This window comes from Kitasatospora sp. NPDC002543 (genome assembly GCF_053594915.1).
Genome location: NZ_JBSFWR010000075.1, coordinates 1 through 43,800 on the forward strand (window position 1 = coordinate 1; position 43,800 = coordinate 43,800).

Sequence of the window (43,800 nt, forward strand, 5' to 3'; positions counted from 1 at the left end):
GCGGCGTTGGGGTGCGTGCATCGCAAGGCGGAGGAGGGAGCCACTGCGGAGCATTGGCGACCGACGACAACGCGGCGAGGTGCGTGCCCCGGCGTTGCGCACCCGGCAAAGATCCGCAAGACACGCCCTAGCCTCGGCCGGATGACAGCCATCCTGAACGACGCCGTCCGCGCGCTGCTCGACGCGCCCGTCCCCGCCGTCCTCGCCACCCTCAACCCGGACGGGAGCCCGCAGACCTCGGTGGTCTGGGTCGGCCGCGACGGTGACGACCTGCTCGTCTCCACGGCGGCCGGACGCCGCAAGGAGCGCAACCTGCACCGCGACCCGCGGGCCAGCCTCACCGTCTACGACCCGGCCGACCCGCTGCGCTACGTCGAGGTCCGGGGCCTGGCCACCGTCACGGAGGACACCGGGCGCGCCCTCGCGGTCGCCCTCGCCGAGCAGTACGAGGGGCCCGGCGCCGGCCAGGAGTACCTCGACCTCCCGCCGGAGGTACGGCGCGTGGCCGTCCGGATCAGCCCGACCAGGGTCGTCGGCACCGCGACGACCGGCTGACCGGGGCGGCCGCGGGCCCGGAGTCCGCGACGGCGGCGGGGGTGCCCTCCCCCTGATCGGCAGTGGGGGAGGGCAGCTGACGCCGCGTCGGGTCCTTCGACGGATCGCCGTTCCGGGCCGGGCCGCGCTCCCGTGCGGCGCCCCGGCCGAGGACAGGGTGGGCCACCATGACGCGTGTGTGGAAGTTGCCGCTGTCGCTGCTGCTCGGCGGTGCCGCCGCCGCGGGCGGACTGGCGTTCACCGGGAGCCACGGGGCGGCCGTCCTGTACCTGCTGCTGTTCGCGGGGCTCGCGGTCATGAACTCGCCCCTGGTGTTCCCGAGTTCGCCCGGTGCGGCGGAGGCGCTGCGCCGCAGCGCGGTCGACGGCCGACCGGTGGTCTACTGGCGGCCGGGCTGCGCGTACTGCCTGCGGCTGCGCGTCCGGTTGGGGCGGAGGGCCCGGCAGTTGCACTGGGTCGACATCTGGAGCGACCCGGAGGCGGCGGCGGTGGTGCGGGCGGCCAACGACGGCAACGAGACCGTGCCGACGGTCGTCGCGAACGGCCGGCCGCACACCAACCCCGATCCCGGATGGGTGCGCGGACAGCTTCCGCCCGCCGCCTGAGCGGCGGGCGGTCCGGGCGCGGGGCGGGCGTGCGACGGTCCGGTGGGTGAACGGCCCGGCGGCGTACGGCGATCGGCACAGGTCGGCGCAGGTCGGCGCGGTGCGGACGGGGCGCGGAGGGCCCGGGCGTTGCGGTTCGGTGACATGGAAGGCTCAATTCCGTCGACTGTTCGTACTACCTTCGGTGTGGACGCGGCCCCGGCCTTCGGTCCCCGCGGGAGGGGCGTGAACTGCGCTCTCCTCACCCGTACTTCGCTCAGGAGAACCCGCATGTCCCTCTCGACGATCCGCCGTGCCGGCACCGTCCGTCGGTTGGCCGGAACCGTTCTGACCGCGGCCCTGCTGGTACCCGCGGCCACCGCCTGCTCCTCCTCGTCGGGCACCCGGGGTGCGGCCGCTCCGACCACCGCCGCGGCGGCCACCACGCCGGGCGCCGCCCCCACCGCCGCGCCGGCGGCCACCACGCCCGCCGCGCCGGGCACGCCCGCGGCGTCCGCGACGCACGGTGCCACCGCGCCGACCGCCACGCCCTCCGGGCGTGCGACGACCGCACCGGCCCCGGGGAACCAGCCCAAGCCGGGCGGCCAGGTCCGCACCGAGACCCTGGTGGACGGCAGCACGGCCGAGATCCGGACCCTCGGCGACCAGCACTATCTCGCCAAGGTCGTCAACGACGGCCAGGTCCTCGCCACCCTGGAGACGAAGGGGCACGACGACGGGCTCGACGGCAACGGCATGTTCGTGGTGCTCTCGCTGGACGGGAGGATCCACTCCTGGATGGGCGGCGCACACCAGGGGCCGGGCACCTTCAAGCTGGCGGGCGGCTGGACGGCCAGGGTCACCAGGACCGGCGACCTCCACTACCGCGCGGAGATCCTCGGCGCGGACAACGCGGTGTACGGGACGCTGGAGGCGAACCAGCACGACGCCGGCGTCGACGCCAACGCCGTCCACATCGTGCTCAGCGCCGGCGGTGAGATCAGCGCCCACGAGTGAGCGGCCTCGCGTGAGGGGCCGCGCGCGAGCGCGTACGGCTGAACGTCCGAGAGTGCGCGCGTCCCGGCGCCGGGGGCCGGGAAGCCCGGGACGCCGAACGGCGGTGCCACCGATTCGATCGGTGGTACCGCCGTTCGGCGTTTCGGCCCAAGTCGGCGCGCTGTCAAGGGTGTTGGGTCCAGGCCCGCGGCCGCACCCCGGCCGCCGGGGGCGGGGCCGGCGTTCCGCCGGATTCGGTCGTACGTCTTGTGCGATGTCATGGCCCGGTTCACACTTCCGATTTGCGACCGTGTGAACACCGTGCGTGATCACTTCTCGTTCCTCGTCTGCCGGAGGCGGTCCCCGGCTTCCGCGCGGCCTCCTCCGGCAGGGTCCGGAGAGCGCCGGCCCGTACCCCCGTGCGCCCCCGCGCGCCCACCCCTCGTCGTCCGTACTCCCACCCCACTCGAAGGAGCTCCGGATGAGGCACCCGTGCACCCCCACGCCCCGGCGGCGGTCGTTCGCCGTCCTGGTGGCCGCCGCCCTCGCGCTGGTCGGCCCGGCCTGGAGCGCCGGTCCGGCCGGCGCCACCCAGGCCGCCACCCCGGCCGCCGTCTCCGCCGCCCCCGACGCCGCGGCCCGCGCCACCGCCCTCACCCCGACCGGCGGCGGACCGCGCCTGGTCCGGGTGAGCGCCGATCCGCTCACCGACACCTCCGCCCAGCACGCCACCGAGGTGGAGCCCGACACCTTCGCCCACGGCGGCACGATCGTCTCCTCCGCCCAGGTCGGGCGGTTCGCCGACGGGGGCGCGGCCCGCCTCGGCTGGAGCACCTCGAAGGACGGCGGCGCCAGCTGGCGGTCCGGCATGCTGCCCGGCATCACCGCCTACCAGGGCGGCAGTTGGGCCCGCGCCTCCGATCCCTCGGTCGCCTATGACGCCAGGCACGGCACCTGGATGGTCGCCGGTCTGGTCATCGACGCGGGGCGCAACCCCGTGGGGGTGACGGTCAGTCGCTCCGCGGACGGTCTGGGCTGGCGGGACGCGGTGCGGGCGGTCGGCTTCGACGGCCGGTTCTACGACAAGGAGTGGATCGTCTGCGACAACTCGCCGGTCAGCCCGTACTTCGGCACCTGCTACATCGAGGTCGACGTCCCGTCCTCCGACAACCTGATGGTCATGTCCGTCTCCCGGGACGGCGGCAGCACCTGGTCCGCGCCGGCCGGCCCGTCCGGTGTCAACCTCGGCCTCGGCGGCCAGCCGCTGGTGCGGCCCGACGGCACGGTCGTGGTGCCCTTCTCGACCGACACCACGTCGATCCGCTCCTTCACCTCCACCGACGGGGGCCGCTCCTGGGGCTCCACGGTCCTGGTCGCCGAGGTCTCCTCGCACGAGGTCGCGGGCGGTCTGCGCGACGGCGAGGGCCTGCCCTCGGCCGAGATCGACGCCGCCGGCCGGGTGTACGTCGCCTGGCAGGACTGCCGCTTCCGTGCCGGCTGCCCGGCCAACGACATCGTCTACGCGACCTCGGCCGACGGCACCACCTGGTCCGCCGTGACCCGGGTGCCGATCGACCCCGTCACCAGTGGCGTCGACCACTTCCTCCCCGGCCTCGGCGTCGACCACGCGACGTCCGGCCGCTCCGCGAAGCTCGGGCTGTACTACTACTTCTATCCGGACGCCGACTGCACGGACGCCACCTGCGCGTTGGAGGTCGGCTTCGTCTCCTCCGACGACGGCGGCGCCGCCTGGAGCGCGCCCCGGACCGTCGCCGGCCCGATGCCGCTGTCCCGGATCGTCGCCACGGCGGGCGGCGCGATGGTCGGCGACTACCTCTCCACCTCCGTGCTGGACGGCAAGGCGGTGGCGGTCTTCGCGGTCGGCAGGGCTCCGACCGGCGGCCGGGCCTACGACGAGGCGATGTACGCCGTCGAGGGCGGCCTCGCCGTCCGGGGCGGCACCGTCCCCTCCAGCACCGGTCCGGTGCTCTTCGACGTGCCCGACCGGGGGCGGCACCCCTCGCCGGTGGTCCGCCACTGAGTGCCCGGGCCCGCCCTCCCGTCCCACCGGGAGGGCGGGCCCTTGCGTCCGCCGGCGACGCTCTCCTCGTCGCCGGCGGCTCCCCGCCACCGGTGGTCAGGTGGCCGGGGAGGGCTCGTCCAGGCCGAGCGCCCGGTCCCGGGCGACCTCGGCCTCGCGCTGCGCCAGGCGGAACCCCATGAAGACGACGAAGCCCGCGAAGACGAACCACTCCAGGGTGTAGCCGAGGTTCTGGAAGGCGCGCAGGGTCAGCCCGCTGCCGTCCTCCGGCCGCAGGCCCGCCACCGAGGTGAGGCCGTCCGGCGCGGCGTCGGCCGCCACCCAGCCGTCGTACACCGGGTAGGGGAGGAGGTTGACCAGGGCGGCCGGGCTGATGGTGCCCAGCTGCCCGGCCGGCAGGCCGCCGGCGATCGCGCCGCGCTTGCCGGCGTCCTCCGGTCCCTGGAGGCGCCCGGTGACGGTGACCGGGCCGGCCGGTGCGGGGGGTACCCGGTCGGCGGCCGGCGGGCCCGGGGCCCAGCCCCGGACCACGGCGACGGCGGGGCCCTCGGCGGTGCGCAGCGGGGTGAGCACGTAGGAGCCCTCCTCGCCCCCGAGGACCCGGGCCGGCACGAGCACCTGGTGGGCGGCGTCGTAGCTGCCCGTCGCGAGGACCGTGCGCCCGACCGTGAGCGTGGTGACCATCGGCTGGTCCCGGGTCAGCAGCCGTTCGATCGGGACGGCCTCGCCGGCCGGGCCGTCGGCGGCGTGATGGGTCGTCAACCGGTCTTGGAACCGGCCGAGTTGCCAGGTGCCGAGCCAGAGGCAGACCGTGACGGCCGCCAAGGCGACGAAGACTCCGGCCAGCCAGCGGGGAGTCGCGAGGAAGCGGTACGCGGGCTCACCGCTCCCGCGCGGGCTCACCGTTCCCACGCGGCCCGCCGGGGCTCAGCCGGCCGGGCGGCGCAGCACGGAGACGAGGGTCGCCTCGAGCGCGTCGAGGGCCTCCTCGGAGGTGAAGCGGCCGGACTCGACCTGGTCGCCGGCGGCCTGGACCAGGGTGTAGACGGAGGTGACGAGCCAATGCGCGGGGAGGTCATCCCGAAACGTTCCTTCCTGCCGCCCCCGGGTGATGAGGTGTTCCATCGCCGAGAGGATGCCGGTGTGGTGGCCGTGGACGGCTTCGGCCGGCAGTGCGTGGCGGGCGGCGTGCAGCATGCGCAGATTGCGGTCGAGCAGTTGCCAGGACGACCGGATGAAGGCCAGGAGGGCCTCGTCGGCCGGGCCGTGGGCGAGGTCGGTGGCGTCGACCATGGTGGCGACCTCGGTCAGGGCGCGCTCCATCAGCCGGCTGAGGAGTTCCTCGCGCGAGGAGAAGTGCCCGTACAGGGTGACCCTGCCGACTCCGGCGGCCGCGGCGATCTCGGTCATGCTCGCGTTGGGGTTCTTGCCGAGGCAGCTGGCAGCGGCGGCGAGGATCGCGGCGATGTTGCGCTCGGCGTCGGCCCGGCGGGGGGCGGCGCCGCCCCGCCGGGCCTTCGCGGCGCCGCTGTGGTGTTCGGATTCCATGAAACGGAGTCTAAAGACCGTGGGCGGGTCCTCTCGGTGGACGTGTCAGTGGACGTGGACGCCGGCGGGCATGTCGGCCTTGCCCTTGGGGATGACCAGCAGCCCGATGACCGCGGCGACCGCTCCGATCGCGGCCAGCGTGCTGTAGGCGGCGGAGAACCCGGTGTCGGTGTGGGCCGCGATGCCGGCCGCCGCGACGGTGGAGACGGTCGCGGCGCCGATGGCTCCGCCGACCTCGTGGAAGGTGTTGACCACCCCGGAGGCGATCCCGGCCTCGTGGTGGGAGATGAAGCCGAGCGCCGTGGTGGTCGCGGAGACGAAGACGGGGATGATCCCGACGGCCCCGATGACCAGGCCGACGATCACGCCCGCGGTGCCGCCGGTCAGGGAGAGCACGAGGGCGCCGGAGGCCGAGACGAGCAGCCCGCCCGCGGCGACCAGGCGCGCGCCGGCGTGGCCGATGAGGTGCGCCGCGAGGTGGGCGCCGACCGCCGTCGCCACGGCGACGGGCAGCAGCAGGGCGCCGGTGGACAGGGCGGACAGCCCGCGCACCTCCTGGAGGTAGAGGGAGCCGAGGAAGACGTAGCCGAGCAGCAGGCCGGTGGCGATCAGCATCAGGAAGGAGCCGGCGGCGACCGGACGCTTGGCGAGGATGCGCAGGTCCATCAGCGGGGAGGCGGTCTTGCGCTCGACCAGGGTGAACAGGGCGTAGAGCAGCACGGCGCCGACCAACGGCACCAGGGTGTCGGCCGAACCCCAGCCCGCGTCACCGGCCTTGATCAGGCCGTAGATGAGCGACCCGGTCGCCGCGGTGGCGAGGACCGCGCCCGGCAGGTCGATCCGGCGCTCGCCGTGGGTGGCGGAGGCGGTCACCAGCCGGGGGATGACGACGAGGATGCCCAGGCCGACCGGGACGTTGATGAAGAAGGCCCAGTTCCAGCCGGGGCCCGCGGTGAGCACGCCGCCGAGCATCGCGCCGACCGCGAAGCCGATGCCGCCGAGGGTGGCCCAGATGCCCAGGGCCTTGTGCCGCTCGGCGCCGTGGAAGGTGCGGGTGATGGTGGCCAGCGCGGCCGGTGACAGCAGTGCCGCGCCGACGCCCTGGGCGAGCCGTCCGCCGATCAGCACGGTCGCGTTCCCGGCGAGCCCGACCACCAGCGAGGCGGTGGTGAACAGGAGCAGGCCGGTGACCAGGAGGCGCCGGGCGCCGAAGGCGTCGGACAGCCGGCCGCCGAGGAGCATCAGGCCGCCGAAGCAGAGGGTGTAGGCGGTGACGGCCCAGGTCAGGGTCTCGCGGCTGAGCCGGAGGTCCTCGCCGATGCTGGGCAGCGCGACGTTGATCACGGTCACGTCCACGATCAGCATGAACTGCGAGAGGCAGAGCAGCGTGAGCAGCAGCCAGCGACGCGGGTCGGGCTCCGCTTGCGGATGGGCGTCCGACGGTGCGTGGGCAGCGTGAGTCATCAGGGGAACCCCTTATCTCAGACAGGTGTGTATGAGTTAAGGGATACCGCAGGACGGCCAAGTTGAACAACCCTGTATGAGTTAATGTCTCCCCCCGGAGAGTCCGCCCCCGGGCGTCTGGGGGCGCCGCATCGGCCGGCCCCTGCTTCCGCCTGGTGATTCCGCCCGCGGTCGACCCTTGACCCTATGCGTCATAGTAGTTAAGTTGGACATTGTGTTCGACTTGATGGTGCGCCAGAGGCGCCGTCGAGCTGACGTGACGACAGGTCGGTCGTTCCGCAGGGCCCTTGAGGACTCTCCGTCGCCTGGGCACATCCCAGCCCGGGTCCGAGCGAGCCGCCCCCGACGCGGGGCCGCGTCCTTGTGAAGGAGCTTCGTGAACGTCATCGCCAGACTGGCCGTGGCCAGAAGGGGATTGATCCTCGCGCTCACCGTGTTCGTCGCCGCCCTGGCGGGGTTCTACGGGGCGGGCGTCCAGCAGCACCTCGCCAACGGGGGCTTCCAGGACCCGTCGTCGGAGTCGATGCGGGTGGACTCCACCCTGGCCGGGGACTTCGGCACCGGGGCGCCCAACCTCGTCGTCATCGTCACCGGGCGCGACGGCCGCGGCCCGGAGGACCCCGCCGTGGTGGACGCCGCGTCCGGCCTGGTCCAGCGGATCCGCTCCTTCGACGGCGTCGTCTCGGCCGACTCCTACTGGACGTCCGGCCGGCCGGCGGCGCTGCGCTCGAAGGACGGCGAGAGCGGTCTCGTCCTGGTCCGGCTCAGCGGGAACGAGGGCACCTACCAGGCCACCGCGAAACGGATCGTCCCCCGACTGGGCGACGACCGGCTGGACCTGCGGTTCACCGGGATCGCCCAGACCTACGTCGACGTGGAGAAGGTCTCGGCCGACGACCTGCTGCGCGCCGAACTGATCGTCGCCCCGATCACGCTCGTCCTGCTGATCGCCATCTTCGGCAGCCTCGCCGCCGCCCTCCTCCCGCTGCTCGTGGCGGGGGTCGCCGTGGTCTTCACCACCGGGGTGCTCCAACTGCTCACGGAGCTCACCCCGGTGTCGGTCTTCGCGCTCAACGTGACCACCGCGCTCGGGCTCGGACTCGCCATCGACTACAGCCTGTTCGTCATCAGCAGGTTCCGCGACGAACTGGCCGCCGGGGCCGACGTCGGCCGGGCGGTGCGGACCACCGTGCGGACGGCCGGCCTGACCGTCCTGTTCTCCGGCCTCACCGTGGCCCTCTCGCTCTCGGCGCTGCTGGTCTTCCCGATGTACTTCTTCCGCTCGATCGCCTACGGCGGCATCGCGGTGGTCCTGGTGGCGGCGCTCACCTCGGTGGTCGCGCTGCCCGCCCTGCTCGCCCTGCTCGGCCACCGGGTGAACAGCCTCGACGTGTTCGGGCGGTTCCGGCGGCGCACCCCGAGCGGCTTCTGGCGCCGGCTGGCGCTGGGCGTGATGCGCCGTCCGGTCCCGGTCATGACCGTGATCGTCGCCCTGCTGGTCGTGCTGGGCAGCCCGTTCCTGTCCGCCTCGTTCAGCCTCGCCGACGACCGGGTGCTGCCCGCGTCCTCGCCGGCCCGCCAGGCGGCCCAGTACCTGCGCGACAACTTCGACGTGGGCGAGACCAACCCGATCCCCGTCGTGCTGTCCGGGCTGTCCGACGCCGACGCTCCGCGGGCGCTCCCGCCGTACGCCGAGCGGCTGTCCACCCTGCCGGGCGTGCGGCGGGTGGACACCCTGACCGGCTCCTACGCCGACGGGCGGCAGGTCGCGCCGCCGACGGAGGCGTCCGGCCGCTTCACCGGTCCGGAGGGGAGCTGGCTGTCGGTCGTGTCACCGGTCGAGCCGTACTCCAAGCCGGGCCGCGCGCTCGTGGCGGCCGTGCGCGAAGCGGACGGGGCGCCCGTCCCGGCCCGCGTGGGCGGGCAGGCCGCACAGCTGGTGGACACCACCCGTGCCACCGGCGACACCCTGCCGACGGCGCTGCTCATCATCGCGGTGACGACCTTCGTCCTGCTCTTCCTGTTCACCGGCAGCGTCCTCATTCCGGTGAAGGCCGTCCTCTTGAACCTGCTGAGCCTGACGGCTACTTTTGGATCGATGGTCTACGTCTTCCAGGACGGTCACCTGAAATGGCTTGTCGGTGAATTCACGAACACCGGCATGATCGATGCGACAATGCCCGTACTCATGTTCTGCATCGCTTTCGGGCTGTCGATGGACTATGAGGTCTTCCTGCTCTCCAGGATTCGCGAGGAATACCTGCGGAGCGGGGACAACACGCACTCCGTCGCGCTCGGCCTGGAGAAGACCGGCCGGGTGATGAGCGCGGGCGCGCTACTGATCGGCACCGTGTTCGTCACGTTCGCCTCCTCCGGGCTCACCCTGCTCAAACTGCTCGGGGTCGGCCTGGCGCTGGCGGTCGTCGTCGACGCGACCCTGGTCCGCGGCCTGCTCGTGCCCGCCTTCATGCGGCTGGCCGGCCGGGCGAACTGGTGGGCGCCCGGGCCGCTGCGCCGGCTGCACGACCGCTTCGGCCTGAGTGAGCATTCCGAGGAGATTCCGGAGGAATATCGCGACCGGCCGGATCCGATCGCGGGGCGGGCGCCGGCGGAACGCTCGGCCTGACCTGGGTGCGGGCGGCTCCCGCTGCCGGGATCCGCCCGTTCCGGCGAAATTCGTTGACGCTCGACCGGGGCCCGGCTAGGGTTCCGACGGTAGAAATTCCGAGCGAATGTAAATGGCTCGGAACGCGCTATGGAGATTTCGAAAAGTGTCATCACGGGGAGAATGGGAAATGGCGTCGAACCTGCTCAGAGAAATGCCCGGCGAGGAAATCGAACTGCGGATCCCGAGCCGGGCCGAGGGCCCCGAGCTGCCGGCCGCGCCGCACTCGGCGGCCGACGAGGAGCAGGCCGCGGTCACCGCCCACGCGGGGCGGATCGGCCGGGAGGCCTGGACGGCCGTGCGCCGCGAGGCGGAGCGCCGGGGGCTCGCCCCGGCCGACGTCCTGACGGCCGTCTGCGCCGAGGTGGTGCGCCTGTGGACCCCCGCGGACGAGTTCACGCTGGACCTGGTGCGGTCCGGCCGGGCGCTGCCACTGACCTTCGACACCCTCCCCGACGACACCTTCACCGCACGGGTGCGCCGGATCCGGCAGCAGCTCGACCGGGCCGGGAGCGGCGCCACGGTCCGGGCGGACGAGCCGGACCGATGTCGTCCGACCTGGCAGGCCACCGAGGAGGCCGGCGGGCTCTCCTTCGCATGGAACGTCCACGAAGCACTGCTGCCCGACGGCCTGCCGGCCGACCTGACGGCGGTCTGCGCCGCGGCCCTCCACCGGCTGGCGGCCGACCAGGACGCCTGGGACGGCCGGGCCCGCCTCACCGCGCTGCCGCACTGGCAGGCCGCCGAGCGCGCCGAGGCCAACAGCACCGCCGAGCCGATCCCCGTCACCACCCTCGGCCGCCTGGTCGAGGAACGGGCCGCCGAACGCCCCGACGCCCTCGCCGTGATCGCGGACGACGGACAGCTCACCTACGGCGAGACCGTGGCCGAGGCCCGGCGCCTGGCCCGCCGTCTGACCGCGCTCGACGCGAAGCCGGGCAGCCTGGTCGGCGTCGTCGTGGAGAAGGGCCGGGCCCAGGTGCCCGCCGTCCTCGGGGTCGCCCTCTCCGGCGCCGCCTACCTGCCCGTCGACCCGCAGTGGCCGGCCGCGCGCCGGGCCCAGGTCATGGAGCAGGGCGGCGTGCGGATCGTGGTCACCACTCCCCGGCTGCGCGACGAACTGGCCTGGCCCACCGGCGTCCGGCTGGTCACCCTCGACGACGCCGAGGTGCGCGAGGCCTCCGCCGGGCCGCTCCCGACCGGCCCCGCACCGGAGGACCTGGCCTACGTCATCTTCACCTCCGGCTCCACCGGCCGGCCCAAGGGCGTGATGATCGACCACCAGGGCGCCGCCAACACCGTCCAGGACGTCAACCGGCGCTTCCGGATCGGCCCCGAGGACCGGGTGCTCGCCCTGTCCTCGCTCAGCTTCGACCTCTCCGTCTACGACGTCTTCGGCACCCTGGCCGCCGGCGCCACCGTGGTCATGCCCGCACCCGGCCGGGCCCACGACCCCGAGCACTGGTCCGAGCTGGTCCGGCGGCACGGCGTCACCGTCTGGAACTCCGTCCCCGCCCTGATGCGCGTCTGGCTGGACGCCCCCGCCCCGGCCGCCGCGGACGCCCCCGCCCCGACCCTGCGGGTGGTGCTGCTCAGCGGCGACTGGATCCCCGTGTCGCTGCCGGACGCGATCCGCGCCGCCCACCCCGGGGCGCGGGTCAACAGCCTCGGCGGCGCGACCGAGGCGTCCATCTGGTCGGTCACCTACCCGATCGGCGAGGTCCCGCCGCAGTGGAGCCGCATCCCCTACGGCAAGCCGATGGCCAACCAGACGCTCCAGGTGCTCGACCGCCGGCTCGACCCGTGCCCGGTCTGGGCCACCGGGGAGATCCTCATCGGCGGCGTCGGCGTAGCCAAGGGCTACTGGGCCGACCCGGAGCGGACCGCCGAGCGGTTCGTCGTCCACCCGGCGACCGGCGAGTACCTCTACCGGACCGGCGACGTCGGCCGCTACCTGCCCGGCGGCGACATCGAGTTCCTCGGCCGGGAGGACACCCAGGTCAAGCTCAACGGGTACCGCATCGAGCTGGACGAGATCGCCGCGGTGCTGCGCCGTCAGCCCGGCGTGGGCGACGCGCTCCTCACCGTCGACACCAACCCCGCCACCGACCGCCGGCAACTCGTCGCCTACCTCCTGCCCGAGGAGCGGACGGAGACGGCCGCCGCCCCGGACGGCGACGCCGCCTGGTCCGCCGCACGGGCGGCCGGCGAGGCCGAGCTCGGCCTCGCCGTGGCCGAACTCGCCGACGACATCGCGACGTTCGAGAACCTCTGGCAGCGGCTTGAGGCGCTCGCCCCCGCGGTCATGGCCCGCGGCCTCGCCCGGCTCGGCGCCTTCACCGCTGCCGGCGACACCGCCACCGCCGACGAGGTCGTCACCCGCAACGGCCTGCGCCCGCTGTACCGCGGCCTGGTCGCCCAGTGGCTCGCGGTCCTCGCCGCCGAGGGCCTGCTCAGTGCCACCGGGGAGCCCGGCCGCTACCGCGCCGAGCGGCCGTTCGACCCGGACGCGCTGGACGCGCGGATCGCCGCCGAGCTGGCCGCGTTCACCGTCTCCGGCCCCGACCGCGTCCTGCTGGACTACTTCACCGAGTGCGTGGACCAGCAGCTCCCGATGCTCCGGGGCACGGTCCGGCCTCTTCAGCTCCTGCTCCCGGACGGCGACTGGCGGGTGACCGAGGCCCTGTACGCCGCGAACCCGGCCGCCCGGCTGCAGAACCGGATCGCCGCCGCCACCGTGCGCTCCTTCGTGGAGCGGTTCCCCGCCGACCGGCCGGTCCGGATCCTCGAACTGGGCGCCGGCACCGGCTCCACCTGCGACCGGATCCTCCCCGAACTGCCCGCCGACCGCGTCCGGTACCACTTCACCGACCTCTCCACGGCCTTCACCACCGAGGCCCGCCGCCGCTACGAGAGCGTCTACCCCTTCGTCAGCTACGGCCTGTTCGACATCGACCAGGAGCCGGCCGCCCAGGGCCTGGCACCCGGCAGCGCCGACGTCGTCGTGGCGGCGAACGTCCTGCACGACGCGAAGGACCTGGGACGCGCCCTGGCCACCGTCCGGAGCCTGCTCGCCCCCGGCGGGCTGCTGGTGCTCATCGAGGGCACCGTCAACTCCCCGCTGAACATGATCAGTTTCGCCTTCCTGGAAGGCTTCGGGAACTACCAGGACCAGCGCGAGGCCACCCTGCTCGCGGTCCGGGAGTGGCAGGAGCAGCTGACGGCCGCCGGCTTCACCCGCTTCGCCTCCGTCCCCGACACCGGACCGGCCGTCCGCGCCCTGGTCCAGCACGTGCTGGTCGCGGGCGCGCCCGCCGGGCGGGAGGCCCTGGACCCGGCCGCCCTGCACAAGGTGCTGGGCGACCTGCTGCCCGAGTACATGGTCCCGCACCACTACCTGGTGCTCGACCGGCTGCCGCTGAGCGCCAACGGCAAGGTCGACCGGTCGGCGCTGCCCTCGCCCTGGCGCGAACGCGCCCCGGAGGACCGCACGGCGCCGCGCACGGCGCTGCAGGAGCGGCTGCTGGAGATGTGGGTCGACGCGCTCGGCCGCGACGACTTCGGGGTCGACGACAACTTCTTCGACCTGGGCGGCGACTCGCTGCACGCGGTGCGCGTCATCGGCCGGCTCCGCGCCGAACTGGGCATTCGGCAGAGCGGTGACGAGGCCGTCGACCTGCTGTTCCAGGCCCCGACCGTCGCCGAACTCGCCGCCGTGCTCGCCGAGCAGCTGGAGGCGGCCCGGTGACCCGGACCGACCCGGTGTCCCGGACCGACCCGGTGTCCCGGCACGCCCCCTTCCCGCTGACCCCGCTCCAGGAGGCCTACCTGGTCGGCGCCTCCCGGCTGGTCGAACTCGGCGGCTTCCTGCCCGCCTACTACGTCGAACTCGACCTGGTCGACTTCGACCCGGCCCGCGCCGAGGACGCGCTGAACCGGCTGCTGCGCCGGCACGACCACCTGCGCACCGTGGTCGAGGACGCCGGCGCCCAACGGGTGCTGACGGGCGACCGGACCCCGCCCGTCCGGCTCACCGTGACCGACCTGACCGGCCTCGACGAGCCGGCCCGGCAGGCCGAACTCGCCCGGACCAGGGAGCGGATGTGCCGCGAGGGGGTGGACCCCACCCACTGGCCGCTGTTCGCCCTCGTCGTCAACCGCCTGCGGCCGCACCGCGTCCGGGTCCACCTCGCGATGAGCCTGCTGCTGCTGGACGGCCGGGGGATCCGCCAGGTCGTCGACGAGTGGCGGACGTACTACCACGACCCCGCCGCCGAGCTCCCCGCCCCGGCGCTCGGCTACCGGGACTGCCGGCTGGAGCTGCTCGCGCACGAGGACAGCCCCGAGTACCGGGAGCAGTGGCGGTACTGGGAGGAGCGCCTCGACCGGCTGCCCGACGCGCCCCGGCTGCCGCTCGCCGGCCGGCCCGCGGCCATCGGCACGGTGCGCTTCACCCGCCGCACCCACCGGCTGACCCGGCAGCAGTGGCAGCGCCTGTCCGCCGCCTTCCGGCAGCACCGGGTGCTGCCGACCACCGCGCTCTGCCACGTCTTCGCCGAGGTCCTCGGCGCCTGGGCCGCCTCCCCGCACTTCAGCCTGAACCTGCTGCACCAGAACTGGGCGACCACCCGGCCCCACATGGCGGGCGTGGTGGGCCAGTTCGGCGCCACCCTCCCGCTGGAGGTGGACCTGGCGGGGTCCGGCGACTTCTGGGAGCGGGCCCGGCGGCTGCAGCGCCGGGTCTGGCAGGACCTGCAGAACGCCGACGTGGCCGGCGTGCGGATCACCCGCGAACTGGCCGCCCGCCGCGGCTGGACCTCCCGCGCCGCCCTGCCGTACGTCTTCACCAGCATGCTGAAGGCCGGGACCGCCACCGAGCCGGCGCCGACCGGCTCCGGCCGGGGCCGGCTCGCCTGCCGCGAGGTGTTCAGCGACCTGCGCACCCCCCAGGTGCTGGTGGACAACCAGCTCCACGACGGGACCGACGGCGGCGTCGACTGCGTCTGGGACGTCGTCGACGAGGCCTTCCCGCCCGGCCTGCCGGAGCTGATGTTCGAGGCGTACGGGCGGATGCTCGACGAGCTGGCCGGGCCCGCCGGGGCGACGGCCGCGCCGGACCCGGTCTCCGCCGGGCACCACGCCCGGATCGCCGAACTGAACGGGCCCGTCGCGGCCCCGCCGGCCGAGCGCCTGGAGGACGGCTTCCTGCGCCAGGCGGCGCTGCGCCCGGCCGCCCCCGCCGTGCTGACCGCCCACCGGTCGGTGACGTACGGCGAACTGGAGGCCCGCTCCCGGGCGGTGGCCTGCCGGCTGGGCGCCCTGGGGGTCGGCCGGGGGGACGTGGTCCCCGTCGTCATGACCAAGGGCTGGGAGCAGGTCGCCGCCGCCCTGGGCGTGCTGCGGGCCGGCGCGGCGTACTGCCCCGTCGACGCCGGCCTGCCGGACGAGCGGATCGCCCACCTGCTGGAGGCCTGCTCCGCGCGGGTCGCGCTGGTCCAGTCCCCGGCCGAGGAGCGGATCGGCGCGCTCGGCGAGCGCCCGGTGCTCTCCGTGGACGCCCTCGAACCGGCCGCCGGCCAGACCTGCGCCCGGGTCGGCGATCCGGCCGACCTCGCGTACGTCATCCACACTTCGGGCTCGACCGGCCTGCCCAAGGGCGTCATGATCGAGCACCGGGCCGCGGTCAACACCGTCCAGGACGTCAACCGGCGGCTGGCGCTCGCCCCCGAGGACCGGGTCTTCGGGATCTCCTCGCTGAGCTTCGACCTCTCCGTCTGGGACGTCTTCGGCGCGCTCGCCGCCGGCGCCGCCCTGGTGCTCCCGGAGGCGAGCCGCCGCCCCGACCCGCTCGGCTGGGTGCGGGCCGCGGTGCGGCACGGCGCGACGGTGTGGAACTCGGTGCCCGCGCTCGCCCAGATGCTCGCCGAGGTCGTCGAACAGCGGCCCGAGGCGGGCCTGCCGCCGGTGCGCGCCTTCCTGATGAGCGGTGACTGGATCCCCACCGAGCTGCCGGACCGCCTGCGGTCCGTCTGGCCCGGCACCCGGGTCGTCGCGATGGGCGGCGCCACGGAGGCCTCGATCTGGTCGAACGTCTTCGAGATCGAGCGGGTCGACCCGGCCTGGCGGAGCATCCCGTACGGGGTCCCGCTGCGCAACCAGACCATGCGGGTGCTGGACCACCGCCTGGACCTCCGCCCGCCGTGGGCGGTCGGCCGGATCCTCATCGGCGGCGTCGGGCTCAGCCGGGGCTACTGGCGGGACGCCGGGCGCACCGACGAGCGGTTCATCCGGCACCCTGGGACCGGCGAGCGCCTGTACGTCACGGGCGACCTCGGCCGCTACCGGCCGGACGGCACCATCGAGTTCCTGGGCCGCGAGGACCGCCAGCTCAAGATCCAGGGCTTCCGGGTCGAACCGGGAGAGGTGGAGACGGCGATCCGCGAACACCCCGCGGTGCGGGAGTGCGTGGTCAGCGGCGCGCCCACCCCGGGCGGGCAGCGGCGCCTGGTGGCGCTCGTCGTCCCCCGCGAGGGCGAGGCCCTCGACGGCCGGACGGTCCTCGCCCACCTGCGGACGCGGCTGCCGCACCACCTCGTCCCCGCGCGGCTGCACGTCCTGGAGAAGCTGCCGCTGACGGCCAACGGCAAGGTGGACGTCGCCGGGGCGCTGGCCGAGCTCGCCGCCCAGGCCCCGCCCGCCGGGCAGGCCTCCGCCGCGGCCGGGGGCACCGGCGGCGAGCTGGTCGACCGGCTGTGCGCGCTCTGGGCCGACCTGCTGGAACTGCCCGCGGTCGAACCGGACGACGACTTCTTCGCGCTGGGCGGCAACTCGCTGCTCGCGCTGCGGCTGATCAACCGGGTCCGCGCCGAGCTGGCGGTCGAGCTGCCGTTCGGCCAGGTCTTCGAGGCGGCGACGGTACGGGCGCTGGCCGGGCGCATCGCGGAGCAGGACCGGCCGGCCGGCTGCCGGGTCGCCCTGGCCGGCGGCCCGGGCGGGACGGCGGGGCGGGAGCTCTTCCTGTTCCACCCGGTGGGCGGCTCGGTGAGCAGCTACACCGCGCTGGCCCGGTCCTGGCCCGGCCCCGTCCACGCCTTCCAGAGCCGGGCGCTCGCCCAGGGCACCACCGCCGTCCTCGACCCCGACGTGGAGACGATGGCGACGGCCTACCGCGAGGAGCTCCAGCAGGTGTCGGCCGAAGGCCCGTACCTGCTGGGCGGCTGGTCGATGGGCGGCGTGCTCGCCCACGAGGTCGGCCGGCAGCTCGCCGAACGGGGCCACGAGGTCCGGGTGTTCATGGTCGACAGCGACCTCACCGAGTCCCGGGAGACCGCCACCGAGACGGCCGGGCACCTGGAGTTCCTCGCCGACCTCGCCGGCGGGCGCCTGCCCGAAGCGGTGCGCGCCGCCGTCCTGGACGCGCCGCCCGCCACGCTGACGGGGACGGCGGCGCGGGCGTCGGTCGCCCACGGGCTGCTGCCCGCCGGGACCGACGTGCGGCAGTACGAGCTGCTGATGCGCGTCCACGCGCACAACCTGGCGGCCCTGGGCCGCCACCGGGCGGACAAGTCCGACGTGCCCACGCTGCTCCTGGTGGCCGGCGCGGTCGACCGCCCGGACCCGGTCCCCGCCTGGCAGGACGTCTGCCCCGGCCTCGACGCCGAGGTCTGGGACGAGGACCACTACTCGATCGTCACCGACGACCGGCCCGCGGCGATCGCCGACCGGGTCGCGGCCTGGCTGGGGGAACCGCTCGACCAGCGGTAGCCGGCCCACGCCCCACCACCGGGTCCCGACCGGGCGGATCTGCCGGCCGGGCCCCGATCGACCCACCTCTCACCAGCGGTCCCGACCGGGCGGACGCCCGGCCGGGGCTCTCTCCACCCTCTCCACCCGACCCTCGGTCAGATCCTCGACCGAGGCGTCCCTCGACCGGAATCCGGTCGAGCCGAACCACCTACACACGGGGGAACTTCACCATGCGGTTCTTGGAAACCGAACGGGCGACCCTTCAGCGGTTCATGCCCGGCCTCGACGCCGACCTCGCCCGGATCCCGCTCGCGGACCTGGAGCGGCCCGGCAATCCCGCGCTGGCCCTGTTCAAGGCCGCGGGCGGCACGGGCCTGCTGATCCCGGCCGAGCAGGGCGGCGCCGGCGCCACCGCGCTGGAGGCGGTCCGCGTCCAGCGGGCGATCGGCGCCAGGACCCCCTCGCTCGGGGTCGCCACCACCATGCACCACTTCTCCGTCGCCAGCCTCGCCGAGGCCGGCCTCGGCGACGGCTGGGAGTGGATGCTGCTGGAGGGCATCGCGACCGGCCGGCTGCTGGTCGCCTCCGGCTTCGCCGAGGGCCGCACCGGGGCGGCCATCCTCTCCCCGGCGCTGCGCGCCGTGCGGCACGGCGACGGCCTGCGGGTGACCGGCTCCAAGAAGCCGTGCTCGCTGTCGGGCTCGATGGACCTGCTGACCGCCTCGGTGGCGGTCGCCGACGAGGACGGCCGCGACCGGATGGCCGTCGTGGTCGTCCCGTCGGACAGTCCCGGGCTGGAGGTCCGGCCCTTCTGGAACAACTTCGTACTGGCCGGCGCCGAGAGCGACGAGGTGGTCCTCAAGGACGTCGAGGTGCCCGGCCGGCTCGTCGTGATGACCGACAACACCGAGGACCAGCAGCCCGACGCGCTCCAGACCAGCGGCTTCATCTGGTTCGAACTCCTCGTCACCGCCACCTACCTGGGGGCGGCCGGCGCCCTGGTGGAGGGCGTGCTGGAGGCCGCGCGGGCGGACGCGGTCGAGCGCGCGGGGCTGGTCGTCGAGGCCGAGGCCGCGGCGGCCATGCTGGAGGGCGTCGCCCGGGCCGTGGACGCCGGGGAGCGGGGCGCGGAGATGCTCGCCCGGGTGCTGTGCGTGCGCTACGCCGTCCAGGACGCCATCGGCCGGATCAACCGCAAGGCGGTGGAACTGCTCGGCGGCATGGCCTACATCGGGTCGGGCGACGGGGCGTACCTGACGGCGGCCTGCGCCGCCCTGATGTTCCACCCGCCGTCCCGCACCCACATGTCCGGGCAGCTGTGCGACCACTTCGCCGGCCGTCCCCTGCGCGTCGGCTGAGGGAACCGCGATGACTCCCACTTCGAAGCCCGGCCCCGTCGTCCTGCTCACCGGAGCGAGCGGCGTCGTCGGCCAGGCGGTACTGGAACGGCTGACCGACCGCACCGTCGTCTGCCTCACCCACAGCAAGCCGGTGACCGGACCGCGGGTGGTCAACGTCCGCGGCGACCTCACCCGGCCGTACTTCGGCCTCGACCGGGCGGCGTACGAGGACCTGGCCGACCGTGTCGACGCGGTGGTGCACTGCGCCGCGATCACCGGGTTCAGCGTCGACCCCGACCTGACCAACGAGCTGAACGTGCGCGGCAGTTCGGCCGTCCTGGCGTTCGCCCGCCGGGCGTCCGCGCCGCTGCAGCACGTCAGCACCGCCTTCGTGTCCCGGCAGGACCTCGCCCGGGAGGGGTGCGGCGGCGCCCGGCCGGAGGTCTACCTGGACAGCAAGCGCACCGCCGAACGGGCCGTCCTGGACTCCGGGGCGGCCGCGAACATCATCCGGCCCTCGGTCGTCATCGGCGACACCGTCACCGGGCGGATCTCGCAGTTCCAGGGCCTGCACGCGATCGCCGGCGCGATCCTGCGGGGCGCGCTGCCGATGCTGCCGCTCCCGCCGGAGACCCGGATCGACTTCGTCCCGCAGGATTTGGTCGCCGAGGTGATCGTCGGCCTGGTCCGGGCGGGCACGACCGGCGGGGAGTACTGGGTGACCGGGGGAGAGGCCGCCCCGACCGCCGGGCGGATCGTCGAACTGGCCCTGGAACTCGGCCGGCGGTTCGGCCCGGAGCCGCACGCCCCGCGGTTCGTCTCCGCGGACATGGTGGAACGGCTGATCCGGCCGGTCTTCATCGAGTCGCTGCCGAAGGCGCAGCAGCGCCGGTTCGACGACATGCTGGCCATGACCGCCCTGTTCCGGACCGCCGAGCCCTTCCGCAGCGACTACCCGCTCGTCCCCGGCGTGCGCCGGCCCGGCACCGGGGACCTGGAGGACGCCTTCACCGCGTCCATGCTCCACTACGCCCGGGTCAAGGGCCTGGTCCGCCCCCGGGAGGTGGCCGCATGACCACCGGAACCGAACCGGCCGTCGCGGAGCTCTACCGCCGCCACCTGAGCAAGGGCCGGGCCAGTCTCGCCGAGCTCACCGGCGGCGACCAGGAGGTCTCCTCGCACGCCGCGCACGTCCTCGGCGCCGACGGGCGGCGCTTCCTGGACTGCGGCGGCTACGGCGTCTTCCTCCTGGGGCACACCCACCCCGCCGTCGTCGAGGCCGTGGTCGCCCAGGCCCGGTCGCACCCGATGTCGACGCGGCTGCTGCTGGAGCCCACCGCGGCCCGGGCCGCCGCCGCCCTGGCCGGCGTCACCCCCGAGGGCCTCGACCGGGTCCACTTCGTGAACTCCGGCGCCGAGGCGGTCGAAGCGGCCGTCAAACTCGCCCGGACGCACGGCAAACGGCGGCTCGTCTCGGCCACCGGGGGCTTCCACGGCAAGACCATGGGTGCGCTCTCGCTCACCGCCAAGGAGCTCTACCAGGAGCCGTTCCGCCCCCTGCTGGCGGACGTCTCGCACGTGCCGTACGGCGACGCCGCCGCGCTGGCCGGCGCGATCGGCGCCGACACCTGCGTGGTCCTCGAACCCGTCCAGGGCGAAGGCGGCGTGATCATCCCGCCGGAGGGCTACCTCACCGAGGTCCAGCGGCTCTGCCGGGCGGCCGGCGCCTTCCTGGTGCTGGACGAGATCCAGACCGGCCTCGGCCGGCTGGGCTCCTGGTGGGGCGCCGACCGCGAGCGGATCAGCCCCGACGTCCTACTGGTCGGCAAGGGCCTGAGCGGCGGGGTGGTGCCCGTCGCGGCCATGGTGGCCACCGACGCCGCCTACGAGCCGTTCAGCCGGGACCCGTTCCTGCACACCTCGACCTTCGCGGCCTCGCCGATCGCGATGGCCGCCGCCCGCGCCGCCGTACGGACCATCGAGGCCGAGGGGCTGGTCGAGCGCGCCGCCGCGCTGGGCCGCACCCTGCTGGACGGGCTGACCCGGATCGTCGCCGAACACTGCCCCGGCCTGGTCGCCGGGATCCGCGGGGCCGGACTGCTCATCGGCGTCGAGTTCAGGGACGAGCACACCGCGGGCGCCTTCGTCCTGGAACTGCACGACCGCGGCGTCCTGGTCAACCACAGCCTCAACGCCCACCGGGTGATCCGGTTCACCCCGCCCGCCGTCCTCACCCCGAGCGACGTCGACTGGCTGCTCACCGCCTTCGACGACGCGGCCACCACCCTGGAAGGAACGCTGTGACGCGACAGGTCACCCTCGAGGCGTACGTCCCGGAGACCGACATCGACACGGTCTTCGCGCGGCTGTCCGACTTCGGGCGCTACCCCGAGTTCACCGACGCCGTCCGGGAGGTGAATGTCACCGAGCGCGCGGACGGCGTCGTCGACACCGAGTGGGCGGTCAACTTCCGCAATGGCGTGATGCGGTGGTCCGAGAACGAGGTCATCGACCCGGCCGACCGTTCCATCACCTTCGCCCAGACCACCGGGGACTTCGCGTCCTTCGACGGGACCTGGCGGGTCGAGCGGGCCGGCGACCGGGTGGTCATCCGATTCGACGCCGAGTTCGACCTGGGCATGGCCAGCCTGGCGGCGATCCTCGACCCGATCGCCGAACGCACCCTGGTCGAGAACCTCCAGCGCATCCTGACCGGCCTGAACGGACCGGCCACCACCTTCGGCGAGCGGACGTGACCGGCCCGCGGGAGATCCCGCGCCCGACCCGGACGGCCGACGGGCCGTCCACGACCGGCCCTTCCGTCGAGGCCGCACACCCGAGGGACCGCCGATGACCGGAAAGCAGCCCGGAAAGCAGCTCGGAAACCAGCCCGGATCGAAGCCCGGATCGAAGCCCGGAACGCCCGCCGCGGAGCTGTCGCGGGACGACGTCCGGCGCACCGTGGCCGGCCTGCTCGGCGTGGCCGCCGACACCGTCCCCGACGCGGACAACCTGATCCGCCACGGGATGGACTCCATCCGCATGATGAAGCTCGCGGGCGGCTGGCGCCGCGCGGGCGCCGACGTCACCTTCCAGAAGCTGGCCGAACACCCCACCGTCGAGCGCTGGCACGCGCTGCTGACGGCCCGTCCGGCCGCCGGGGCCGTCGGGGCCGCCGACGCCGTGCCGGCCCGGCGGGCGGTCGACCCGGGGGCCGCCTTCGACCTCACCCCGGTCCAGCGGGCCTACTGGATCGGCCGCGGCGACGAGATGACCCTCGGCGGGGTCGGCTGCCACGCCTACCTGGAGTTCGACGGCGGCGCCGTGCGGCCCGACCGGCTGGAGACGGCCGTACGCCGGCTCCTCGCCCGGCACGAGATGCTGCGCGCGCGGTTCCTCGACGACGGACGGCAGCAGATCCTCGACCGGAGCCCCTGGCCCGGCCTCACCGTCCACGACTTCCGCGCGGCCGAGGAGGCGCGGGTCGAGCAGGGCCTGGCGGAGGTCCGGTCCGGGCTGTCCCACCGCCGCCTCGACGTCGCCGCCGGCGAGGTCTTCGACCTGCGGCTCTCGCTGCTGCCCGGCGAGCGCAGCCGGCTCCACGCCAACATCGACCTGCTGGTCGCGGACGTCGCCAGCATCGAGGTGCTGCTCACCGACCTCGCCAAGGCCTACCGCGACCCCGACCGGCCGGCCCCGGCACCCGGGTACGGCTTCGCCCAGTACCTGGAGGACTACCGGGCCTGGAGCGGAACCCCCGCCACGGCCGGCAGCCCGGCCGCCGAGTCCCGCGCCCACTGGGCCGGCCTGATCCCCGAACTGCCCACCAGCGGGCCCAGGCTGCCGCTGGCGAAGCAGCCCGAGGAACTCGCCGCGACCCGCTTCTCCCGGCGCGCCTTCGACCTCGGAGCCCAGGAGTGGGAGCGCATCACCGGGCGGGCCCGCGCGCACGGCCTCACCCCCGCCATGGTGCTCGCCACCGCCTACACCGAGGTCCTCGGTGCCTGGAGCGCGGAGCGGAACTTCCTGCTCAACGTGCCGCTCTTCGACCGCCAGCCGCTGCACCCGGCAGTCGGCGAACTGGTCGCCGACTTCACCAACCTGGTCCTGCTGAACGTCGACCTGCGCCGGCCGGCCCCGTTCGCCGAGCGGGTCCGCGGGCTCCAGCGGCAGGTCCAGCAGAACGCCTCGCACGCCCAGTACTCCACCCTGAACGTGCTGCGGGACCTGCGCCGGGCCCACGGCGGCCGGCGGGTCGGCGCCCCCGTGGTCTTCGCCTGCAACCTGGGATCCGACTTCGTCGGCCCGGAGTTCCGCACCGAACTGGGCGAGCTGACCTGGATGCTCTCCCAGACGCCGCAGGTCTGGCTCGACCACCAGGTGTACCGGACGGAGGACTCCGTCCGGCTGGCCTGGGACGCCGTCGACGAGCTGTTCCCCGCCGGCCTGGTGGACGACATGCTGGAGGCCTACCGGGACCTGCTGAACCGGCTCGGCTCCGCCGTCGACCTCTGGGGCCGGCCCGTCGAGGTCACCGCCGCCGACCTGTGGGACGGCTCGGCGGGCCCCGTCGGTCCCGTCGGCGCTGCCACCGACGCGACGGCGGGGGCCGCCCGATGAGCCCCGCCCTCGCGACGGACACCCGCTGGATCAGGCGCTTCCACCGGGCCGCGGACGCCCCCGTCCGCCTGCTCTGCCTGCCGCACGCCGGCGGCGCGGCCGGCTTCTGGTTCCCGCTGTCCGCCGCGCTCGCCCCGGCGGTGGAGACGCTCGCCGTGCAGTACCCGGGACGCCAGGACCGCCGGGCCGAACCGGGACTCGACTCCGTCGGGGCGCTCACCGACGGGATCGTCCGGGCCCTGGTGCCGCTGCTCGACGACCGGCCCCTGGCCCTGTTCGGCCACAGCATGGGCGCCGTCCTGGCCTACGAGACGGCCCGGCGGCTGGAGCACGAGGCCGGCGCACCCCCCGCCGCGCTGATCGTCTCCGGCCGCCGGGCTCCCTGCCGGGTCCGCGAGGAGAACGCCCACCTGAAGTCCGACCGGGAACTGGCGGCCGAACTCAGGGAACTGGGCGGCACCGACCCCGGCCTGCTGGACGACCCGGACGTGCTGCGGCTGCTGCTGCCCGGAGTCCGCCGCGACTACCGGGCCATCGAGACCTACCGGCACCGGCCCGGCCGGGAGCCCGGCTGCCCGGTCACCGTCCTGACCGGCGCCGACGACCCCAGGGTGACCGTCGCCGAAGCCGACGACTGGAAGCGCCACACCACCGGCCGCTGCACCCTGGAGGTCTTTCCCGGAGGGCACTTCTTCCTCGGCGAGCACACCGCCGGGATCGCCCGGCTGGTCACCGGCCGACTGCTCCCGTCCGCGCGGTAGGGCGTGCCCCGCGGGTCCCCGCCGGGTGCGCCCGACAAGACCCGCAAGAGACGCCCGGCCCACGACTTCCCGCCACAGCGTGCCCGTGCGGGCACCGGAAACGAGGCACAGATGAACCCGTACCAGCACACCACGCTCACCGGCGAGTTCGACCCGCTGGTCGCCGCCACCGCGCTCGCCCGCGCCGGTCTCCACGACCGGCACGTCGTCTACGAGCGCGGACCGCAGTGGTGCTACGCCGGCGGCGCGCTCGGCGAGCTCGTCCTCGACGCCGAGGGACTCAGAGTCCGCTGGGGCGGCGAGGAGAGCGTCGAACCGCTCGGCGAACGCCCGCTCGCCCAGGTGGCGGCGGCCCTCGGGCGCCTGCCGATCAGCGACTGGAACGTCTACGGCTGGGCCGCCTTCGAGCTCAGCTACCTGGTCCGCCGCCGGATCGAGGTGCCCTCCGGCACCCCGCTGCTCCACCTGATCGTGCCGCGCACCGAGGTCCGGCTGCGGGCCGACCGGATCCTGGTCCGGGCGGCCGAACAGGCCTCCGCCGAGCGGGTCCGCGAGGTCGTGGAGACCGCCCGGCCCGAGCCGGACGCCACGCCGACCCCCGTCCCGGTCGACGCGTACGGGGCCGAGATGTACCAGAAGGCCGTCGCCGTCGCGGTGGACGACATCCGGCGCGGCGAACTGCAGAAGGTGATCATCTCGCGGCCGGTGCCGATCGCCGGGGCCGTCGACATTCCGGCGACCTACCTGCACGGCCGCCGCCGCAACACCCCCGCCCGCTCCTTCCTGCTCGACCTGGGCGGCTGGAAGGCGATGGGCTTCAGCCCCGAGACGGTGGTCGAGGTCGACGCCACCGGGGCGGTCTCCACCCAGCCCCTGGCCGGCACCCGGGCCCACGGTCTCGGCGCCGAGCGGGACGCCCGGCTGCGGGAGCAACTCCTCACCGACGCCAAGGAGATCTACGAGCACGCCATCTCGGTGAAGCTCGGCCACGAGGAACTGCTCACGGTCTGCGACGAGGACTCGGTCGCCGTCAGCGACTTCATGAGCGTCAAGCCGCGCGGCAGCGTCCAGCACCTCGGCTCGCGGGTGGTCGGACGGCTGGCCCCGGAGCGGACCGCCTGGGACGCCCTGGAGGCGCTCTTCCCCGCGATCACCGCGTCCGGCATCCCCAAGGAGCCCGCCTACGAGCGGATCGCCCGGTTGGAGCCCAGCCCGCGGGGGCTGTACTCCGGAGCCGTCCTCACCGCCTCCAGCGACGGCTCGATGGACGCGGCGCTGGTCCTGCGCGCGCTCTACGAGAAGGACGGCCACGCCTGGCTGCGCGCCGGCGCCGGCATCGTCGCCGACTCCGTCCCCGCCCGGGAGCTGGAGGAGACCCGCGAGAAGCTCTCCAGCGTGGCCCCCCACGTGATCGCCGCCGCCCCGGCCGACCGGCCCTGACGAACGACCCGCGACGACCCGACAGACCAGCGACGAGAGGGAGGACGAACACATGCTTGCGGGTTTCGTGCCGTGGCCCGAGGAACTGAGCCGGAAGTACCGGGAGGAGGGCTACTGGCAGGACGTCACCATCGGCGGTCTGCTCACCGGCTGGGCGGAGGCCTACGGGGACGGCGTCGCCGTCACCGCCGGCGAACGGCGGGTGACCTTCCGGGAACTGGACGCCTGGGCCGACCGGCTCGCCGGCGGACTGCTCCGGCTCGGCATCTCCCCGGGCGACCGGGTCGTCCTCCAACTGCCCAACGTGGTCGAGTTCCTGCCGGTGTTCTTCGCCCTCTGCCGGATCGGCGCGCTGCCGGTGCTGGCGCTGCCCGCCCACCGGGAGCACGAGATCGGCGCGCTCAGCGCCCTGACCGAGGCGACCGCCTACGTCATCGCCGACCGGGACCTCGGCTTCGACTACCGGGAACTGGCGCGCCGGGTCCGGCGGACGGTCCCGGGCCTCGAGCACGTCATCGTGGCCGGCGACGCGGCCGAGTTCGTGCCGCTGGCCGACCTGGCCGACCCGGCTGACCTGGCTGACCTGGCTGATCGGAAGGACCCGGACGGTCGGGACGGGGCGCCGCTCGCGCGGCCGGCGCCGCCGAACCCCGAGGACGTGGCGTTCTTCCTGCTCTCCGGCGGCACCACCGGGCAGCCGAAGCTCATCCCCAGGACGCACACCGACTACGCTTACAACCTCCGCGCCAGCGCCGAGGTCTGCGAACTGGACGGCGACACCGTGTACCTGGCCGCCCTGCCGGTCGCGCACAACTTCGCGCTCGGCTGCCCGGGCGTGCTCGGCACCCTGCACGCCGGCGGCCGGGTGGTGCTCACCACCGACCCGAGCCCGGACCAGGCCTTCGCCCTCATCGAGCGGGAGGGCGTCACCATGACGGCCCTGGTCCCGCCGCTGGCCCTGCTCTGGATGCAGGCCGTCGAGTGGCTGGACGACGACCTGTCCACGCTCCGCCTGCTCCAGGCCGGCGGCGCCAAGTTCCCGGCCGAGGCCGCCCGCCGGGTACGGGGGAGCCTGGGCTGCGCGCTCCAGCAGGTCTTCGGGATGGGCGAGGGGCTGCTCAACTACACCCGGCTCGACGACCCGGACGAGCTCGTCGCCACCACTCAGGGCCGGCCGCTGTCGCCCGCCGACGAGCTCAGGGTGGTGGACGAGGACGGCCGCGAGGTGCCGCCCGGAACGGCGGGACAGCTGCTGACCCGCGGCCCGTACACGCTGCGCGGCTACTACCGGGCCGGGGAGCACAACGCCACCGCCTTCACCCCGGACGGCTTCTACCGCACCGGCGACCTCGTCCGGCTGCTCCCCGGCGGCCACGTGGTCGCCCTGGGCCGCACCAAGGAGGTCATCAACAAGGGCGGCGAGAAGGTCGCGGCCGAGGAGCTGGAGAACGAACTGCTGGCCCATCCGGCCGTCCTGGAGGCCGCCGTCGTCCCCATGCCGGACCCGGACTTCGGGGAGCGGATCTGCGTGTTCGCCGTCACCCGCGACGGCGGGCTGAGCCACGCGGAGGCGGTCGACTTCCTCGTCTCCCGGGGCCTGGCCACCTACAAGCTGCCCGACCGGGTGGAGTGCGTCGGCGCGCTGCCGCTCACCACGGTGGGGAAGGTCGACAAGCGGGCGCTGACCGAGCGGCTCGCCGCCCCGGTGGGCGGCCCGGCGGGTGCCCTGGTGGGCGGTCCGGTGGGCGGTCCGGTGGACGGTCCGGTGGACGGTCCGGCGAACGTCCCGGTGCGGCCCTCGGAAGGAGACACCCCGTGTCCTCCCTCCCGATAGAGGAACCGGACCTGTTCGTCGCCGACGAACCCCTGGTCTGGGACCTCCTCCCGGCCGGGCAGCAGCCCGACTGGCAGGACCACCCCTCCTACCCCGCCGTCCGGCGCGCCCTGCTCGCGGCCGCACCCCTGGTGCGGCCCGAGGAAGTGGCCGAACTGCACCGGAGCCTGGCGGTGGTCGCGGCCGGCGGGGCCCGGCTGCTCCAGGCCGGCGACTGCGCGGAGAGCCTGGCCGAACAGGACGCCGAGCACCTCGCCGCCAAGGTGTCCGTGCTGGACGCGCTGGGCGACCACCTCGCCGCCCGGACCGGCCAGGAGGTCGTCCGGATCGGCCGGCTCGGCGGACAGTTCGCCAAACCGCGCTCCGCGCCCACCGAACGCCACGGCGACCTCGAACTGCCCGTCTTCCGGGGCCACCTGGTCAACTCCGAGGAGCCCACGCCGGAGGCCCGACGGCACGACCCCCGGCGGATGCTGCTGGCCCACCGGGCCGGCCTGCGGGCGTTCGACCACCTCCGCCGCCTGCGCGGCGAGCGCGCGGCCGGCGCGCTCCGCGGGCTGACCCCCGGGCTGCTCCCCGGGCTGATCACCGGGCCGTGGGGCAGCCACGAGGCCCTGGTCATCGACTACGAGGGCCCGCTGGTGCGGCCCGCAACCGAGGGCGGGGCCGAGTACCTGGCCTCCACCCACCTGCCCTGGATCGGCGAGCGGACCAGGCAACCCGACTCCGCGCACGTCGAGATGATGGCCACCGTCCGCAACCCCCTCGCCTGCAAGATCGGACCGACCGCCCGCCCCGACGAGGTCGTCCGGCTGTGCGACCTGCTCGACCCGGAACGCACGCCCGGCCGGCTGACACTCGTCCTGCGGTTCGGCCGGGCGCGCGTCGAGGAGGTCATGCCGGGGCTCGTCGACGCCGTCCGCCGGGCCGGCCACCCGGTCGTCTGGCTGACCGACCCCATGCACGGCAACACGGTGCGGACCGCCGACGGCACCAAGACCCGGCAGCTGCGCGCCGTCACCGAGGAGGCCGCGGCCTTCCTGCGGATCCTCGAACGGCGCGGGCTGCACGCCGGCGGCCTGCACCTGGAGACCGCGGCCGCCGACGTCACCGAGTGCCTCGGCGGGACCACCGGGGACGAACGCGCCCTGCACCGCCGCTACGAGACGCTCTGCGACCCGCGGCTCAATCCCGAACAGGCCCACGAGCTCATCGAGACGCTCTTCCGTTCCTGACGGAACCGGGCCGCGGACGACGGAGGGGAGAGGACCGCGATGGCCGGCACGGCACAGCGGGTGGGAACGGTCGGGGCGCTGTGGCGCTACCCGGTCAAGTCGATGCTCGGGGAGGGACTGCCCGCCGCCGACGTCACCGGACGCGGCATCGACGGCGACCGGCGGTTCGCCCTGCTCGACCGGGCGACCGGCAAGGTCGCCAGCGCGAAGGACCCGCGCCTGTGGCGGCGGCTGCTCACGCTCACGGCGACGACGACCGGCGACGGCGTGCGCGTCACCGGGCCGGACGGCGCGGAGCTCGACGCCGACGCGCTGACGGAGCTGCTCGCACGCCCCGTCGCCCTCACCGCCGAGCCGCCGCCCGCCGCCTCGATCGACCGCGCCGACCCGGAGGAGGTGCTGCGCCGGGGCGAGGCGGCCGACAGCGCGGTGCACGCCGTCGAACTGCCCGCCGGGACGTTCTTCGACCACTCCCCGCTCCATCTGCTCACCACCGCCACGCTCGACCGGATCGCGGAGCTGAGCCCGCGTCGGACCGTCGAGGCCCGGCGCTACCGGCCGAACCTCGTGATCCGCCACGAGGGCGCCGGAGGCTTCGTCGAGAACCACTGGATCGGCCGGGAGCTGACGATCGGCCCGCGGCTGCGGCTGCGGATCACCGTCCCCACCCCCCGCTGCGCCGTGCCGACCCTCGCCCACGGCAGCCTGCCCTGGGACCCGGAGGCGCTGCGCGTCCCCGCGCGGCACAACCCGCTGGAGCCGCTGGTTGGCATGGGGCCGCGGCCTTGCGTGGGCGTGCACGCCCGGGTGCTCGCCGCCGGTCGGGTCGCCCGGGGGGACGCCGTGCTGCTGCACTGAGCGGGGCGCGGCGGGGCCTCTCTGTGGTCGGGCGATGTCGGGCGTGGTCGGGCGGGGCTCTTCGGGGCCGGGCCGCCGTCACACCGGTCCGCAGGTCACGAAGTACGGGAGCACGGTGGCGCCGACGCCGAGCAACAGGATGGCGAACCGCGCCGCCGGGTGGAGCGGTGCGCGGGGCCGCAGCAGCCGCCGCATCCGGACCAGAACGGCGTCGCCGCCGGCCGCGAAGGCCGATCGCGGCGTGCCGCCCGTGGCGACCTCGCACATCGCGACCGCGAGGGCCCGGGGGGAGGTGACCCGCGCGGCGCGGTCGTCGCAGACCATTTCGAGCAGGACCGCGGTGCTCTCCCGCGCGGCGCGGGCCAGCGGCACGATCCGGCACGCGCGGTCGAACGCCTCGGTGGCCGCCGTGAGCAGGTGGTGGTGGCCGGTCAGGTGGGCGCGCTCGTGGGCCAGCAGCGCCTGCAGCTGGTCGGTGGTCAGGGACTGCACGGCCGCGCTGGTCAGGACGACGCGGGCCGACCGGCCGGGAAGGCAGTAGGCGGCCGGGACGGCGTGGTCGAGGATCACGGCGCGCAGCTCGGGCGCGGGCCGGCCCACCAGGTCCAGCAGGGCGGCGTGGCGCCGTCGGCGCCGGCGGGCCGAGACGGCGACCGTGACGAACCAGGCGGCCGGCCAGAGCAGGGTGACGCCGATCGGGAGCAGCAGCCCCAGGCCCTCCGCGCCGTCGGAGGGTTCGGCGGCGTCGGTGTCGGCGACCGGGTCCGGCCCGAGGAGCCACTGCTCGGTCGCGCCGAGGAACCCGTGCAGGTGCCGGCCGGTGGGCGTCAGGTGGTACCAGGCCAGCGCGACGGAGACGACGAACGTCAGCAGCAGCGCCTGCCAGAGCAGCAGCGCCGTCCTGGGGGAACGCAGCGGCCACTTCGCCCGGGCGAGCAGGGACGGGACGACGAAGCCGATGACCGCAGCGTAGCCGCCCAGGACGAGGGGCCCGATCACTCCTGGTCGTCGCTGGTGAGCGAGCGCAGCGCGCGCCGGATGGCGTCCTGTTCGTCCGGGGTGATCTGTCCGACGAAGTGGGCCAGGGCGCTGGACCGGTCGGTGGTGACGGCGAGGGCGTCCTGCATGAGCGCCGCGGTGTACGACTCACGGGTGCGGGTCGGCTCGTAGAGCCAGGCCCGTCCCTCCTTCTCCCGGCGCACCATGCCCTTGCCGTGCAGGACGTCGGCGACGGTCATCACCGTGGTGTACGCGAGCGGGCGGGACCGGTTCAGGTCGTCGACGAGTTCGCGGACGGTCGCCGGGTGGCCCCAGCTCCACAGGCGGTCCATGATCTCCGCCTCCAGTTCCCCCAGTCGGCGCACGCTCACTGCTTCCCCTCCCGGGCACTCGCGTTCGACGCTCATCGTAGACGGTGCGGTTCGCCCCCCGGAAGACGAGCGGGTGGACGCCGAGCGGGTGGACCGTCGAGCGGGTCGACCGTCGAGCCGTGCGCCGTCGAGCCGTGAACCAGGCGCCGGACCCCTGGCGCTGTGACGCGGCGTCAGTAACATGAGTCCTCCTCACATTCATGTCAGGAGGCTGCCATGCCGGACCGCTTCGACCTGCCGGCGGACTTCCGCTGGGGTGCCGCCACCGCCGCCTACCAGATCGAGGGGGCCGTCGACGAGGACGGCCGCGGCCCGTCCGTCTGGGACACCTTCTCCGCCCGCCCCGGCGCCGTCCGCGACGGCCACACCGGGGCGGTGGCCTGCGACCACTACCACCGCTACCCCGAGGACATCGCACTGATGAAGGGCCTCGGACTCGACGGCTACCGCTTCTCCGTCGCCTGGCCCCGGGTGGTGCCCACCGGCGCGGGCGCCGTCAACCCCGCCGGACTCGCCTTCTACGACCGCCTGGTGGACGCCCTGCTGGAGGCGGGCATCACCCCGCTCCCCACCCTCTTCCACTGGGACCTCCCGCAGGGCCTCGAAGACCGCGGCGGCTGGCTCGACCGCGACACCGCGTACCGCTTCGCCGAGTACGCGACCGCCGTGACCGACCGGTTGGGCGACCGCGTCCCCGCCTGGATCACCCTCAACGAGCCCTTCGTCCACACCGTGTTCGGCTACGCCCTCGGCACCCACGCCCCCGGCCGCGCCCTGATGTTCGAGGCCCTCCCCGCCGCCCACCACCAGCTCCTCGGGCACGGCCTGGCCGCCTCGATCCTGCACGAGCGGGGGCTGGAGGTGATGCTCTCCAACAACCTCACCCCCGTCGAGCCCGCCTCCGACTCCGCCGCCGACGCGGCCGCCGCCCAGGCCTACGACACCCTCCACAACCGGCTGTTCACCGACCCCGTCCTGCTCGGCCGCTACCCCGACCTCTCCGCCCTGGGCGTCCCCGACGACATCTTCGGCGCCGTGCGCGACGGCGACCTCGACCTCGTCCACAGCCCCGGCCTCGACGGCCTCGGCCTCAACTTCTACAACCCCACCCGGGTCGCCGCCCCCACCGAACCCGGCCTGCCCTTCGACCTCGTCGACATCCCCGACGTCCCCCACACCGCCTTCGGCTGGCCCGTCGTCCCCGACGCCCTCACCCGCCTCCTGCTCGACCTCCGCGACACCTACGGCAAGGCCCTGCCGCCCGTCACCATCACCGAGAACGGCTGCTCCGTCGAGGATTCCACCGTCCCCGACCAGCCCCGCATCGACTTCATGTCCGCCCACCTCGACGCCCTCGCCCGCGCCGCCGCCGAGGGCATCGACGTCCGCGGCTACTACACCTGGTCCCTCCTCGACAACTTCGAATGGGCCGAGGGGCTGTTCAGCCAGCGCTTCGGCCTCGTCCACGTCGACTTCGCGACCCAGCAGCGCACCCCCAGGGCCTCCTACACCTGGTACCGCGACCTGATCGCCACCCACCGGGCCGGGCGGGCGCGGTAGTCGGCCTGCCGACTGGTGAAGCCGGGTACGCCCGCTCCGGCGGGGACCCGGATGCTCCGAGTGGCCGGGACCGATTCGGCTCCGCGCCGCCCGCAGGCAATCCGGCGAGGAGGCGGCGAGCCACCGCCCGGCTTCGTGCCCCAGCTGCTCCACCGTACGCACGGACCGGCGCCGTCTATCACACCAGAGCTGCGCGGACGCGATGTCGAGGGTTCTGGCTGGGGCCCCGGTGCGTCCGCGTACTGTTGTGCCGGGCAGAGGGGAGAGCAGCCGTTGCGCAGGGTGCCGCCGGAGATGTTCCGGTTCACGACGGGGGAGAGGGCCGAACTCTACGGTGCGATCCTCCAGGCCTTCGGAGCGGCCAACGAGCGGTTGGAGACCGCGCTCGGGCTGGACGACGTACGAGCCCGGTTGCGAACGGTCGGCTGGCTCGACGCGATCCACGACGAGGACCTCCAGGAGGCGCTGCGCAAGCTCAGGGAGTGGCAGCTGCTGGACGTCGTCCAGAACCACGCGGAGAACTACCGCACCGCCGAGGAGTACGAGCGCCGCAACCTCCAGTACTCGCTGACCCGGCGCGGCGAGGCCGCGTTCGCCGGGGTCGAGCACGCCCTGTCCGTGCTCGCCTCGACGGGGGCGCTCCAGACGGCGGTCCTGGAGGCGATCACGGACCGGCTCGACGAGCTGTACGTCCTGCTGGGCGACTCCACGTCCTCGGACCGTCGGGTCTTCACCACGTTGCAGGAGCTGGAGGGGCACCTGGAGGCGCTGCTGGCCAATACCAAGGCGTTCAACGGCGAGTTGCAGCGCCTGTTGCGCGCCGAGGGCACGGACCTGGCGACCTTCCGCGAGGTGAAGGCCGCGACGGTGGCCTATCTCCAGGAGTTCCTCGTCAACCTCGACCAGCGGGGACAGACGGTCTCCTCCGCCGTGGAACGGCTGGAGCAGCGCGGAGTGAGCCTGCTGCACGCGCGGGCGCTGCGGGGCGCCGAGCTGCCGCCGGCCGCCGACGGCGACCCCGCGCCGGCCTGGCTGGAGCGGCGCCGGGCGCGCTGGGAGGGGCTTCAGGCGTGGTTCCGGCCGGCCGACGGGGCGCGGCCCCGGGTGGAGCAGCTGCACGACGTGGCACGGAGGGCGATCGTGACGCTCCTCCAGGTCCTCGACCGGATCACCGAGTCGCGGCGCCGCTCCTCCAGCGCGGTCCAGGACTTCCGGGAGCTGGCCCGCTGGTTCGCCGCAGCACCCGGTGAGGACGACCTGCACCGCCTGTGGTCGGCCGCCTTCGGCCTGGGCCCGGCCCGGCACGCCCATCTCGCGCACCCCGACCCGGAGTTGGTGCCGTCGTCGGCCAGTTGGGCGGATACCCCGCCGGTGGAGGTCTCGGCGCTGCTGCGCACCAGCGGCCGTACCGAGCGGTTCACCCGCACCGGAAGGGTGCGCGACATCGGTGGCCTCAAGGCCGCCCGGGCCGAGCGGGCCCGGAAGGAGCGGGCCGAACTCGAAGCGGCCTGGGACGTCCTGGGCGCGGACGGCCCGGTGCCGCTGTCCGGCTTCCGCACGCTCGACCACACCGTCTTCGAGCGACTGCTCGACCTCCTCGGCCGGGCGCTGGCCGTACGACCGGACGCCGGTGGGGCGCGTCGGGCGGTCACGTCCGACGGCCGTGTCGAGATCGTGCTCCGGCCGTCTCCCGACGGCGGACGGGCCGTCCTGCGGACCTCCCGCGGCCGGCTGGAAGGGCCCGACTACCTGGTGGAGATCCGAAGCCCGGGCGCCCCGGGGGCGGTCACCCGTGAGGGCACCGCATGAGCACCCTGGCCAACCAGCTGGTCCTGGCCGAACGGCAGGACGTCGCCCGGGGCATCAGGCTCCTCCTCGGCCGACCGCTGATCACCGAACGCGGCGACCCGCCCGCCTTCGAGCTGATCCGCCGCCGCCAGGGTCCCTTGACGAAGTGGTTCGACTACCACTGCGGCTGGCAGCTGGTGGTGGAGCCGCGCCTGGGGTACGCGCGCCTGCTCAAGATCCGCACCGTGTCCGACGCCTCGCGCCCCGCCCGCCGACTGCGGTCCGGCAGGGCCCCGTTCGACCGCCGCCGCTACACGCTGCTGTGTGTCGTCGCGGCCGAGCTGCTCCCGGTCCCGGTGACGACGGTCGGCCTGCTCGCCGACCGGGTGGTTCAGGCCTGTGCCACCGACGAGGCGCTGCCGCCCTTCGACACGGCGGGCAAGCCCGAGCGGATGGCCTTCGTGGACGTCCTCAAACTGCTGGAGTCCTACGGTGCGCTCCTCACGGTGGACGGCGTCACGGACAGCTTCGTCGACTCGGCGCAGGCCAAGGTCCTCTACCGGGTGGACGCCACCGTACTGATGCGCCTGCTCGCCGCGCCCGTCGGGCCGTCCCGGCTGGCCGTGCCGGCGGAGGAGATACCGCTGCGCTTCGAGGGACTCCTTCGGGGCACGGTGCGCGAGAGCAGGTACGGCGGTGCCGAGGCCTCCGACGCGCAGCGCAACCTCCGGCTGCGGCACTCGGTGCTGCGCCGGCTCCTCGACGATCCCGTCCTGCACCACGACGAGCTCAGCGCCGACGAACTGGCCTACCTGACCTCGCCGACCGGGCGCCAGATCGTCCGGCGGGCCGCCGAGCAGGGCGGCTTCGTCCTGGAGGACCGGGCCGACGGCCTGCTGCTCGTGGACCCGGAGGGGCTTGCCACCGACAGCCGCTTCCCGGACGACTCCGCGACGGCCCGCGTCGCCGCCCTGCTCCTGCTGGAACCGCTGACGGCCGCTCCGGACGGCCTGACACCGGAACAGCTCACCGTCGAAGCCGCCGGGCTCCTCCGGCGCTTCCCCCAGTGGGCGAAGAGCTACCAGTCGGAGGACGGAGCCGAGCGCCTCGGGGCCGACGCGGTTCGTGTCCTCGGCGACTTCGGCTTGGCCCGCAGGATCGGTGAACGCGTCGTTCCGCGACCGGCCGCGTTCCGGTACCGGACCACCGTGACCGAAGGCCTCGCAACCTGACCAGGGAAGACTTCCGATGACCGTGACACAGCTCCCGCAGCGCTCGGCGCTCCCGACAGCGGCCGCGGCAGCACGATGGCAGCCCTCGAGGGCCGGCATCCTCAACGTCTGGCGCTACTACGACGAGACCTTCACCTTCCACGAGGGCCGCCTGCTCCTGCGGGGACAGAACGGCACCGGGAAGTCGAAGGCGCTGGAAGTGCTGCTGCCGTTCCTGCTCGACGCCAGCCTGCGGCCCAACCGGCTGTCCACCTTCGGCGGTTCCGAACGCACCATGCACTGGAACCTGATGGGCGAGGGGACGTCGGGCAAGACCCGGGTCGGGTACGTGTGGCTGGAGTTCGGCCGCGGTGACGGCGAACCCGTCCACTTCACCTGCGGCGCCAGACTCCAGGCCAGCGTGCACACCACCGGTGTCACCGTCGACTACTTCACCACCGGAGCGCGCATCGACCGGCCCGGCGGCCTCTCCCTGGTCAACGACGCGGGCCAGCCGCTCACCCGCGCCGCTCTGGCCGAAACCCTGCAAGACCGGGGCGAGCTGCACGGTTCACCCACGGACTACCGCAACGCCGTCCGGGGCACGCTCTTTCCGGGGCTGAGCGAGCAACGCTACGACGCCCTGATCACCGCACTGCTCCAGCTCCGCACCCCCAAACTCTCCGAGCGCCTGGACCCTTCGCTGTTGTCCTCCCTGCTCTCGCGGGCCCTGCCCCCGCTCGGCGAGGGCGAGATCGCCGAACTGGCCGAGGGCTTCGAACGCCTCGACCGCCAGCGGGAACACCTGAAGACCCTGGACGAGGAGGTGGCCGCGGCCACTGCCGTCGCGCATCAGCAGCGCGGCTACGCCCAGCGCGTCCTGCGCGCCGGGGCGGCGGCGCTCATCTCCGCGACGACCGAGATGGACAACCTCACCCGCGTCGCCAGGGAGAGCGAGGGCGAGCTCGCCGAAGCCGTGCGCCGACGTGATGAGGACAGAGCGGTACGGGCGGAGCTCGAACACCGGCGGCAGGAGATCGAGGGCGCCATCGAGGGCCTGCTCGACTCCGAGGCCTACCGGCAGGGACAGGAACTCGACCAGCTCCGTCGCCGGACCGACCAGGCGGCCCGGACCGCCGCCCGCGCCCGCGCCGCCGCCGACCGGAAGGCTCAGGTGGCCGACGAGGACGCCGGGCGTGCCGACGACGCGGGGCTGCGCTCCGAGCAGCGGGCCGAACACACCCGTGCCGCCCGGGAGCTGGCACGCGGTGCGGCGCGGCGTGCGGCCATGGAGTCCGTCTGTGCCGAGGTGCAGGCGCTGCTCGACGTCGGGTCCGGCCCGTCCGGCGACACCCCGGAGCACGGGCGCACGGCACGCCGTCTGCTGCGCGGCGCCGTCGTCTCACGACACGGTCAGATCGCCGAGGTCCGCACGGCGGTCGAACGCCACGAGCGTTCCCTTTCGGGCCGGACGGCGGCGGAGCAACACCTCGACACGGCGCGCGAGCGCCTGGCCGACTCGATCACGCGGCGTGAGGGGAACGCCCACGCCTACCAGACCGCTTTGGACGCCCACGCCGACCTGCTGCGCCGGTGGGCGACAGCCGACTGCACCGAGCTGTCGATCGACGACGCCGAGGAACTCGCCTCCCGCGCCGCCGTCGAGACCGAGGTCCTCGCGTTGGTCGAAACCGCCGCCAGGGCAGCGGAGAGTTCCATCACCGCCGACGAGACGACCGCCCGCGCCGGCCGGGACGACGCCCGCGCCCGGCGTGACGCGGTCGTCGGGGAACTGGAACGCACCGCGGCCACGGCCGATCTCCCGCCGGTTCCACCGCGGACCCGCACAACCGACCGGTCGGTCCTGCCGGGGGCGCCGCTGTGGCGGCTGCTGGCCTTCCGTCCGGACGTACCGCCCGGCGACCAGGCAGGCGTCGAAGCGGCCCTGGAAGCGGCCGGTTTGCTCGACGCCTGGATGACCCCGGACGGCGGCCTCGTCGTCGCCGGACACGACACGCTGGCCGACCCGGCATCGGCCGTCCCCACGCCGGGGCCCTCGCTACTCGATGTCCTCGTTCCGGAACCCGACGGCCCCGTGCCGCCCGACCGGGTCCAGCGGCTGCTGGCCGGCATCGCCTACGGTCCCACGCTCCCGGCGGGCCACCCGGCCGCCGTCGCGGCGGACGGAAGCTGGCGGCTGGCGACGGCGGTCGGTTCCTGGACCAAGGAGGAGTCGAGCCACATCGGCGCCGCGGCCCGGGAACGCGCCAGGCAGCGGAGGATCGCGGAACTCACCGCCGAACTGGCCGAGGCCGAGATCGGCGTGACCGGATTCGAGACGGAACTGCGCGCCCTCGCCGACCGCCGGACGCGTCTCGGCGCCGACCTCCGATCCCGGCCGCACCACCGGGAGGTGGAGCAGGCCAGGCGCGTATGGGAACGCTCCGAGTCCGAGGTGGGCGCCCGCGAGGACGCCGCACGCGAAGCCGTCGAACGGCTGGCGCGACAGGAGGACGCGGTCGCGGACGCGCTGCGCGCACTCGCCGTCGCCTCGGCCGAGCACGCCCTGCCGACCGAACGCGCCGCCCTGGAAGCGACCGCCACCGCGGTCGACGCGCTGCGCGAGCAGGCGGACGTGTGGCTCGACGCCCACCTCGCCTGGACGGCCGCCCAGCAGGCTTGGGACACCGCCCGCAGCCACGCCGAGGTGTCCCGGGGCGCGGCAGCCGAGAGCCTGGACGAGGCCGAGGACGCCGAAGTCGCCGCCCGCGGGCTCCGGTCCGCGCTCCAGGCCGTCGAGAGCGCAGTCGGCGAGGACTACCGCCACGTGGCGGACCGGATCAGCGACTCCCGGCAAGCGCTTGACCGGACCCGCCGTGAGATCGACACCGCGACCCAGGCACTCCTCGCCCTCGAAGGCCGGATCGGTGCCCTGGGCGCCGCCGTGGAGCAGGACACGGCCCGGCGTGACGACGCCGTGGCGGCACGGAACGCGGCCGCCCACGGCTTCCGGCGCCTGTGCGTCCTCGGATTCCCCGAGGACGCGGGCCTCGGCCTCGTCCTCACCGCCGTGGACGGCACCCGTGCCACCCTCGAAGCGGCGCGGGAGACCGCCGCTGCGTGGCCCAACCTGCCACACGGCACCAGGAACCTCGGCGACTCCCTGAACCGTCTCTCCGAGGCCGTCCACCGCGCCCGCCAGAGCCTCAGCCTCCGTGCCGACCTCGAACTCGAAGCCGAGGAGGACATCCACGTCCTCACCGCCACCGTCGACGGCATCAGGGTCGGTGCGACCGGCCTTCTTGCCATCCTCACCGGCGACCGTGACCGCAGCCAGGATGACATCACCGCCGCCGAACGCAGCCTCTTCGACCGGACCCTCACCGGCGACACCCGCCGCCACCTCGCCTCCCGGATCCGCCAGGCCGGTGAACTCGTCGAGCGGATGAACGGCCACCTCGAACGGGTCCGCACTGCCTCACGGGTGGCCGTCCGCCTGGTGTGGCAGATCCATCCCGACCTGCCCGCGGGCACCCGGACGGCCCGTGAGCTGCTGCTCAAGGATCCGACGCGGATCACCGAAGCCGACCGGGAGGCCCTGCACGCCTTCTTCCGGGGCCGCATCGAGGAGGCCAAGACCCGCAACACGGCGTCGACCTGGGAGGAGCAGCTCGCCGAGGTCCTCGACTACACGGCCTGGCACCAGTTCGTCGTCAAGCTGGACCGTGCCAACGGCTCCGGGTGGCAACTGCTCACCAAGAAGCTGCACGGCGCGCTCTCGGGAGGTGAGAAGGCCATCGCCCTCCACCTGCCGCTGTTCGCCGCCGTGGCCGCCCACTACGAGGCGGTGCCGGAGTCCCCGCGGCTGATCCTGCTCGACGAGGTGTTCGTCGGCGTTGACACCGTCAACCGTGGGCAGGTCTTCGGCCTCCTCGCGGCACTCGACCTCGACCTGCTGCTCACCTCCGACCACGAGTGGTGCACCTACAGAGAGCTCTCCGGCATCGCTGTTCACCAGCTGATCACCGGAGGCGACGGTGACGACGCCGTCACCAGTGCGCGCTTCACCTGGACGGGCACCGAGCTGCTGCCCGACGAACCGGAGACGGAAGAGCCGGCATGACGGCCCGCCACCCCCTCGATCTCCCCGAGCTCCGACCCCTCTGGTCGGCCGTCCACGACCGCCTCTCGTCCGGCCGTCCTGTCAGCCGGGTGCGGTGCGGCCCGCTCGACGACATCGGTCGGGAAGCGTTGGCCGATCTCCTCGGGCTCGACCGGCTCCCCGGAGTCGAGCCGACGATCCCGCTCGCCGGACTCGACCGTGCGGTGCTGGACGCCTGCGGACGACCCGTCCGGGAGGTGGCGGCCCTGATCCTCGGTCCGATCCACGACCGGGCCGCCGAGCGCGAACGTAGGACCGGCCAACGCGACGCCCTGTGGGAGTGGTTGGCCGGCCACGAGGTTGTCACGGCCCAGCCTGCGCTGCTGGAATGGGTCGGCCACCTGCGGGCCACCGGCCTCATCGACGGCTCACCCGACCGGACCCGGGGCCTGACGGCCGCTGCGCTGGCCGTCCTCGCAGCCCTCCCGGCCGATGGCGAGCCACTGCCGGTCCTCGCCGCCCGTCTCCTCGACGGCGACTCCCATGCCCTCGACGACGGGACCCGGCTGTCCTCCCTGGTCCTGCGCGCACTGTCGGTCCTGTACGGCACCGACATGCCCGACGCCGCCGAGGCGAGGCGCGCACTCTGGAGCCGTGCCGGCGTGGCCGACGACGAGCTGTCCGCCACCGTGCTCGCCGTCGGGCTGCGCCCCGGAGGAGAAGGGCCGGTCGCCAAGGTCTCCCGGACCTGTGCCGGAGCCGGGCACCCGGTCAGCCTGACCCTCGCCCAACTGCGCTCACCGGGCGAATTCACCGGTCCCGCCGGACCGGTGCACATCACTGAGAACCCCAGTGTGCTCGCCCTGGCCCTACGGCGGTTCGGTCACCGATGCCCGCCGCTGGTCTGTACGTCCGGCTGGCCCAACACCGCCGTGATCCACCTGCTGCGCCGACTTGCTGAGGGCGGCGCGGTCCTGTACTACCACGGCGACCTCGACGGGGAGGGGATCCGGATAGCTGCCCATGTTCTCGTCAAGACCGGGGCCGTGCCCTGGCGGATGTCGGCCGACGACTACCGGTCCGCCGCGCCCCGGGTCCCCTCGGGCCCTGACCCGGGCCGCCTCACGCCCGCCCCGTGGGACCAGGAGCTCGTCGACTCCATGGCCGAACTGCGCATCGCGGTGGTCGAGGAGGTGGTCGCCGACCTCCTCCTCGATGATCTGGCAGAACACCGCCACGGATGACATGACAGGGTGCTCGACGGGCCGAGGGGCTGTTCAGCCGGCGCCTCGGCCTCGTCCACGCCGCTTCGTGACGCAGCTGCGCACCCCCAGGGCCTCGTACGGAAGGCCGAGGCCGCGGCCGAGGCCGGGCGCCGCCGGGTGGGGTTCGGTGGTGCCCGGCCTCGGTGCGGGCGGGGTGGGGTCAGTGGGGGGAGAGGACCAGGCGGCGGGAGTCGTTGCGGTAGCCGAGGCGGGTGAAGGCGGCGGCCATGGGGGTGTTGGTGAGGTCGGTGTCGGCGCGAACGCGTTCGGGGGCGGTCTCCTCGGCGAGGATCCGGGTGATCCCGGCGAGGATGTCGTCGGCGTAGCCGTGGCCGCGGTGCTCCGGGAGGACCCCGAGGTAGCCGACGACGGGGAAGGTGTGGTTGCGCGAGGGGATGCCGAAGCCGACCGGGGTGCCGTCGGGGGTGCGGGCGACGCGCCACCAGGAGCGGTCGCCGAGCATGGTGTCGCGGTAGAAGGCGACGTCGGAACGGGCCTGGGCGTCGGCGCCGAGGCGCTCGGCCTCCTTGCGGGAGTCGGTGTCCAGGGTGCCGGTCAGGACCCGGCGGAACAGGTCGACGAAGACCTCGTCGTCGGGCTCGGGCTGGAGGAGGAGGCGGTCGGACGCCTCCGGGAGGCCGTCCGCGGGCGTCCACTCGTAGCGCAGGCGCTCCAGGTCGGCCGGGAGGCCGGCCCGCCGTGCCGCCTCCTGGCGCCAGGCGACGGCCGCGACGGTCTCGGGGTGGTCGCGCCAGTCGCCGGGGAGGAAGAGGTGGTACTCGGGGGCGGCGTCCGCGCCGGCCTCGGCGTAGGCCGCGTGGGCGGCGGTGAGCAGCTCGGCGGCCAGGTCGGTGCGGTCGGCGTCCGACCCCACCGAGGGGTGGACGAACACGCCGTCGAGGGCGCCGGGCAGCTCGTCGTCGGGGTCGCCCCACCAGACGGCGAGCGCGAGCGGCGCTCCGTCGGGGGCGTCCTCGGCGACCCAGGTCCAGGCGGGGCGGTACTCGCCGTCGGCGAGCCGGGTGCGGTAGTCGTCGGCCGTCAGCCGGGTGGCCTGGTCGGGGACGATCAGCGGGAGGACCCGGTCGAGCTCGGACGGGAGAGTGGGACGAACGATCACATCGGCTCCGAATCAGTGGAGTTGGAGGGAATCCCGGTCAGAACGGTTCTATCGCACTCGACCGGTTCCGGGGGCGGGGGTACCTCGACGGTGTGACGGCGCCCGGCCAGTCCGGTGACGGCGAGGAGCAGGCCGGTGCAGCAGAGCAGCAGGGCGCTGCCGCGGTCCCGGGCGGTGCCGAGGAGGCGGCCGAGGGTGGAGCCGAGCGGCCCGTCGGGGGCCACCAGCGGCTCGCAGACCTGCGAGGCGAGCGGTCCGGCCAGCAGGTAGCCGAGCAGGGTGCCGCCCTGGGTGAACATCCGGCGCAGTGCGAAGACCCGCCCCTGGGCCTCGGCGGCGACCGCCGCCTGCCAGAGCACCTGGGCGCAGCTGGTCACCACCGGCAGGCCGAGGAAGAAGGTGAAGGCCGCCGCCGCCAGGACGCCGGGCCGCGGGTGGAGGCCAGCGACCAGGACGGCGGCGCCGCTGAGGACGGTGGCCGAGGTGACCCAGGCGAGCGGCCGGCGCGGGCCGGACCAGATCGACATGGCGACGCTGCCGACGGCCAGGCCGAGGCCCCCGGAGGTGCTGACCATGGCGACGGCGGCGTTCTGGTCGGCGGCCGGGACGCCGGCCAGGACGAGGGGCAGCAGCAGCGCGGTGGCGGCGGCCTCGGCCCCGTTGAGCACGGTGACCACGCGGAGCAGGTGCCGCAGTCCGGGCTGGCCGGTGAGGAGCTTCCGCCCTTCGCTCAACTCGGCCCACCAGCCTCGGCGTTGTCCTCCTCCGCCGGGGCTTCGGGTCGGGTCGGGGTGGTCCGGGCCGTCGTCCGGGCGCAGTGGGCGGCCCCGGCGGCCGGTCGGTTCGGGGAAGCGGGCGACCAGCAGGGTGAGCAGCCCCAGCGCGAACGAGACGACGTCGACGATCAGGACGGCGCGCAGCCCGCCCGCGCCCAGCAGGACGGCGGCGAGCATCGGGCCGAGCAACTGGGCGCCGGCCAGGGCGGTCTGGGTCATGGCGCCGGCCCGGCCGCGCTGCTCGGGCCGGACCATGCCGGTCACGGCGGCGGCGAGCGCGGGCCACTGGAAGGCGGCGCAGCAGGACTCCACGACGGTGGCCGCGTAGACCTGCCAGACGGCCAGGTGGCCGGTCAGCTCGGCGGCGGTCAGGGCCACGGCGGTGAGCATGGCCGCCGCGTCCGCGCAGAGCAGGACGGTCCGGCGGCGGTGGCGGTCGACCAGGACGCCGGCGGCCGGGGCGGCCAGCATGCCGGGGGCGAAGCCGAGCAGCAGGCCGGTGGCGAACTGGGTGACGGAGCCGGTCTGTTGGTAGATCCACAGGCCGAGGGCGAAGCCGGAGATGCCGGAGCCGAGCGCGGTGGCCAGCCGTCCGGCCCAGACGATCAGGAAGGTGGTCACGGCACCTCCGGAGGGGGCGGCGGGGGTGTGGCGGCGGGCAGGGGCATGGCGGGGCTCCGGTGCGAGGCGGTGACGGGCGAGGCGGTGACGGGCGAGGCGGCGACGATGGGTGAGGCGGTGCGGGCGGGGTGGCGATGGGCGAGGCGGTGCGGGCGGGGTGGCGCGGAGAAACGGCGGCGGGGGAGCGGTGGTGGTGCGGCCGGGGTCGGCCCGCCCCCGTCGTCGGCGGTCCGCAGCCAGGACTCCAGGCAGTCGGTGGCGGCCTCGGAGGAGCGCGGCGTGTGCAGCGCCGTCCACAGC

29 protein-coding genes and 1 pseudogene are annotated in these 43,800 nt (G+C 74.4%); 22 read left to right on the forward strand and 8 right to left on the reverse strand.

Annotated features, from left to right (window positions below; all coding sequences use genetic code 11):
* Positions 1 to 141: 141 nt before the first annotated feature.
* The 4 genes from ACWD4P_RS26825 to ACWD4P_RS26840 all read left to right on the forward strand — a co-directional run bounded on the left by ACWD4P_RS26825 (position 142) and on the right by ACWD4P_RS26840 (position 4,176).
* Positions 142 to 555, forward strand: a complete 414-nt coding sequence (locus ACWD4P_RS26825) for a PPOX class F420-dependent oxidoreductase (RefSeq protein ID WP_359827440.1) — start codon at positions 142 to 144, stop codon at positions 553 to 555.
* A gap of 167 nt (positions 556 to 722) precedes the next feature.
* Positions 723 to 1,160, forward strand: coding sequence for a glutaredoxin domain-containing protein (locus ACWD4P_RS26830; protein WP_449781343.1), 438 nt, complete (start codon positions 723 to 725; stop codon positions 1,158 to 1,160).
* A 270-nt stretch (positions 1,161 to 1,430) separates the two neighbouring features.
* Complete coding sequence (locus ACWD4P_RS26835; protein WP_449781344.1) at positions 1,431 to 2,156, forward strand: hypothetical protein; 726 nt, start codon at positions 1,431 to 1,433, stop codon at positions 2,154 to 2,156.
* Between the two features lie 460 nt (positions 2,157 to 2,616).
* Positions 2,617 to 4,176 carry a sialidase family protein gene (locus ACWD4P_RS26840; protein WP_449781345.1) on the forward strand — a complete coding sequence of 520 codons (1,560 nt, stop codon included), beginning with the start codon at positions 2,617 to 2,619 and terminating at the stop codon, positions 4,174 to 4,176.
* A gap of 96 nt (positions 4,177 to 4,272) precedes the next feature.
* On the opposite strand, the gene ACWD4P_RS26845 is transcribed toward ACWD4P_RS26840, so the two are convergent.
* From ACWD4P_RS26845 to ACWD4P_RS26855, 3 genes are read right to left on the reverse strand one after another with little or no spacing between them, the layout of a single operon-like run.
* Positions 4,273 to 5,079: an SURF1 family protein gene (locus ACWD4P_RS26845; RefSeq protein WP_449781346.1), complete on the reverse strand. Its 807-nt coding sequence runs from the start codon at positions 5,077 to 5,079 to the stop codon at positions 4,273 to 4,275.
* Between the two features lie 24 nt (positions 5,080 to 5,103).
* Entirely contained in the window at positions 5,104 to 5,724 is a 621-nt protein-coding gene (locus tag ACWD4P_RS26850) for a TetR/AcrR family transcriptional regulator (protein WP_359817571.1), read from the reverse strand.
* Between the two features lie 45 nt (positions 5,725 to 5,769).
* A complete protein-coding gene (locus ACWD4P_RS26855; protein WP_449781347.1) occupies positions 5,770 to 7,188 on the reverse strand; it encodes an MFS transporter in 1,419 nt (472 codons plus the stop codon).
* 376 nt (positions 7,189 to 7,564) lie between these two features.
* Here ACWD4P_RS26855 and ACWD4P_RS26860 point away from each other — a divergent pair, with 376 nt between their 5' ends.
* From ACWD4P_RS26860 to ACWD4P_RS26920, 13 genes are all read left to right on the forward strand, one after another.
* Complete coding sequence (locus tag ACWD4P_RS26860) at positions 7,565 to 9,814, forward strand: MMPL family transporter (protein ID WP_449781348.1); 2,250 nt, start codon at positions 7,565 to 7,567, stop codon at positions 9,812 to 9,814.
* A 169-nt stretch (positions 9,815 to 9,983) separates the two neighbouring features.
* Positions 9,984 to 13,601: an amino acid adenylation domain-containing protein gene (locus ACWD4P_RS26865; RefSeq protein ID WP_449781349.1), complete on the forward strand. Its 3,618-nt coding sequence runs from the start codon at positions 9,984 to 9,986 to the stop codon at positions 13,599 to 13,601.
* Positions 13,598 to 17,617 carry a non-ribosomal peptide synthetase gene (locus tag ACWD4P_RS26870; RefSeq protein ID WP_449781350.1) on the forward strand — a complete coding sequence of 1,340 codons (4,020 nt, stop codon included), beginning with the start codon at positions 13,598 to 13,600 and terminating at the stop codon, positions 17,615 to 17,617. The genes ACWD4P_RS26865 and ACWD4P_RS26870 overlap by 4 nt, the downstream gene beginning before the upstream one ends.
* 212 nt (positions 17,618 to 17,829) lie before the next feature.
* Positions 17,830 to 18,957, forward strand: a complete 1,128-nt coding sequence (locus ACWD4P_RS26875; RefSeq protein WP_449781351.1) for an acyl-CoA dehydrogenase — start codon at positions 17,830 to 17,832, stop codon at positions 18,955 to 18,957.
* Between the two features lie 10 nt (positions 18,958 to 18,967).
* A complete protein-coding gene (locus ACWD4P_RS26880) occupies positions 18,968 to 20,014 on the forward strand; it encodes an SDR family oxidoreductase (protein WP_449781352.1) in 1,047 nt (348 codons plus the stop codon).
* Positions 20,011 to 21,243, forward strand: a complete 1,233-nt coding sequence (locus tag ACWD4P_RS26885; RefSeq protein ID WP_449781353.1) for an aspartate aminotransferase family protein — start codon at positions 20,011 to 20,013, stop codon at positions 21,241 to 21,243. Before ACWD4P_RS26880 ends, ACWD4P_RS26885 begins: the two co-directional genes overlap by 4 nt.
* The gene (locus ACWD4P_RS26890) at positions 21,240 to 21,695 is read left to right on the forward strand and encodes a type II toxin-antitoxin system RatA family toxin (RefSeq protein ID WP_449781354.1); all 456 of its coding nucleotides are present in this window, start codon (positions 21,240 to 21,242) and stop codon (positions 21,693 to 21,695) included. Before ACWD4P_RS26885 ends, ACWD4P_RS26890 begins: the two co-directional genes overlap by 4 nt.
* 94 nt (positions 21,696 to 21,789) lie before the next feature.
* Positions 21,790 to 23,559 (forward strand): condensation domain-containing protein, encoded by a 1,770-nt coding sequence (locus ACWD4P_RS26895; protein WP_449781355.1) that lies wholly within the window; start codon positions 21,790 to 21,792, stop codon positions 23,557 to 23,559.
* Entirely contained in the window at positions 23,556 to 24,320 is a 765-nt protein-coding gene (locus ACWD4P_RS26900; protein WP_449781356.1) for a thioesterase II family protein, read from the forward strand. Before ACWD4P_RS26895 ends, ACWD4P_RS26900 begins: the two co-directional genes overlap by 4 nt.
* Positions 24,321 to 24,431: 111 nt before the next feature.
* Positions 24,432 to 25,760, forward strand: coding sequence for a salicylate synthase (locus tag ACWD4P_RS26905; protein ID WP_449781357.1), 1,329 nt, complete (start codon positions 24,432 to 24,434; stop codon positions 25,758 to 25,760).
* 52 nt (positions 25,761 to 25,812) lie between these two features.
* Positions 25,813 to 27,594 (forward strand): (2,3-dihydroxybenzoyl)adenylate synthase, encoded by a 1,782-nt coding sequence (locus tag ACWD4P_RS26910; RefSeq protein ID WP_449781358.1) that lies wholly within the window; start codon positions 25,813 to 25,815, stop codon positions 27,592 to 27,594.
* The gene (locus ACWD4P_RS26915; protein ID WP_449781359.1) at positions 27,576 to 28,829 is read left to right on the forward strand and encodes a 3-deoxy-7-phosphoheptulonate synthase; all 1,254 of its coding nucleotides are present in this window, start codon (positions 27,576 to 27,578) and stop codon (positions 28,827 to 28,829) included. The genes ACWD4P_RS26910 and ACWD4P_RS26915 overlap by 19 nt, the downstream gene beginning before the upstream one ends.
* Positions 28,830 to 28,868: 39 nt before the next feature.
* Entirely contained in the window at positions 28,869 to 29,687 is an 819-nt protein-coding gene (locus tag ACWD4P_RS26920) for an MOSC domain-containing protein (protein ID WP_449781360.1), read from the forward strand.
* Positions 29,688 to 29,765: 78 nt separating this feature from the next.
* Here the strand turns inward: ACWD4P_RS26920 and ACWD4P_RS26925 are convergent, their stop codons facing one another.
* Positions 29,766 to 30,686, reverse strand: a complete 921-nt coding sequence (locus ACWD4P_RS26925; protein ID WP_449781361.1) for a M56 family metallopeptidase — start codon at positions 30,684 to 30,686, stop codon at positions 29,766 to 29,768.
* On the reverse strand, positions 30,683 to 31,051 hold the full coding sequence (locus tag ACWD4P_RS26930) for a BlaI/MecI/CopY family transcriptional regulator (RefSeq protein ID WP_359817576.1): 369 nt from the start codon (positions 31,049 to 31,051) through the stop codon (positions 30,683 to 30,685). Before ACWD4P_RS26930 ends, ACWD4P_RS26925 begins: the two co-directional genes overlap by 4 nt.
* 222 nt (positions 31,052 to 31,273) lie before the next feature.
* On the opposite strand from ACWD4P_RS26930, the gene ACWD4P_RS26935 reads away from it, so the two are divergent.
* From ACWD4P_RS26935 to ACWD4P_RS26955, 5 genes are all read left to right on the forward strand, one after another.
* Positions 31,274 to 32,617, forward strand: coding sequence for a GH1 family beta-glucosidase (locus ACWD4P_RS26935; RefSeq protein WP_449781362.1), 1,344 nt, complete (start codon positions 31,274 to 31,276; stop codon positions 32,615 to 32,617).
* 294 nt (positions 32,618 to 32,911) lie between these two features.
* Positions 32,912 to 34,426, forward strand: coding sequence for a TIGR02677 family protein (locus ACWD4P_RS26940; RefSeq protein ID WP_449781363.1), 1,515 nt, complete (start codon positions 32,912 to 32,914; stop codon positions 34,424 to 34,426).
* The gene (locus ACWD4P_RS26945) at positions 34,423 to 35,637 is read left to right on the forward strand and encodes a TIGR02678 family protein (protein WP_359817535.1); all 1,215 of its coding nucleotides are present in this window, start codon (positions 34,423 to 34,425) and stop codon (positions 35,635 to 35,637) included. The genes ACWD4P_RS26940 and ACWD4P_RS26945 overlap by 4 nt, the downstream gene beginning before the upstream one ends.
* Before the next feature lie 16 nt (positions 35,638 to 35,653).
* The gene (locus ACWD4P_RS26950; protein WP_449781364.1) at positions 35,654 to 39,739 is read left to right on the forward strand and encodes a TIGR02680 family protein; all 4,086 of its coding nucleotides are present in this window, start codon (positions 35,654 to 35,656) and stop codon (positions 39,737 to 39,739) included.
* Entirely contained in the window at positions 39,736 to 40,962 is a 1,227-nt protein-coding gene (locus ACWD4P_RS26955) for a TIGR02679 family protein (protein WP_449781365.1), read from the forward strand. The genes ACWD4P_RS26950 and ACWD4P_RS26955 overlap by 4 nt, the downstream gene beginning before the upstream one ends.
* A gap of 181 nt (positions 40,963 to 41,143) precedes the next feature.
* Here ACWD4P_RS26955 and ACWD4P_RS26960 read toward each other — a convergent pair whose 3' ends face one another.
* The 3 genes and pseudogenes from ACWD4P_RS26960 to ACWD4P_RS26970 form a co-directional block, all read right to left on the reverse strand.
* Positions 41,144 to 42,103, reverse strand: coding sequence for a GNAT family N-acetyltransferase (locus ACWD4P_RS26960; RefSeq protein WP_449781366.1), 960 nt, complete (start codon positions 42,101 to 42,103; stop codon positions 41,144 to 41,146).
* The gene (locus ACWD4P_RS26965; protein ID WP_359817527.1) at positions 42,100 to 43,500 is read right to left on the reverse strand and encodes an MFS transporter; all 1,401 of its coding nucleotides are present in this window, start codon (positions 43,498 to 43,500) and stop codon (positions 42,100 to 42,102) included. Before ACWD4P_RS26965 ends, ACWD4P_RS26960 begins: the two co-directional genes overlap by 4 nt.
* A pseudogene (locus ACWD4P_RS26970) lies at positions 43,497 to 43,800 on the reverse strand (hypothetical protein); the annotation flags it as partial. The gene ACWD4P_RS26965 and the pseudogene ACWD4P_RS26970, both read right to left, overlap by 4 nt.

Coding starts and splice junctions, on each gene's coding strand:
- ACWD4P_RS26920 (WP_449781360.1), top strand. CDS start 28,869: ATGGCCGGCACGGCACAGCGGGTGGGAACGGTCGGGGCGCTGTGGCGC.
- ACWD4P_RS26900 (WP_449781356.1), top strand. CDS start 23,556: ATGAGCCCCGCCCTCGCGACGGACACCCGCTGGATCAGGCGCTTCCAC.
- ACWD4P_RS26905 (WP_449781357.1), top strand. CDS start 24,432: ATGAACCCGTACCAGCACACCACGCTCACCGGCGAGTTCGACCCGCTG.
- ACWD4P_RS26830 (WP_449781343.1), top strand. CDS start 723: ATGACGCGTGTGTGGAAGTTGCCGCTGTCGCTGCTGCTCGGCGGTGCC.
- ACWD4P_RS26940 (WP_449781363.1), top strand. CDS start 32,912: ATGTTCCGGTTCACGACGGGGGAGAGGGCCGAACTCTACGGTGCGATC.
- ACWD4P_RS26935 (WP_449781362.1), top strand. CDS start 31,274: ATGCCGGACCGCTTCGACCTGCCGGCGGACTTCCGCTGGGGTGCCGCC.
- ACWD4P_RS26875 (WP_449781351.1), top strand. CDS start 17,830: ATGCGGTTCTTGGAAACCGAACGGGCGACCCTTCAGCGGTTCATGCCC.
- ACWD4P_RS26840 (WP_449781345.1), top strand. CDS start 2,617: ATGAGGCACCCGTGCACCCCCACGCCCCGGCGGCGGTCGTTCGCCGTC.
- ACWD4P_RS26865 (WP_449781349.1), top strand. CDS start 9,984: ATGGCGTCGAACCTGCTCAGAGAAATGCCCGGCGAGGAAATCGAACTG.
- ACWD4P_RS26950 (WP_449781364.1), top strand. CDS start 35,654: ATGACCGTGACACAGCTCCCGCAGCGCTCGGCGCTCCCGACAGCGGCC.
- ACWD4P_RS26825 (WP_359827440.1), top strand. CDS start 142: ATGACAGCCATCCTGAACGACGCCGTCCGCGCGCTGCTCGACGCGCCC.
- ACWD4P_RS26945 (WP_359817535.1), top strand. CDS start 34,423: ATGAGCACCCTGGCCAACCAGCTGGTCCTGGCCGAACGGCAGGACGTC.
- ACWD4P_RS26885 (WP_449781353.1), top strand. CDS start 20,011: ATGACCACCGGAACCGAACCGGCCGTCGCGGAGCTCTACCGCCGCCAC.
- ACWD4P_RS26855 (WP_449781347.1), bottom strand. CDS start 7,188: ATGACTCACGCTGCCCACGCACCGTCGGACGCCCATCCGCAAGCGGAG.
- ACWD4P_RS26955 (WP_449781365.1), top strand. CDS start 39,736: ATGACGGCCCGCCACCCCCTCGATCTCCCCGAGCTCCGACCCCTCTGG.
- ACWD4P_RS26895 (WP_449781355.1), top strand. CDS start 21,790: ATGACCGGAAAGCAGCCCGGAAAGCAGCTCGGAAACCAGCCCGGATCG.
- ACWD4P_RS26880 (WP_449781352.1), top strand. CDS start 18,968: ATGACTCCCACTTCGAAGCCCGGCCCCGTCGTCCTGCTCACCGGAGCG.
- ACWD4P_RS26910 (WP_449781358.1), top strand. CDS start 25,813: ATGCTTGCGGGTTTCGTGCCGTGGCCCGAGGAACTGAGCCGGAAGTAC.
- ACWD4P_RS26835 (WP_449781344.1), top strand. CDS start 1,431: ATGTCCCTCTCGACGATCCGCCGTGCCGGCACCGTCCGTCGGTTGGCC.
- ACWD4P_RS26850 (WP_359817571.1), bottom strand. CDS start 5,724: ATGGAATCCGAACACCACAGCGGCGCCGCGAAGGCCCGGCGGGGCGGC.